This is a genomic window from Bacillus sp. J14TS2 (assembly GCF_018333015.1).
Classification (GTDB): domain Bacteria; phylum Bacillota; class Bacilli; order Bacillales; family Bacillaceae_C; genus Lederbergia.
Map to the genome: position 1 here is coordinate 287,915 of NZ_BORE01000006.1, position 41,196 is coordinate 329,110.

Genomic DNA, 41,196 nt, shown 5'->3' on the forward strand with positions numbered 1-41,196 from the left:
AGCTCAATCGCTTGTAAAAGTTAGCGATCAACAGCCAACCGTGTTAATCCTTTCACAAGTAGGATCCAACACTGGACCATATATACTCGGTCCCTCGAGCATTGCCTACGATTTAATCCAATTAGCTGGAGGTACTCCTGGTTCCGATGTATTAGGTTTGGAAAAATCGGCCCCTGCCTCGATTGAACATTTAATTGATATGGATCCTGATTATATCATTCTTGTTGAATGGGGCACGACCAGTGATGAATTTCAAGATTTAGTCGATTCAGAAGGATTTCAAACCTTAACAGCTGTCCAAGAAGACAAAATCAAACGAATGAAAGCGAAGGATATTTCACAAGCCAATCGCTATATTGTCGATCAATTAGTGCCGTTAGTAGAATGGCTCCACCCAAATGAGACTGGAAAGGAGTGATCATGTGATTGGCCTGATTACTTTTGCTTACGGAGCACCTACATCTTTGGATGATTTGTCTTCCTACTATGCTCATATTCACGGCGGGAAGCCATTATCTGCAGAGAAGCTAGAAGAAATGAAGAACCAGTTTAGACGTTGGGGGGTCGCTGATACATTAGGGAGCATTACAAAAAGGCAAATCAAGGCTTTGGCTTCTGTAATACAGCCTCATTTTTCGGAGCCTGTGCAAGGATATACCGCTTATAAACATACCTCTCCTTTTGTGGAGGAGACAGTAACGCAAATGATTGCTGATGGAGTGACAAAAATCATTACCATTCCGTTTAAACCTGTACATACGAAATCTGGAAATATCTATTACCAGACACTGGTACGGAATGCTTTACGCAAATTAAAAGTCGATATACCTGTGAACCATATTGAACAGTGGCATCACCATCCTTCATTCATAAAAATATTCCGGGACCGTGTGAAGACTGCTTGGGATTGGCTGCCACATTCAATTCAAAACAATTCGCTTGTGATCTTTACCGCTCATAGTTTAGCCGGGAAGGCCGAAACACGACAAGCTTTTGAAAAGCAATTACTGGAATTAGCCAACAGCATTGTGGACCCATTATCATTACCAAAATGGCGGATTGCTTATCGTAGTGCCGGCTCACACGAGGGATTGTGGTCTGAACCTGATATTCAAGAGGTGATAAAAGAAGAAGCAAACAGAGGCTGCCAAGGCATCATTGTCTGTGAATTGCTAACCGTGACGGAGAATATTGAAGCATTATTTGATATTGGCTACAATGTCCAGGACCTTTGTCGGGAACTTGATATAGAAGTTTTTAGAACGCCAATGCACAATGATTCATTTGATTTTATCAAAACTTTGGAGGAGATTGTCATAGAACAAATAGACGTTTGAACACGAAAAGCGCAAGGTGGTTGTCTAGGGGCGACAAGCAAATGTTCCTGGACCAAAGAAGGACGTTTTTCTCCTTCTTCGGTTCAGGGTTATTTGACCTCGAGCCCCTACCGCCTGGAGCTGGACAACGAAAAGCGTAAGGCGGTTATCTAGGGGCGACAAGCAAATGTTCCTGGACCAAAGAAGGACGTTTTTCTCCTTCTTCGGTTCAGGGTTATTTGACTTCGAGCCCCTACCGCCTGGAGCTGGACAACGAAAAGCGCAAGGCGATTGCCTAGGGGAAGCAAAGATGTAAGCTTCTTTTTTTCTTTAAAAAAAGCTCGTCTATTATCTCAGATCCAGCATAGAATGGATTCGAGGTGAAATATATGCATAAGACAACAATCGATCAATTCCATATTTTTATGACGATGTTTATCATTAGCCTAATCATGAGCGTACAAGGACCTATCTTCACTCCATATGCAGCCATGTTAGGAGCATCCAGTATCATGATTGGCATTATGTTAAGCACCTCCCAATTAGCCAGCCTAACAGGAAATTTAATGGTTGGTCCTTTAGTGGATCGATACGGAAAAAAATTATTTATTACACTACCCTTACTGATTTCAGGGTTCTTATATATCGCCCATGGGTTCACTATAAACGCTACTAGTTTGCTTATTTTACGGTCTTTAAACAGTTTTGCTCTAGCCTTCTTAATGCCTGCTGCTTTAACGTTTATTTCTGGATATGCAGCAAATAGCCGACAACAAGGAAAGAATATGGCGATTATCGGCATACTTGGAATGATCGCCAATATTATCGCCCCCCTAATTGGTGGAAAATTAGGGGTATGGATTGGCTATGCCCATACCTATTTCGTCATCGGAGTCGGATTACTTTTAATTGCGGTATATACAATGTTGTTTTTACAAGATCGACAAACGCTTGTTGTAAAAAGCAAATCCTCCAGCTCTTCCCGTTTTCTTCATGTTTTGAGCAATCCGGCACTTCAGCTTGTTTATTTAACAGGATTTGCGGTTATGTACATTCATGGTGTGATTATTTATGAAATTCCTTATTTAACGGTAGAACAAGGCGTTTCTACGATGAATACAGGTCAATTATTCAGTTTTATGGCAATTGGAACACTTTTATCCTTATCATTATTTTTTATTCATCGTTTTGATCCAATCAAACGAATGATGGTTGGATTGTTTCTAATGTGTATGAGTTTGGCTCTATTTTTTACTGGTCTACTTGACTTGTCGTTATTTTTATTTTCCATGGGAATTTGTTTTGGTCTTACAATGCCTGCGGCCGCAACTGCTGTTACAGGTGCAGTCCCAAAAGAAGAGCATGGACGAGCCTTTGGAGTCATGTCAGCGGTATATTCTCTCGGCATGATTATCAGCTCTTTTATGACAGCGATAATTCGCCAAATGGTTTCTCCTTACTTTATCGCTTTTCTAGTCGGAATGATTTTCCTGACGATTATCGGTTATTTAAATTTCCGCACACGAAAGGTGGTTGCAGTGGAAAGTTAGTAGAACACGGATTCCGTTGAGTGATAAAACATTGACATTCAAGCAATCGTTTTGATCATAGGCCGGATAGTTTATTGTATGTTGTATAAAATAAAAGCAACTACAGGAAAAGGGAGAATCACATATGGAAAACGTCGTTAAAGAGCTAAACCAGTTTCTTGAAGGAAATTTCATGGCTATTCATACATATGATCAATACATTCACCATATAGATGATCAGAAGCTAAAAAATGTCTTACAAGATATCCAACAGAATCATAAAGAGCATGCAGCCATGATTGCGAAGAGGATTCAAGATCTTGGGGGTATTCCTGCACATGATGTCACAGCCAAAGGTAAAATGATTGAATTCATGTCTAAAGTAAAAGGAACGACGGCAGATACTAGCTCTATCTTGAGAGATGCATCTGTCGGTGAAAATAGAGGTATTCAAACATCAAAAGAACTGCTTGATGGGGATTTGGATGCTGAAAGCTTAGAGTTAGTCCAAAGTATATTAGAGCATGATCAACAGCATGTTGAGTTATTAAATCAACATATCGACTTTCATTAGGGAATATCAGATATCGAAACCATTATTTCGGTATCTGATATTCACTCTTCAAAAAATATCTGCGGATTGTCGGTTGGGGATCAACAGACGTTGGCCCCCTATAAGCCTTGCTCAATTACTTAAATTGGACATTAGTAATCCTTACTTTACTCTCTGGAAGTGGTGGAATATCGTTCATTTCATAGTCAAGATTTTGTTCTGGGAACTTAAAAGTCAGATGGTTCGTGAAAAAATCTAATGTCACTTTTAACACCTCGATGGTTAACCATTCTCCCGCACAGCGGTGACCGATATCAAATTCACCACCTCCTTGCGGAATAAAATCGAACGGAGATCCCTTCCATTCTTTAAATCGTTCTCGTTGAAATGTGTTCGGGTTGTCCCAGGTGGCAGGATCATGATTGGTGCCATATAGATCTAGCAAGGTTAATGTCCCCTCTTTAAAGGTATAACCTTTCCACTCAAAATCTGTCTTTACACGAGCAAGTGCAACGGGGAAGAAAGGATAAAATCTTCTCACTTCTTGAATGAATTGTTCTCTATCTGTTGCTGTTTCCAATTTGTTTGCTTCTTCTGGATAATCATGAATTGCTAGTAAAACAAAATCAATATACACTGAAATAGCCACAATCGGACGTAAAAGATTTAACAGCTCTACCGCCACAATTTTTGCGTCAAGCAAATTGTCATCTAAATCACGGTGCCATGCAAAATGATAAACGGCACTATCTTCCCCTACATCTATTTCTTTTTTTCGCACGTCTTCTACTAATTTCACGATCCGATCCTCTGCTTTAGATCTTGATCTCCTAGCTTGGAAATGCCTCAATCCCACCACTCCAGCGTCTTCAAACATATCGCTTAATTGATCGGTCCATTCTTCTATTTGATCATCCTGATAAGGAACGCCTGTCCATCTTAAAGCTGCTCTCGTCAATACATATTTAGCTGCCTGATAAACATTTATCTCCTCTCTTGATTGTCTCTCTATCTCTCGTTTCCATTCATCTTGAACCAATGAGTTCATCCATTCCAAGCTCTGTTTTGTCATGAATGACATAAATAGTGCTTTTCGATGATGGTGGGCTGCCCCATCCAAACCTTGTACCCCGCCTTCTCCAAATAATGTCTTTTGGATTCTAGCTGGCGAGGCATCCTCTCGAGAAAATTTCGCATTATCGTAGAAAAGTTCTGCTTCGTCCTTCCCAACCATACAGATAGCCTTCTCCCCTAATAAGCGGGTTGCAAAAATACGAGAATGAAACTTATCTGAACGTTTCATGACGAAAAGGTATCCTTCATGTAATAGTTTTAACGTATGGTCCAATCCTTTATCCTGCGGCATATTTGTTTCTTCCATGCTTTAACCTCCTAACAGGCTGCTAGCGTGATAATTAGAGCTTATTAATAGTTGCAAAACAAACCTCTGCCATTTAACCTGGTCCGGTGCAAACCTCCGTAACCCACTGATGGCATTAGATATTGATTTAATAAAGTGAGAACTTTTCAACGCACAAGATGTGCTAATGCAGACGTGGCGATGTTGTCGCGAACTTAGTCTACTTCCTTATCGCCCGCCACTAATTGATAGTTAAGCAATCGGGCCTTTACGAGTAGTTTATCCCCTATCTATTCTCTAAATCCTACAGGTAGAGGAATTACTCCCCGTTAAGGCGGGATAACTAAAACTTTGTAGTCGCTATGTTTCCCTTTTTATCGCCAAATAAAACAAAAAGACCGAATCCGTTAAAGTGATCTACTCACTTATCAGATTCAGTCTCACTCTATTTAACCAAATTGAGCTTGATGCAGTCGGCTATACGTTCCTGCTTGTTCAATTAATTCCCGATGTTCTCCTTGCTCCGCAATTCCATCCTTTGTTAGGACAATAATACGATCAGCATTTTTAATTGTCGCTAATCGGTGAGCTATTACAAGGGTTGTCCGTCCTTTTGAAAGTTCAGCTAATGACTGCTGAATCGCTAGCTCTGTCTCCGTATCGAGGGCAGAGGTCGCTTCATCTAAAATTAAAATTGGCGGATTTTTTAAAAACATGCGAGCAATGGATAAACGTTGCTTCTGGCCACCCGATAGCTTAACCCCTCGTTCTCCAATCACTGTTTCTAAACCATCTGGTTGCTCATGAATAAAGGTTGCCAATTGAGCTTTTTCAGCTGCTTCCATAATTTCTTCATCTGTTGCTTTGAGCTTGCCATAAGCAATATTCTCTCGAATCGTGCCTGAAAACAAGAAAACATCTTGCTGAACAATTCCGATTTGATTGCGTAATGAATGAAGGGTGAAATCTTTAATATCATGGCCATCAATCGAGATCGCCCCTGCTTTTATCTCATAAAAACGCGGCAGCAGACTGCATAATGTGGTTTTCCCAGCCCCCGAAGGACCGACAAAAGCAACAGTCTCCCCTGGTTCTATTTGCAAACTGAGATTATTTACAATATTCTCAGTGGGACTGTAGCCAAAAGATACATTTTCATACTTGATCTTTCCATAAACTGTAATATCTTTTGCATTAGGTCGATCCACGATATCTGGATGCATATCCAATACCTCTGTATAGCGTTTGAACCCTGCAATCCCCTTTGGATAGCTTTCAATAATTGCATTGATTTTTTGGATTGGCCCTAATAAAATATTGGACAATAATAGGAAAGCAACAAATTCTCCGTATGTCAGTGAACCATTAATGACAAACCAGGTACCAAATAATAAGGTAAACAAAGTAACCACGCGCATCAAAAAGTAATTGGACATCACATTTTTCGCCATAATCTTGTAAGATTCCAGCTTAGTTTGGCGATATCTCTCATTATTCTCAGCAAATTTCTTTTGCTCATACTTCTCGTTCGCAAACGCTTGTACTACGCGAATTCCACCAATACTATCCTCCACTCGAGAGTTAATATCGGCAATATCACTGAACATAATACGAAAGGTTCGAGTCATTAATTTATTAAAATGAATCGCAAGAATCATTAATAATGGAATGACAATAAAGGAGATAACCGCTAATTTCCAATTGATCCCAATCATAATAAAGAATGCACCAACTAGTGTCATGATGGCCACAAAGGCATCTTCAGGGCCATGATGTGCCATTTCTCCGATTTCTTCTAAGTCTTTCGTTAGTCTTGAAATAGAATGGCCGGTTTTATTATTATCATAATGACCAAAGGATAATTTCTGCATATGGGTAAACAGCTTTTGGCGCATATTTGTCTCTATATTAATGCCGAGTCTATGCCCCCAATAGGTCACTACGTATTGAAGCAAGGTATTCATCCCATAAATTACCAACAGGGCTATACATGCCCAAATAATCAGATTCCATTTTCCTTGTGGTAAAAGATGGTCGATCACTTGGTTCACAGCAAGTGGAAAAGCCAATTCTAATATTCCTACGAAAATGGCACAGCAAAAGTCTAGAATAAACAGTAATTTATAAGGTTTATAATAAGAAAAGAAACGTTTTAGGTATTTCATATAGACCTCCGAGCGTTTTAATGTTCTGCTGCTAGCTGCCCACAGTGGTTATTCGAATAAATCTGGATACATCTCCTTTGCTAGAATTTCCATACCATCGAGGGCGTTATAGCTATAGCCAAACATATAGTTATAGTCAACGATATAGATTTGTTCATTCTGAATTGCCTTCATACTAGATAGTTTCGGATTATCATATATGCCTTCTTTTACCCGTTCTGCATTCTCTGGTTCACTGTCTATCCATGTTGGAATAATTAATACGTCTGGATCTTTTTCAATCAGCATTTCAATGCTCACTTCTCCGCTTTCATCTTTAAAGGCATTATCCAGTTTTACCTTACTGAATACATCATTAAAAAAGCTCTCACCACCTGCGGCAAATACAGAGACTTCATCAGGATCTGTCATGTGTAAGTAGGCGAATGTTTTGTTTTCCTTAATACTAGACAGATTGTCAATAATCCTTTCTTCTTGTTCTTTTAATTGGTCACTAAATTCCTTAGCTTTTGCTTGCACATTAAAGATAGCACCTATATTTTCAATATCTTTATAGATGGAATCATAACTTGCCCCTTCAATAGAGGATTCAAGTATATAGGTGTTCACATCCATTTCATTTAAAGAGTCTACTGTGCCAACTCCCCACTCTTCATTCTCAAACAAGCCACCTCGTCCAAAAACCAAGTCTGGATCAGTTCCTAAGGCAACTTCTTTACCGATATAGGAGTCACTGAGAATATTTAGTTCATTGTATTCCTCTTCCACTATTGGGTCTGGTGCTCCAAAGCTAGCACCAACACCTGCAATATGATCCTTTAAACCTAAACGCAATAACAGCTCAGCTGCGGGCCGTGTATTCGCCAATACTCGTTTTGGAGCTTGATCAAACACTTGGTCTTTCTCTTTCCATGAGGAACCGCCCTCTGCCTTTGTATAGTTAGCAATCGTAACTGGATATGTTTCGGCTGTTTCTTTCTTTTCTTCTGTTGCATTGTTTCCTTGCGCTTGATTACCACAAGCCATAAGCATAGTAGTAAAAGTGAACGCTGCTAGTAAAAGTAGATATTTTTTCACTTTCGTTCCTCCAATTATATTTGATAGACAAAACCAAGTTGATTTGTCACTGGATTTGTATAGGTTCGACATTTTATTTGGTATAACTTACTAATGGTAGCTGGTGTTAGTACTTCATCTGGCGTACCCTCTGCATATATCGTTCCATCATGGATAGCATAGATATAATCACAGTATTCTGCAGCCATCTCCAAATCATGCAATGCTGCAAGCACCCCGATATTTAGCTCTTTTACACATTGAAGAATCTCTAGCTGATAACGAATATCCAAATGATTCGTTGGTTCATCTAAAATCATAAATTGTGGCTGTTGGGCAATTGTCCGCGCCAGAATCGTCCGTTGCTTTTCTCCGCCAGATAATGATAAATAGCTGCGATCTTTATACTCTAATAGATTGGTTCGTCTCAAGGCTTCTTCCACAATGTCCATATCTGCCTGATTGTCTACTTCCAGCAGTTTTTTATGCGGGGTTCTTCCAAGCAACACCATTTGATGAACCGTCAAATCAAAATTCATCTCATTGAATTGTCCCACTACACCTAGTTGCTGAGAGATCTTTTTTTGCGGGGCATGCAGCAGGTCCATATCGTCTAGATGCACCGACCCTTTATGCGGTAAAATACTTTTGTAAATACTTTTTAGTAATGTTGATTTCCCACAGCCATTGGGACCGATTAACCCTACAAACTTTTGATTCTTGACTAACAATGAAATATTTTTGACGATGTCCTTCTTTCCAATCTTTGTCTCTAGCTGCTCCACTACTAATTGCATATGCTACCCTCCAAAGTTATAGCCTCTTTTTATGATCATATAGATAAATAATGGTGATCCAATCACAGAGGTAAGAATACCAATTGGTAATTCCACATTTTCAATGAGAATCCGTGATAACACATCTGCCCACATGAGAAAAAGCCCTCCTAATAACAAGGCACCTGGCAATAGTCGTTTATGATCCGAGCCAAACAACCCTCGGCATATATGCGGGATAATCAACCCTACAAAACCAATCATTCCTGAATAAGCCACCATCGTTCCCGTAATCAGCGCAGCAATAATCATGTATAGTTTACGGAACAGACTTAAATTGATCCCTAAGGTAATCGCTGATTCATCTCCTAAGAGCATGGTATTTAGCACACGATGCTGGAAAAGGAACAGGAAGCAGCCAGCTAATACAATAATGGCCATGATCGGTACCTTTCCCCAGCTTGAGGAGGCTAAGCTGCCCATAGTCCAAAAGGTAACACTTTTGATTCCCTCTGCATCATTCGCAAAGAAAATAATTAAACTAGATAAGGAGCCGCACAAGGCACCAATCACCACACCTGATAACACTAATTTAATCGAGGTTACTTTACCACCAATGCTGGACAAGATAAGGACCAAAGCAGAAGTAACCATCGCCCCAACAAATGCACCAAAAGCAACACCGAATTGTGCTAAGATCGTTCCGCTACCAAAGCCAACAAGGATAGCAAATGTTGCTCCTAATGAAGCACCTGAGGAAATCCCTAGGATGTATGGATCAGCCAATGGATTCTGGACAATGGCTTGCATGACCACCCCACAAAGGGACAGCCCCATCCCGATTAGTAAGGCGAAAATCACGCGAGGCATACGCACCTGCATAATAATATTGGTATATGAGTCACTCTCCACTTGTTCTAATGAGCCAAAATGTCCGCTTGTAATAGTATGTAATACAATCTGCATGGATTGCTGGAAGGGAATTTGGACTTGACCAATGGAGACAGAGTAGACTGCTGTCACCGCGATACTACAGATAAGGAAAATTAAAACAAAGATATGATACGTATTCTTCAACCCTACTTTGCTACTTTGTGCGTTATTCAATTGTTCACCTTCTTTTTGTCTTTAAATGAGAATGAGAATCATTTTCATTATAGAGGCTGATTATTTTTTTTGCAATCTATTTTTTAAATATTTCTTCTACAAAATATGACAACAGACAAAAAAGAGCTGCCCTAACAGATCATTTTTCACTGATCTGTTAGGGCAACTCCAATATTATTGACAATAATTTATTATATTCTGGGCATTACAAATAATGTATAATCTAGTCCATTTATTGAGCAAAGTAGTGACGAATTCCTTCAACAATACCATTTGCCACATTGTTTTGATATTCTTGAGTTTGAATAAAGGCTAACTCATTAGGGTTCGTGATAAAGCCAAGTTCTACTAGAATACTAGGGGCATTGTTTTCACGAATAACCTGAAAGGCACTCTGTTGAATCCCGCGTCCTCTCAGTGGTGTACTGCTGTCTAATTCTGCTTGGACTTCCTTCGCTAGTTCATAGCTATTTCCGCCCGTATAGTAATGTGTTTCAATCCCGCCGACATTATGAGCAGAATGAGCATTATAGTGCAAGCTAATAAAAACATCGGTATTATAGTCCCTGCTTACCTGAGTCCTATTTTCTAATGATACATAATAATCATTATCCCTTGTCATAATGACTGTGGCACCAGCATCACGTAGTTTTTGTGCTACTACATTGGCCGTGGTCATCGTCATATCTTTTTCCAAAATATTATTTAATCCTATGGCACCTGGGTCTACGCCACCATGTCCAGGATCGATCACAATATTAGCTCCACTTAAAGAAGAAGTATTTTTAGACTGTTCCACTATCGGAGTAGATATCGATGCAGATTCACCATTCATATCTGTTAACCACATCGCAATCCAACCAGTAGAACCATCATCTAATTTTACTTCTACCCAATCATTTGATTGATTGACTATTGGATATGTTGAATTCTTAGAAACTTGTTTTATAATGCCGTGATCCGTACTTGGTCCAGTACGTACTCTTACATCATTATCAATGATAGTAACCTGATCTTCCTGGCCTGTTGTAGTTGTCGCAGCTGTGGTACTTGATTGTTTAGACAAATATTGCGAGGCAACCCAAGCTTCTTCGCCTCCGAAGTATGTCTTCACCCAACCAAATGCATTTTCTTCAAAAACCCGGATCTGATCACCCTTTTGGAGTTCCCCTATTATAGGTGCGCTATGAGACGGGGAGGATCTTACATTTAGGTTAGAGGATCCAACTTCATAAGTTTCTATGTCCTCTGCCAGAGCGGATGAAATCATTAAGCCTAGTGAAAAAAGCGTAATCACTATGCTACTAAATAAAATTCGCAATACTCCTCCTCCTTTTCTTAAGTTTTTAGGGATAATCTATTAAATAGTACCGAAAAAGATACAACTCTATTATTATTTTATTTTTTATATAATTGCAATGTTTTACATGGTAAATTTTGGAAAATAATTCTAAATGACTAGATTGCTTTGAATAACTTTAGTAAAAGCTGCCTGAATTGAAAAACGGGAGAATCAAATGAAGCGCCCACCTCTAATTGAGCGCAAACATTCAACCCTCCCTAATCTAAAAAGTCAAAATTCCACACGCTGCATCCTGCAAATGACCTTACCCTTCATTTGGATCTTTTTCAAAATATACTTGATCAGAGTTCATTTTATTTTTATCAAAGGCCTCTTTGATCGCTTTACGTAGTTGTCTTTCTACACCCCATTGTTCCATGTTCTCTGTTTTAGCAATAATGCGCAATGTTATGTCAGCTTGACCAATCATTTGAACACCAAGAACATCTGGTCCTTCTAAAATCTTATCATTTTCTTGTTTTACTTTATCACAAACATCTTGTAACACAGTTATGGCTTGATCAATATTATCCTCGTACGGAATGCCGATATCTACGAGAGCCTGCATGCTTCCACGTGAATGATTGCTTAATGAGCCAATCTCTCTATTTGGAATATATTGAAGTGTTCCATCAAAACTACGAATTTGCGTTGTTCGGAGCCCCACCTCTTCAACGATTCCCTCATATCCAGCAGTTGTCACATAATCCCCCACATCTATCTGCTTTTCGAGAAGGATAAAAAAACCAGTCACAATATCACTAACAAAGCCTTGTGCTCCAAAACCGATGGCTAAGCCGACAACCCCTGCCCCTGCAATTAGGCCAGTCGCATCAAAATCAAATATCCCTAAAATGATGACGAGGGTAATAAAGAATAAAACATAAGAAAAGACACTTATCGCTAAAGCTTGTAATGTTTTCGTTCTAGCTACAGACATCTTTCTTTTATTTTGCACTTTCAAAAAAGAAGATCGGATGACTTTCTTTCCGATAGAACGAATAATTAGAAAAGCAATAATGGTTACGATTAGCTGAATAAGTGTAATCCCTATATTTAACAAAATCTGTTCCCAATTAATATTCTCAATCCATTTCATTTCCAGTTACTCCTTTAATATTTACTATAGATAATCATTATAACAAACGACCTTCTACTAAACAAAGTGAAATTGCGGAACAAAAGTAGGATACATTATCAAGAGAGAAAAAACGGCTGGTCTATTTAACTTGGCATTTTAACAAGGTTTTATCATTTTGCTCTTAGGGAACAGAATAATAATAGAATCATTCAAGTCAGGAGGATAAAACGGCATGAGTGAAAAAAACAAGGTAAACAAAAATAGTAAAAATCAGCAATTGGATCAATTTCGTAGTGATGATCGTGATGAGAAAATGACGACCAACCAAGGCTTGAAAGTGTCTGAAGATGAATTTTCATTAAAAGCAGGAGGCCGTGGGCCTACTCTGATGGAGGATTTTCATTTTCGAGAAAAAATGACGCACTTCGACCATGAAAGGATCCCGGAGAGAGTTGTCCATGCACGAGGGTATGGAGCACATGGTGAATTTGAACTATATGAATCAATGAAGCCATATACAAAAGCCAAATTCCTACAAGAACCGGGGGCAAAAGTTCCTGTGTTCACGCGAATTTCCACAGTAGCAGGCTCAAAAGGTTCTTTCGATATTCCTCGAGATGTTCGCGGATTTGCCACGAAGTTCTATACGGAAGAAGGAAATTTCGATCTAGTGGGCAATAATATGCCAGTATTTTTCATCCAGGATGCGATTAAATTCCCTGATGTTATACATGCTGTCAAGCCTGAACCAGATACTGGTTATCCACAAGCTGCTTCCGCCCACGATACATTCTGGGATTTTATTGCCAATAACCAAGAATCCGCTCATATGGTAATGTGGCTGATGTCCGATCGCGCTATTCCAAGAAGTTTGCGAATGATGGAAGGGTTTGGGGTACACACCTTTCGTTTTGTCAATGATGAAGGAAAATCTCATTTTGTCAAATTCCATTGGAAGCCAAAACTCGGTATTCATTCAGCTGTTTGGGATGAAGCGCAAAAAATTAATGGTAAAAATCCCGATTTCAATCGCCAGGATATTCATGAGTCGATTGAGAATGGCGACTATCCAGAGTGGGAATTGGGGGTACAAATGGTACCAAAGGAAGATGAATTCACATTTGATTTTGATGTCCTTGATCCTACAAAATTATGGCCAGAAGAAGATGTACCCGTGAAAATTATTGGGAAAATGACATTGAATCGCAACGTGAACAATGTGTTTGCTGAAACAGAACAAGTAGCCTTTCATCCGGGAAGTGTAGTGCCCGGAATTGACTTTTCCAATGATCCCTTACTGCAGGGAAGACTTTTTTCATATACAGATACTCAACTGATCAGGCTTGGCGGACCAAACTTCCATGAATTGCCGATTAATCGTCCTGTTTGTCCATTTCACAACAATCAACGTGATGGCTATGGACGGCAAACGATTAATGTTGGAAAAACTAGCTATCATAATAATGCTATCGCTGGGAACACTCCTTCCACAGCATCAGTCGAAGAAGGTGGATATGAGCATTATCAGGAAAAAGTGGACGGCCGGAAAATACAAGCCCGCAGTGAAAGCTTCAAAGATCATTTTTCTCAAGCGACAATGTTCTGGAACAGTATGTCCGAGGTAGAAAAAAGCCATATTAAAGAGGCATTCTGTTTTGAGCTTAGTATGGTCAATGATAAGACCATCCGTCAACAGGTTGTCGAGATGATTGCGCATATTAATTTACAACTGGCCAAGGAAGTTGCGGTAAATGTCGGTGTAGAGGAACCATCCACTGGTGGATCAGATGTGACGAAATCTTCACCGGCCCTTAGCCAGATGAACACAATCCATAAACCTGATACCCTGAAAATCGCTGTCGTTCTTGATGAAGGCTACGATGACAAAGAGGTAGAAACAATCATTCAAGGGCTGAAGGAAAATCATACCTATCCAACAGTAATCAGCTCGAAACTTGGAAAAATCAAAGGAAAAAGTGGAACTGAAATAGAAGCTTCCGCCACATTCGATACAGGTGATCCAGTACTATTTGATGGTTTATATGTCACTGGTGGCAAAAACTCAAACAAAGACTTCACCAAAAAAGCCAGTTATATGGTGCAAGAAACATTTAAGCATTTTAAGCCAATTGGCGCAACAGGAAAAGGCATTGACATTCTGGATACAAATGGTGTGACAACAGAGCCCGGGGTTGTAACAGGCGATCAGACAGACAATTTCATTACGGCATATATAGATGCTATAGCTGCACATCGTCATTGGAACCGTAATGTTTAAAGGCAGCAAGCGAAAAGAACGAGTGGGACCAAATAACAGAGGCCTCACTCGTTTTTATGTGTCATCATATATAGATTCCCGCTATTCAACCATTGACAGCAATACCTTTTCCATTTCTTCCTTAGATAATATATCTGCGCTCATGGTAATTTCATAGCCTTTTTCCGGAATTGTGACTCTCATTCCCTGCACATTACCGAGACCATCGTTATATCCGTAAGCATGCTCAAAAGCATATCCTTTTAGCTGATACGAATCAATATGGTCGTATCCTACTAACTCTGGTTCATCCTCTTTACTTTCATCTATTTTCTTCGTAATTGTATAAAAACCAAATTCACCCTGTTTTTGTCTATATTGAATAAAAGCCTCTGGGTCCTCCCCAACATGTGATTCCTCTGTGCGCGCTCTTTCTTCAACCAGCTCATAGCCATCTGGTATAAAAGCCGGTCGATTGATTGGATAGCTGGACAATGCCTGTGCCTCTTCTACCGTATGGGTTGTCAATGCGTATATTCCGTACTTTTCTATTTCCTTCCAAAGTTTATTCAATTTTTCATCATAATCTGCATGAGGATTTTTCGCCCGCTCCGCGTCTAGCTCCATCGATTCCTTTATCAATTTACTATATTCCGCAAATTCTTCAGGAGAGAGATGTGCTTTTGCTAGTTCTAGATGCTGCTCCATTTGCGGCAAATAAGCTTTTGCCTCTTCCTCTGGAAAACCTTCAAAGGCTTTTTGGATTTTTTCCTCTGAACCAAAAGCTTTCCCTAGCAAGGTATCGGCTGCATCAGCAATATATGATCCGCCAATTGAATAAGTTCCACCGATGATGATAACAGAAGCTGCTGCTCCAATGATCCATTTAGGCGTCCGATTCTTTTTCTTCGCTTCTTGCTTTACTTGCTTAATCCCTAATTCTACCCTTGAGTCCAATTCCTTAGGAATCTCAATCTTTTCCATTTCATGCTTAATTTCATTGTCCATAGATATCCTCCCTTTTCACCTGTTTGCGTAATTTATCTAAAGAACGATATAAAATAGTTTTTACTGTACCAAGCGGCATGTCTAATACATCGGCAATTTCGCTTATCGTATGCTCTACGTAAAACTTTAAGAGCACAACACTTTTTTCATTTTCATTTAGACTTTCAATTAAATCTTTCAGTGTCATTTGCAGGGAAACATCTTTTTCATCTGCAGCAAACATATCAGCATATTCCGGGTTCAAATGAACAATCTTTTTTCCCTTTCTGAGATGACTGATCGCAGTGTTCATCGCAATTCTGATCACCCATGTTTTAAAATACTCTGGATTCTTCAATGTCTTGATCTTACTGAATGATTTATAAGCTGTTTCTTGAACGATATCCAATGCGTCTTCCTGATTTTTCACATATACATAGGCGATCCGATAAATGTCTACTTGATAATGTTGAAAAAGGGTGAGATATGCTTTTTCGTCTCCTTTTTGTGCTTTTTTAACTAATTGGTTAATAACGACCACCTCTATATCTGTCACTATGTTTGCTAGGGTTGGAGGGACGCTATTCTGCCCTATGTATCTGCTATCCGCTTTTTCATAAACCTTTCACCTCCATTTTTTTAATACTACTTATTAGACAATCGATCAGATCATTTGGCTTTCAATAAATGGAAATATTTTATACAAAGTGATGGGGATGGATTTTATTCTGGGGGGATGGAGCTATGAAACTATTTGTATGATTATTTTAAAAAGATCACCCAGCGGAGTGATCTTTTTTCCTTTTCTATAAGTGACCTAAACAAACTTAGAAGGACGTTCAACATCTCTCAAGCCGTTTCAATCTTTCGCCGGCTCAAATCCTTCCTCCTGTAAATAACTTTCAGCATCGTTATAGGACGTGAAGCTTTCAACTAAGTTCAAACCCGCATAGATATTCCAAAGCATTTCTTCGCATGTCAAAATTAGGCTATGTCCTTCTTGGTCACGCCACTCAGATTCAGATGTCACTACGGAATCCTGCTCACCTTCCTCTCCCTCAGATAAATACTGAATCGAATCCGTAATGGCTTTCCGCAGCTCTTCTTCAGAAGTATCACGGATATTAATTAACCCCTTTTTATCTGCCTGATACTCCTGCAAATCTCCAACAAAGACAAACCCATTCCCATTCGGATGGAGATGATAAACAACCGTCGTTTTATCATACAGACTATCTAGATAATGGTAATTCACTCGTTTCATTGACACTTCTTTACGAGTGAGCTGGGGATATGATTCGATAATGGCCTGCTTTTCTTCGAACGTAAGCATACATATTTTCCTCTTTTCTATTTCGTGCGGATTTGTCTATCGTTCCTATTTTTTAAAATCCGTATTAGAAATTTATTTACACTCAATACAACTTATCATAAAAACAATAGAACAAATAGGATTTTTTACTCTGTTAAACCAAAGAAAGCGGATCTGTCTCACGAACAGGCCCGCTTTCTATTTTTGATAATCTATTCGCTATGGCTTTTTCACCATTAACTATGTCCGCTCAGCACACTTACTTCCCTTTCAAACGATAAACTTCTTGCAATGGAGGAATATTTTCAAACATGCCAGCCTCTAGCTTGTCCCAAATGATGCCTAATGTTGGTTTAGGATGGTTGTTTTCTGTTTTGATGCAACGTGTTGGTGTTACGATATAATCAACAACAGTATCATATTCCTCTGGCCCAATTTCCGCATCAACAATTTGACAGTCATGACCAAGACCAAAAACAATAGACTCCGGACTAACGATGCCCATTTCCCACATCATCCCCCACTCCAGATCAAAATAGCCATGACCTTTTCCAAAGCGAAGGCCATTTGGTTTCATCGCAGAAGCTCCAGTGAATAGCAGGGGGATTTGATTAAACTCTTCTTTAATTTCCGCTAGTGTAATCGGAGTTATAAACAGCTCAATCCCATCTAATGTAGAAGCGAGTTCTTCCTTGCCTTCAGGTACATCCCCAGGACGAACGATTTGGAAGCCACGATTAATGCCATATGTCGTCATAATTAATGTCTTTTTATCTTTTAATGTATACTCTCTTAATTTTCTCATGTTGTTATCCGGGGTAATAAATACAACCGCTGCTTGCTGATAAGCTTCCTGTTCGCGAACAATCTCCGCTCCTTGATCACTGCCTACATAATCCGCAATAAACTCTGCAAAGTCCCAGTGAAAACGTGTATCAGGTTTTCCCACTTTTCTTAGTTCAGCCCAAATTTGTTCTCTTGCCTGTTCTGCGTTCATGTTCATTCCCCTTTACTTTGCTGTTTATTTTTCGAATCCGCTACACTAAACCAAATCTGAAATCCAAAGTCCGCCAATAACCCAATAAGTGAAATCCAGATCAGTATATTGAAAAATGTTAAAGAATACATGGGCTTCACCCTTTCTTAGTCTAGGCTTTTTATCGTTTCCTTTAATTGATCAAAATTGTATCCTACCTTCGAGAAAGTTGCTCCTATAAATACAATGAGAGATGAAATCACAATCGCAACCACAAAGCTATATAAATTTTCCCCTATTACATATAGTGGAATCCCTAAAACCAATCCAGCAATCGTACCTGTTGCAGCCAGCTTCCCAGTGATGTTCCTATTATATAAACCGGCGATAACTGGAACGACTGCAGCTGCAGCTGCTAAATCAGCAAAAAGTAAAATTTGTAAGATTGATGGTGCCTTAAATGCAACAAGCATTGCTACCACTGCAAAAACAATCGTTGAGATTCGTGCAACCTTTACCGCCGCTTTTGGATCCATATTTGGCAGTAAACTTTTCATAATATCTAGTGACGCTGTCGAGGAAAAAGCGGCTAATGCATCTGAACCCGTTGAAGTTGTTGCAAGGACAATAACTAATACAAACAGCATTGATCCCCATTCGGGTAACACTGTATGAGCAACTAATGCCGTCCCAATCGATGTATGTGGCAGATCCATCCCCATAGAAATTGCAATCAGTCCGAAAACCCCGGCAATAATGGCCATTGGGAAGGTCATAATCGAGGCATTCACTAGTCCTTTTTTTACAACTTTAAAATCTTTTGCTGAATAAACACGTTGCCATAACGCCTGATTTAACAATTCAGCTGAACAAACTGCAATAATAATCATCAACGCAAATTCCATACCGGATGCATGAAAAATATTCATCAGTTCTGGTGCATTTTTCACCACACCTTCATACACTGCACTTGTTCCACCTAGATTACGAAAGGCAAAGAAGGCAACGACAAATAGTAATGGAGTTAACAAGATTGCTTGAATACTATTAGTAAAAATCGCTGCACCAAGTCCACCATAAGTAGTATAAATCATGACTGGAATTCCGATAATTAATACACCTGCGTAAATAGGCATTCCACCGAGGTATTGAAAGGCAATGCCTGCACCAATCAAGTTGGCGACAAGTAAACAGAAAAGATAAACAACGATCACAAATAAAACAACGATAAACATAAAATTTCCATAACGCGCCTTTACAAATTCCCCGATGGTGTTTCCCGCTGGAAGAAGTTCCTTAATCCTACGAGAAATCGGAATAAAAATAAGATAGGCAATCGAAAGTGCTAGTGCGTATCCGATCATCGCGGTCATACCATCTAAATACGCTGATTCAGCTGGTGAAAAGATCAATCCTGTACCAACCGCATATGCAATAAATGTTGCCGTCATAAAGGCAACCGTTATATTACGACCAGCCGTGAAATAGGAATCATTGTTTTTCATCTGTCTTTTACTAAATAAATACCCTAGAACAGAGATAGCGAGCATTAGAATGATGCTAAATACAATCATATAAAAACCAAAAGTGTTCAAAAATATAAACCTCCCCTGAGCGTCTTTTAAAAAAAGGAATATTATACTTATCTCGAATAACAATCGTTCACATTTTAAAGATAAAAACGAATATTTACTAGAACAAAAATTATAATAACAGTTAATAACCGAACAATCAACCAAGAAATAACAATTAACTTCTAATTTTTATTAAATCCTTGTCAAAAATACCGATATATTCCTTGGGTGAAAGCAAAAAGGGACATAAAGAGAAATTCATCATGTGAAATTGGGGGTAGGGAATATGGTACAACTTTTGGTCCTTATTTGCTTTGGACTCATTACAGCATATTTTGCCAGCAAAAAAGGGAAACATCCGTTGCTTTGGTTTATTATTGGGGGACTCTTGCCTATTATTGGATTGATCATTTTATTATTATTAAAAACGGAAAATAGCTCATACAATCAATTTGTTGCATTTTTTAGAGGATTAGTGATTGTCATCTCGATAACTGTAGTTTTTGTCTTAGTGGGCACTGTTCTCCCAATTGCCTATATGGATGTTCAATTAAAGGTATTTGGTACAGACAAAACTCAATCTATTTTAATACAGGAAGTATTAACTACAATTTCGGAAGGAAAAAAGGCAACCATTGAAGATGTAGCTTCCGCTTCAAGTATGTATCATTCAAAAGGCAGAGGGATAGAAGAATTCCTTGAAGATATACTGAAAGGGAAATTAACTAGAATACAGTTTGCCTTTGGCTTTATCGGATTTTTACTTTCATTGCTACTCGTTGTGGGGCGGAATAAAAAGCAAATGATTAAAGAAAGTTATACTAATCTTTCCGAGACTAAAGTATTTCAGTTTCTAACTAAATGGAGAAAAAAGATTATTATATCCCTTATCATCCTGATTGGTTTTGGCTATAGTTTTGCCGCCGTGGGATATTATTATAAGCAATTTAACATTGAACGGAATCCTGAGAATTACTATTTCAATCAATTCGAAAAAAGAAGTGAGGAACCTCTTTCCTCAACCCAACGGGAACTTATATATCATTTTTTAAATGGAGAAGAATATATCATTAAGGGAGTAACCATAAAAGAGGCAGAGGACACAAAAGGCAAATTTAAAATTTTTGGCTATATCCTTGGCTTATCCCTTATCTTCTATCTAAATAAGCCCTTATGGAGCACACGCCTAAAAAAGCCTTCAAATAGCGGAGGTTTGTAACACAACAAACATCATTTATAAAATAGTTGGTAATCAGATTGTAATCCCTCTCTAATCTTCATTTGATAAGCTTATTTATGAAATGAAGATTGAGGGAGTTACGAAATGAACATAAAAGCTTTAATATGTAAATTCTTAAAAAGACATAAATACAACTACTATACAGATGAATGTATTAGATGTGGAAAAACGAAAAAATAACTTTACAGAAATAAAATAACGTGCCTGTCCCAAAAGTCGAAAATCGCCAAAATGGCTCCCTTGCCTCAGGGATAGCTTCAGTCTTCTCGCTTCGCTATGGGGGTCTTCAGCTGATGCTATTCTCGTAGCGTATCGCCTAGGAATCTTTTCTCCTTTTTTCGTTGTCGAAGACTTTTGGACAGCCCCTTCTAGTTTCGATAATCAAAAAAGGCTTTCTTTTATTCTGGCATGGCTTTCTGGGTGTTCTACTTTTTCCGTGTGTGTGATTTAAATCGGTTTTATCGCATCAACAATGAGGGAAACAAAACCAAGTTCTCCATTTTTGTTTCTGTGGTCAAATCGTTTTGAACGATAAATGAACCCTTGATCTTCATCCCAATCATTATAATGAAATTTCCCCCTTTCATCACAATACTCTAAAAGAAAAACATTAAAACCAGCCTCTTCAAACATAGAAGTAATCGTTTTATAATTATGAACTATTTTATGACTTGCAGCTGGATGGTCTTTAGGTCCTGGTCCCCCTACTTGTACGCTAAGCTGATAATCTTCATTAGGAAAAAAGCCATCAGGTACAGCACAGCGAACATATCCTCCAGGCTTTAGAAATTCAAAACATGTCCTTGCAGCTTTTACCCCTTCTTCATACGTTAAATGTTCCCAGACATGTTCGGCTAGGACAGCTTCTAACGAATTCCGAGTAAACTTCCCTTCCCAATCAGCCTTTTTTAATAAATTCAATTCCGTTTCTTGGGTTTGAAGCCAAGTCGAATTGTTATCATATTCTCCTGCACCAATCACAACTTTTAAATTTTCTTGTGTATTCATTCTACTATTCTCTCCATTCATCAATTAATAGGGCGAGTGAATTAACTACAGCTACTTTTATATTGTTCCAACTGGAAATTTATAACATAAGTGAGTTATATATTTCTCCTATAATCCCTTCCATTTGATGAACGCCTAATTCTGCATTTGTCATGATAACAGCACCTTTTTCTGAGTGTGGAATTGCTACCAGCATACATTGAAAGCCTACTCCCCAGCCGAGTGATGTAATTGTTAATTCATTTTCAGAGCCTTCAAGAAACACCCCTAAACCAGTCCAATTCATACCTTTTTGCGGGGTGATCATTTCTTTTGCTAAGCTTGCTGAAATGCCAATTTTACTTTCTCCTTTTAGAGCATTTAATAACTCGAGAACTAATTTGGCTAAATCTAAAGATGTTGCCCATAACCCAGATGCAGCTGGATAAGGATAGATAGGATACTTTCCGTCTACCAATTCACCGTTTTTATTATGACCACAGGTGAGTTCCTTTTTACCCACCTCTAACATTTTTGTATTCAAATAGCTATTTTCCATCCCTAATGGCCTAAATATTGCCTCATTTACCGCCTGTTCAAATGACTTCATGGTAACATCCTCGATGAGCTGCTGAATAACACAAAAACCTGCATCTGAATAGTGGAACTCGCTCCCTGGTTCGCACTGTACTTTAATAGGAACTTGGCAATAAGGGGTTTTCCCCCGTAATAATTCAGCCATAACTAGGATTCCTATTTTTGAATTCAGTTCAGAAAAGCTACCCTCAGGATCTTTAATTCCAGATTGATGACTAAGCAACCTCCTTAATGTAACGCTTTCATTTCTCGTAAACTCATTTTCCGGTACCTTCCACGCTACAAGTCTTTGATTTACATCCTCATCTAAATCAAGAAGCCCTTCACCTACTAGTTTCATAGCAATCATTCCTACTAAGAACTTGCTAATAGAACACGCACTCAAAACAGAACTTTCATTTACTTTCCTTCCGCTTTCTACCTCTAGTAAACCATAATTTTCGGTTCCACTAATTTGCCTATTCTCAATTAATGCAATGCTTAAACCAGGCACATTATAATGCTTCATTCGCTCTTTAATGTTAATATTTTTTAGTCTCATATTTATTCCCCTTACAAAAAGTGCTATTAAGTAAAATTATAACAGGAATATACGTTCTTTTATAGCGGATTGGAACAATCTTATTTTTAATTATACGAGGGGGGATCATTATGAGAGTTATTCGCCATTTGGAGGAAAACGAATAGCTCCCGGGTTACCAGTCCGGGAGCCAAATGGCATAAGAATTACCGCAATTACTTCTTACTAAAAAACATTTTCAATCCCAGCGTTCCATCATTAGTGACGAATTCCGGTCGTCTGTTTGATCATTTAAATCATAAGCTCGCTCCCAGAAGCAGCGAAGATCTCCGCCCTTTAATTCTTGCCCAGCAAGTACTAATTAGCCGCTTCACTACCAAAACGGGAAATGGCAGCTTCAGGTAGCTTATTTTTAAAATCATCAAAAGTTTCTAAGACATAATCACTAACTTTGTCTAGATCTTCTATTGGTTCATCACCTCCTTATAAGGTTCATGACTTCCCAAAAAAGACTATAGCAATAAGAGTCTGCCATCATTGCTTCCTCAGTCAATATAGGTAAATGCGAGCGAGCATATACGATTGCAGCCATTATAATTCTAAGTTATCTTCGGCAAAACCAATAAAGACAATCTCATATTTTCTATTAATTGATATCCACTCGAAAGTTTACCGAAGGAAACAAAGTTTATTTAATACAAAATTTACCACATAGATATTCAAAAGTCAATCGTCTTGCAAAAAATTTTAAATAATAAAAGGGCTAGAAAACAATTTATTATTGTTTTCTAGCCCTTTACCTATAGCCCTAATAATCACTATCCAATTTCTCTGTCAATGTGACAAGTATCCTGCCAAAATCCCTAATTCTCTCCTGCACTCGCTTATCAATGATGATATTATCCTCAGGGTCAAATTGGTCAAAGTTAACAAATACATTCTGTGGAAGAATCATTCCCCCAAGAAAACGAATGATTGGCTCCAAATTGAACTGCGCCACCATAAAATGCTTATCCGAACCAGCATTGGAAATATAACCAACCACTTTTCCTTTAAAAGCTCGCTCTGGCATTAGATCCAACAGATTTTTTAGGCTCCCAGAAATCGATGCCTGATAAATCGGCGTACCAATCACGATACCATCCGCCTGTAAAATCTTGTTTACAACTGTTTGGGTATCGTCATTATAAACAGATAATGGAAGTCCTTGCATAAACTCTATATCGAAATCCTTTAGGTCAATTAACTCAATTTCTACATCCGAATTGGCTTTCTTAGCAGCATGTAAACAATCATAAACCATCTGAGATATTTTTTGACCTGAGAGCGCTCCAGAAATACCGACAATCTTCAAAAAAACTCCTCCAATCAAATGCAATATAATAAAGGGATTCTTTAAAATCAATCCTCAATAATTGTAATGCCTCGAGTAAATACACCGCATTCGGAAAAATGCTCATAAACTTGGGACCATTCTGATACTAAGAGACCTTCCCTATAAAGAAATAAAGATCTAAATTTACTCTTAGTGTATCACCGATTTGCTTGATAATAGCTCTGAGAAATAATTAATATACAATCTATTTCAAAAACATCACAACCGCTAGCTCCATAAGTTAAGTACCCGACACTTCGTTACTATTTGTTTTTCCCGCACAAATGCTAATACACGCTTAACCTCTTTATGATTCTTCATTTTGCTTATTGGAAACCACCTTAATTCTTTTAGTTCCTGTGAATCAGTTGATAATTCAGGTTCAGTCCCCAATTCAGCTTTGCCTCCAATAACCCTTCCAAGATAACAGTAATAAAGACCATCGATTGTTTCATTAAAAAACGCACACACCAGATCTATGATTTCTATTTCCAAACCCGTCTCTTCTTTTGTTTCCCTTATCGCACAATCCGAAGGTTTCTCACTAGGTTCTATCCTCCCACCAGGTAACGTCCAAAAAGTGTTCCCTTTATATGTTTGGCGAACCATCAATATTAAATCATCTTTAATAATCGCCGCACAACTTCTAGTTCCCATTCTGTCCCCTTCCTAAGCACAATCCTCACAATGCTGAAACATCAAACTAGCCACGACCACAAGAATTTACTTTCAGTTAATTTGAAGCATTAGAAAAAGGTTTTCAATCTACTTATTTTTACAAAAATCAACAACTTCACTATAAGATAGGTCCCCACCAAATAAATCTAATGAACTTCCTATCGTTAAATCTAATTTTCCGTTAGATAGCTCGAAAAAAGCCTCTACATCCTTTAACGATCTTATCCCACCTGCATACGTGGTTGGAATCGAAATCCATTGAATTAATTGTTTAACCAAGTCTTCTTGAATCCCAGTACGTTTTCCTTCCACGTCAACTGCGTGTATCAATAATTCATCACAATACTTTTCTATTTCTTTAATATTCGTTTCATTAACCTCAAAATTACTAAATTGAGTCCATTTGTTTGTTACTACAAACCATTTACCGTTTTTTTGCTTGCAGCTTAGATCAATTACTAACTTATCCTTCCCAACTTCGCTAACCAATCTATTTAATCTATCTATATTAAGTTCGCCATTCTCAAATATATATGAGGTAACAATTATATGGGAGGCCTTATTTTCTAGGTAAAAAGAGGCATTTTCGGCTGTAATACCACCTCCAAGCTGTAAGCCAAAAGGGTATTCTTTTAACGCCTTTATTGCAGACTCTTTATTCCCCTCCCCTAACATTATTACATGTCCTCCCTTTAAATTGTCTCTTCTAAATAATGATGCATAATATGCGGAATCGTAATTTGAAACGAAATTTTCAACTGTCCCCTGATTGAAACTAAACGTATCTCCTATTATTTGCTTAACTTTCCCTTGATGAATATCTATACACGGTCTGAATTTCACTTTTATCACTATCCTTTTTTAGTTCGATAATACGGACTCTTGTTTTCCTTCTGAATTTTAGTAATCACGCTTGTTACTAAGCAATATATAGCCTATGATCACACGTTATTAAACCATTCAGGTGGTTGATTATGAATGAAATCGTGGGTTTCAATTATATATCGAGTTCTTTCTTGTACGTACTCTAAATTCCCCATTCTATAACCACCGATTTGACTCGCATGTAAATTTAATGCAACAAACAAATTATACTTTCTCCAGAATAAATCAGAAATTTTATCATCAAAGTATCCCATTACCTGCCCCTTAGCAAAACAAGCGCTTACCTGAACAGTATACTTGGGTATTTTGAAAAAATCCTCTAATGGGTCCCCCCAATCAAATGAATCAAAATCAATAATACCATTTAATTTCTTATCCTTTATAATTATATTTTGAGGATGAAAATCGTCATGTTGAAAACAAATCGGACTATCCTTGAGAATCGATATGTTCTCATCGATATAACTTTCCACAAATCTCTGTTTATAGAAAGTAAGTCCTAATTTTTTGCATGTCTCTACTTTATTTCGATATTTTTCTAAGCGTTTATTATACCAATTAATGGAGTGATCGTAAGTGATTAAATGAATCTTTTTTAGTTCCTTCCCAGACTGCACCCCAATCTTATATTGTAGATCCGTTCCTAATGTTGGCAAAGCTACATCTCCGCTCATACCATCTATGTATGATAATAATAAATAACACACCTGCTCCTCTTCGTTTAATTCAAATATAAGTGGTTGTTGGCACAAAACATTGTTTTCATAGTGTCTCTTTAATAAATCAAATTGCAGCTTAATCCTATCCCTTTTCTCAATGTTGTAGATTTTCAATAGATATAATGGGTTGTCGTCACCTGAAGAAAGCTTAAATTTTTTGGCGCTTGAATATCCAGATGCTAATTCTTGATATCTGTCCACTGGTAAATGGTGGTAAGAAATAATATCTTTTATATTAATCATTTATTCTCCTTTCTGTTTTCATAATATCTATCCTTATTCTAAAATGTGAAATCTTTTCAATCAAATTCAAACTTAACGCGCCATACACAGCGAGAACTGATTACTGCCATGATTTTTTACCAGCCACTGTCATATGATTTATCACTCATAGCCAATGTATGTACCAATGTTGTAATGTCAAAAAATGAATCTAAAAAGTAGGATTTTGAGAAATAAAAAAATCTAATTCCTTCACATTTTCACAGAGAAATTAGACTGGTAATCAAAAAAAATCGCTCCCTATTGCAGAGGAAAGTGTAACATTAAATAGTTTTACCATAACTTATTTAAAAACAAATCATATGATGGAACACTTTTATATTGCCCTTTTGATGTAAAACCGTGGTGGTCAATATCCTTTGTTTTAATAAAATCATTAAACCCCCAATTATTGTACATTTTTTTCAGGTGTACTTCATTTGTTTCGACTCCAACAGTGGCTTCTGTAAAATTTTTTTCTCTAATTCTATCTAATACTTTATTCATAAGTTTACTTCCAACACTTTTTCCTTGAAAATTTGGTTTTACACGGTAAGAAAATATATAAGCTCTTTTAAGACCATCCGCTTCATCTTTATCAACTGAATTCCAAACAATATGTAATTCTCCAATTAAACATTCCCTATACTCAACAACCCATAATTCTTGCATTCCTTTATTTATTCTAAAAATAAATTTCTCCTTTGTTTTTTGGTGATTCTCCGTCCAAAACCAATTTAGATTATCAAAATCATTAATGCTTCCCTTTCTAAATTTCATTTGTTGAATGTCCAAATTTTCACCCCTCATCATACTTTTATTTCAAACCTGACACGATTTACACCAAACGAACATTTTACCCAACTCTTTAAATCCGACCTTCGTATATACACGTAAAGCATCATCCGGTTCTGGATCAAGTGTCCATAAGCCGCCATGATTGATGTAAAGTTTAGATAAGCCTAGTTCTTTTAATCGCTCCATACTTTCATATAGCAAATTGGTGGCTAGACCTTTTCTCCGATGGCTTTCCTTCGTTCCAAATGGTTCAATGATAGCAATATGATTGTGCACATCATGCCATATGTTCGCAAAAGCAACCACTTGATCATTCTGATCAACAACAACTAAATCCAACTCTTTCCTATATGTTGGCCTATCCATCAAACGTCTGTATTTCTCCATTTTGGGAATTCCTAGCCCTGCAGAAACACCCATTATTTCCGCTTTCTGTTCAATGTCTTGGGGTAAAATAGGGCGAGCCATATATCCTTTAGGAAAGTTAGGAGATGTAATCTGGTTTTGTAAATCTTTTACTCCTGAATACATATACCATGTATGTTTTGAGTAACCCCTCGCTTTTAAAATGCCTGTCCTTAATGTATCTTCCTCATATCCCCAAATGTATACTTCTTCCCCTGTACGATCTTCTAATGATGGTCCACAATATCTTTGTTCTGCCCAATCTAATATTTCATCTTCTAAATGAGCATATTCCAAACCTGTTACACAATATAAGATTCGGTAAAAACCTGGCCAAATTGCGCCAATTACCTTACCATTTTCTATTTCGCAAATGGTTACATTCTCTTGGAAAGTATTATCCTCTTCCTCCATAGCCCGAATATAATCCAAATCTCCAAGACTCGGATAAAACCTGAGTTCAGGGTTCTCAAATTTCCGCATTATTAATGTGCGTATTGCTTCATAATCACTCTCATTTTTATATGATCGAAATCGAATCCCCATTTGTATGTCACCTCTTTAATCTAATCAATTTGCGACTTTCATTTTTTTGTTCCTATTATTGTAAGATATTCAACTTCCCCGTTATATATAGGATTTATTTGGTAACTGTTTATTGCACAAAAACGTTCGGTAAAAAGAAGTTCCTAATATTATTGTTATCCCATATACATAAGAGTAAAAGGCTACGGGAGTAGAAATCATTGGATAAACAAAATAGCAGGTTTAGATGGGTTGTATTTGCTGGTGTGACATTTACTTATTTATTCATGTCGAGTCAGCGAACGGCACCAGGTTTGATTACAGACCAATTGATGAGCGATTTTGCTATAACGGCATCAACAATTGGATTACTGGCAAGCATACAGTTTTTTGTATATACCGGTTTGCAAATTCCAATGGGTATTTTGGCTGATCGTTTTGGCCCCAATTTTTTTCTGATTATTGGAGCCATCCTGACAGGCGCTGGTACGATTATTTATAGCCTTGGTACGCATGAATTTATCTTACTTTTCGCAAGAATATTGACAGGGATAGGGGATGCAACGATCTGGGTTAATTTGGTGTTAATTTTAAGCCAATGGTTCAGTGCAAAGGAATTTGTAAAATTAATTGGCTTAGCTGGAATGACAGGAAGCCTCGGGTTCGTTTTGGCAACAGTGCCTTTTTCTTTATGGATTGACCTACTTGGCTGGAGGGCAGCATTTTTTACAGCAGGACTACTATTGTGCTTATGTGGGTTGTTTCTTTATATTGTACTTGTAAAAAAGCCGCAGCAACCAGTATTTGTAAAGAATGAAACACACCAAGAAAAAACGCTCGTTTTACTCAAAAGAATCTGCTCAAGTTGGCAGGCATGGGCTTTATTCTTTTGTCACTTTGGGATGGTCGGTGCGTATGTTGGATTTATCGGTTCATGGGCAGTGCCCTATGGGATGAGTGTGTTTGGGATGACACGGTCAGATGCAAGTCAGCTTATTTTGGTTGGCCTAATCGGAGCACTTATTGGGGCACCGCTATCCAGTTGGATTTCAAGTCGATTAGAAATGGTGAAACGCCCATATATTGTGGTTCATACAACAATGTTATTGAGCTGGTCAGTCTTTGTGATCTTTACTGGAAAGCCGCCGATTCTCTTGGTTACGATACTTTTCTTTGTTATCGGCCTTTGTTATGGAGCATGTATGCTCACCTTCGCCTTCATCCGTCAATCTTATCCTATATCAGAGTCCGGCCTTGTCTCCGGCTTTGCTAATACTGGAGGATTCTTGAGCGCCGTATTGCTCCCAAGCATTTTTGGCGGTATCTTAGACCATTTTCAGGCTTCAGGCAATATAAACGCCGGCTACCACTACGGCTTCATCATTCCGGTCATCTTTTCCCTCATCGGTTTAATCGGAGTGCTTTGTATTAAGGAATATAAGCGTGAACGGCAGGCACTTACCGATTACGCTCGTCACCAATAAAACGAAAGAGGATGCCACCGGAAAAGCGAAACTCACTTTTCCGGCGGAATTCTCTATAAAATCGACTTTCTCTATAAACCCTAGTAAATCAACGTTCATAGGTGGTTACTTACATTATTTCACCCATAAATCATTTTCTACCTGTGTTCCTCCGCATTTTTGTTATTAAATCGAAAAATAAGTTTATATCCATCAAAAGTTTCCCCATGTTCTTCAACATAAACCCCGTGAGTGTAATTAGAAATTGTCTTCCTCCAGAACCTTTGTCCTATAATGTTTTTTTCTAAAGGATTTGTGAATAACTCCCAATTCCCCTTAAATTCTTCAAACACTTTATTCGCTACATATTCCGCAATACCTTGTCCTCTATATGATTGGAGTAAAAAGAAATCATTTATAAAAAAGTCAATTCCTTTATTGCAATGCGGCGGGGTCGCTATTAGGATAAAACCAGCAGGATTTCCATTTATTGAAATTAAATAAGGAAATAATATATGTGGCTTTTCCCACCAAATACTCTGAACTTCATATTGATCTGTTAATGTTTGAAAATCATCAGTATTCTCGTAAATTCCATGTTTATTTGGGGAATTGCCATAATGTCCTGAGAGATCATATAAATACAATGGATATAAATTTTTTATAATATGTGATTCATTTTTATTTGTTAAATGCATATCAATTTCCATCAGATTCTCCTTAATGAATAATATTAGATATAAGCCTAATACAAAAGCAACCACCAACTAATTCTTATTCAATTTTGACTGGTTGAATCATTTCGAATAAAAATGGCGTATTATTTAGGTAGTTTCTTATATAGGCTTGGGCGTACTTTTGCTCATCAATTAAACCTATTGTTTCCCTTGGATCTGATGCATGATGGCAGTAATTTTCAATCATAAACATAATAAAAAAACATTCTAGATATCGGACATAATTTATTTCTAGTTTTCTAACACTCTCATAGCCTTGGATAAACATTTGCCGATTCTTCGGCATAAGTTCTAATAATGTGCCAGCGATATCATAAAGATAATACCCGTAACCACACCTTCCGAAATCAATCGGATATGGATAGCCATCTTTAAAAACAAGATTACCTGTGTGTAAATCCGCGTGAATGAGTCCGTAGTTATCGTCGTTCTTAGGAATTACAGCGAGTTCAGATAAGACCTTTTTAGCTGCCGATTGATACATCCCCCACGATTTCTCCGATAAAAAACGTGTATAATGACGTTCCAGCTTAGCCATTTCAAGTCTAAAGCTATCAGCTCCCCAAATGGGTCGGACAAAACCGGGTGGTGGAGAAAAACTAGCTGCTACTTCATGAAGCCGGCCCATCAATACCCCCATTTTATAAATACAGCTATCCGTAAACTCCTCTTTTGCATGCTCTCCCTCCACCCACCTCATTATCGTGACACACGGTCGAAGATATCCAGCATCAGTATCTACTTCTAAAATATAAAAACCATCACGGCTCATTAGACCTTCTGGGACAGTGAGATCATCCGATTTGTTCAAAACGTTAAGTAAGGTAAGTTCTGACTGGATTTCTTCTTTATCCAATTTATCTGAATGGATACGAAGCAAAAAGTTTTCTTTTGAGCTTGTCCCTATTTTATATGTGATTGTGTCAGATAATTGAATAAATTGGATGTTTTCCCATTCTAAGTCATACTGTAGTAACGACAATATAGCGATTTTTCTTGCTCTTTTTAATAAAGACTTTCTATTTTCGTCAGTATCAAATTGAAAAAAATTAAGCATAAATTGTTAGCCTCCTGAACTGTTAAGGGATACTGATATGTATTTATTGTAATAATAGTGCACATATGAATATAGATAATAAACGATTATAAATTATATTTTATAGAACAAAAGCGCAAGCGCCCGTTTAGCGACGTACAAACTTTTTAAGCTTCTGACGAGATAAAGGATACACGGCGAAGTATGAGCCGATGTTGACTTATCGTAGGAAGAAGCTGAAAGTTTGCTAGTCGCTGGGCGCTGGAGCTAGACGACAAAAAATCACATCAGAAATTAATCCAATGTGACAGGTAATATCTACTATTTTGGGTAAACAATTTTTTTAATGCTATCGCGAGAAAGGAAGAATTGTTCCGAAAGCTGATCTATAGTTTTACCGACAGAGAATAGTTGTCGGATCTCACGGTTCCTGTAGTTCAGATAACCTTTACTTCCGGAAATTTCACCCCATTCCTTTCGTAATCCTTTAGAAACAGGGACATATACCATTTCTCCATTTACATACTTTTGTATTTCCTTCAGTAATTCTTTCGGAAAGATACTTTCCGCATTTACATATTTCATATTAGCCTCGCTCCTTAAAATAAATTAAATTTTTAAGGTAGCAAAGTTATTACTATAAACAATGATCACTGTTCAGGCGGAAAACAATTGCTCGCCCCATACAAACAACCGCCTTGTTTATAGTGTAAACTTTGCATGGAGCTAATCTTTAAACTTCTGATAGCTTTCGCCATAGTGAACCTCCTCCCTATCCGTAATACAGCCACAGTTATATTTCCATTGAATAACTTCGATTAGGACTGCTCAATATCCTTTAATCCAGCGACTAGTTTTGCATTTTCGTTGTAGTTCAAAGTAAGTTTGGTCCTTTTCATGAGACTTTTTAACACTTGTCCTCTTTAACTCCATAAGTCATTCCTTAAAATCTAAAGACTTAGATGGTGCTTCTTTTCTTTTATATGGTAAATTAAATTCTTGTATATTTTTTCTGTACGATCTCGAACGGTGGTTTACCATTTTTTAATTTGCGTTAGCAAGTTTCTGCCTCTTTTAAAGTTTCACATCTAAAACTTAAAGATGTTATAATAATTTCGCATAATAAATGTGTTTCGTCCTTTGCCACTAAGTTGGTCAAGATATCCAAGTAACATTCTTAATTGATTATTTGTATAGTTCATTCGTAGTCTTATATCTTTAGTAGTATCAGCAGGATTTCTGCGGTTCGATATGTTTGTCATTTCATTAACATCAAACTGTGTTTTAAATGCCATAAATTGTGATAAATACTCCGCAATATTGACTTCATGAATAAAATCCTTTTGTCCGTCCCATTTAAAAATATTAATTTGTTTCTGAAATAATTCGATATTATTTCCTTCAATTAAAAAACGATAAATAAGATCACTTTTAATTATTGGTTTATCATCTTCAACATTCAAGTATGACTTTTCCATTAGGAATACAACAATCCCCATAAATAAATCAACTATTTGGAGCGGGATTGATTTATAAGAATCCTTATACCATGCCTTATTGACATAATATTGCATCCCACGATATATAGCATGTGCATTCATTTGCTGTTTTAGCTTAGAATATACCTTCATCTTTCCATATTCGGGACTATGGTCCACTACAATTTCAACTGTTTTATAATCATTTGAAAGTCCTCTTGTCAAACCATAAAAAAGCCGTTCGGGAATCTTAACATAAAATAAATTACGTAATTCTGTTACTGAAATATTGGCATTTCCAGCAAAATTCAGTGCAATATCATTATCTACAACAAAAATATTAATTTGAAAGTGTGTTTTTATGAAATGATGTAAACAATAAATATAGGGTGCTAGATCCTTATCATTATTATATTCAGTAAAGTGATATTCACTTTTCTTACCCGTCATTCGTAAAATTTTATTAATATCCGATACTATACTATCAGACTTGATTTGTTCAACACCATATGCACCGTAATAAGAATATTTTTTTGTCGCATCTAACTTATTGGATTCATCAAAAAAGATATTATATCTCAAAGACATTCACCAACATTCACCTTCTTGACTATAAAGGTATATTTGTTTATAATTTACGTATAATACAATATGCATTACTTCCAATCACCGTTTTGATAGGGAGTTTTTCTTGAAAGACCACCCAGTCACCGTTTGGACAGGCGTGGTCTTTTACTTATTCTTTTATATATTTGAAATACCTTAATTTGCTTAGAATCTCCTAGCAACTATGTAATAAATTTTCTACTACAAGTTATTTTCAGCCCAATACACTTTTTTCAAAAACCCTTTCGCTCACAATTTGGCATATTTCATACTATAAGCCAAAAGCACCAACTACACTTATTGATTACAGGCTAATAACTACTATTTAAGCCTTACACCTTTACTATAAGGAAGAATAACGTTTATTTATCCCCACTAACGGGCAGTAATCCCCCACCTCAAGCTATTAGAGAATACGGAGAAGCATAGGTGGGGGATACACTGCCCTAATCTAGCTTCAGCGCCTAGCGACTAGCAAATTTACGATTTCTGTTTGCGTAAGTCAACATCAATTCGCCCTTTGGGCTCATCGTGTTTCCTTTATCTCGTCAGAACCCCTTAAATTTGTACGTCGCTGGACAGGCGCTTTCGCCTTTTTGAGTAAAAGCCCGATTGGTTCAGGCCAACAAGATGTTGGTCACAAAGGCGTAGCGACGTATAGGGTGTACTAGTGCAGACGAGGTGACAGGACGTCGCGTTTGAGTCTGCCGACAGGATGTCGCGATTTTAACCTTTGATCCTCTGAAATCAGTGGGGGATGAAAGAACCCCCCCACTGATTGAAGGTTCACTTTATGGTTGATCACTAACTGTTTCTAACATACTCTTGATTGTATCTATAACCACTTGCGGGCAATCAATGTGAATATTGTGTCCAGCATTTTCTACAATTATCTGTTCGCCCTTTTTCGATAATTTCACGAGTTCCTCTTGGAGAGACATCCATGCAGATAAAGATTCTTTAGTATGGTGAGGTTGTGAACCGGCTGATAATACCACAAGCGGGGTACTACCAAGTGACTGTGCATTCCGTACTTGTTTTAAGCTTTCTTCAAACTCACATAAAGTACCCTCTTCAGTAAATTGATTATAGTAGTCCCTTTGCACATTTTCTTTAAAAAGAGGCACTACTTTTTCATTCTGATCTTGGTGACAGGAATCTAGTAGGATAATTCCAACTACCTCTTCTGGGTATGCATGTGCATACAGTCTTACATTTACCCCTCCAAATGAGTGACCAACAAGTATATAGGGTGGAGGTATACTTGCCTTTTGGAGCAGCTTATGGAGGTTTTCAACAATTTGTTCGCTGTGGCGCGGTCTCCCGCTCTTATCACTTTTACCCAGACCGTCTCGATCATAAATAAATATTTTTGCTAATTGCGATACTTCATCTTGAATAAGCTGCCAATTCGCTAAAGTATAGCCATATCCAGAATCACACACAATAGTTGGAGTATTATGGCCCTTCCCAAAATATTCGTAGTATAATTTTATACCTTCAATATCTAGAACTTCTTTTCTTTGCACACTGATTGTTTTGTTCACAATAAACCTCCTTGCAACCCTTAAATACAGCGCTTTCATTTATAACAAACCAATTTTTATTACTTTCCACAATACAAGTCTTATTTATGCCCCCATCTAAATCAATTTACTTAAGGCGTATTCCAATTGGAGTATGCTTTTCTTATGATCATTATAACGAACTATCGTTCCCGTTTCAATCGATTTATAAAAATATAAGCAGGAATTATGAATATAGAAATAGAAATAAAAACCAATAAACAAAAACGTAAAAGACAGGGAGTGAGTAAAATGGAACCTGAAATTATTGGCCAAACAAAAACAGTTGGATTTCAGGTAGGTGTCAGAAGGACATTCCCGATCTCACAGGAGAAAGCTTGGGATCTTATTACTTCTGAAGAAGGATTGAATTTATGGTTGGGGGAAAATACAGGTGTTATTCTTCAACCTGGGCAGAAATACATTACTAAAACAGGTGTAGGTGAAATTCGCATTGTTAAACCTCTGCAACAGCTCCGCCTTACATGGCAAAAAGAAGGTTGGAAAAATCCGTCTACAGTACAGGTTCGAATTATTTCAAAGGAAACCAATAAAGTGAAACTTCAATCAGTGGGGGGGGTTTCCTTCATCCCCCACTGATTGTTAGTTGAACAAATCGGGCTTTTACTGGCTGTTGATCCCCCACTTACAATTCTAGGTTTTTCCACGAATTCTTGAAGTGGGGGTATTACAGCCAGTTAAGGCGGGATAAAACAACGATAAGTTTTCATCAAGAGAATCTTCCAAACAAGGATATTAGAGAAGAAATGAAGGAATATTGGCAGATAACCTTTGAGGGAATAAAGGCAAGGATATAATATTCCTCTTCAACTAGGATGGTGGAAAGAAAATTTTAAAAAAACGACAATAAAGAATCATGCCACTCCCCACATTTTCCGCCATACTCATATAAGCACAGTTAACAGAAGCTGGGTAGATATCGCAACCATTATGGGACAGAGTTGGTCATGATGACATAAAGACGACCATGAAAATCTATACACATGTATGCAACATGAAAAAGGATGCCTCCAGGAAAGTGTAAATTACTTTCGGAGGCGTCCTTTATAAAATCGACTTTAAACAGTCTCTATGAGATTTGGTGACTTTTTTCTATAAACTCATAAAATTACGTACGCTAAACCTTGATATTGGGTATTTTATTACATAACTCCGCCCTTTAAGTCAGAATATAATCTGAATCCTCGGTAACTTGGACTATGCTTTAATAATTCAATTAGAATTCAATGATCCCTGATTTTCTGATAGTTGTATGCAGACGTTAATGGAGGAAATTACGAAAAGAACAGCAAGAGCATGGCAGTAGTCTTAGTGGAAAAAGAATTAAAAGCATTAGCTTCAAAAGATGTGGCTAATGCTTTTGTTATGTCATTATAGCTGTTCTTCAATTCGGATCAGTTGATTGTACTTACTTAAGCGCTCACTTCTTGCTACAGAGCCTGCTTTAATCTGCCCGGAATTGGTGGCTACAGCAAGATCTGAAATAAAGCTATCCTCTGTATCTGCTGAACGGTGTGACATTACGATACCGTAACCAGCTTTTTGAGCTTCTTGAATGGTATCTAGTGTCTCAGTTAATGTACCAATTTGATTCGGTTTTATTAAAATAGCATTGGCTACATGTTCTAGAATACCCTTCTTTAAAAAGAGAGAGTTTGTAACGAAGATATCGTCACCCACCAATTGAAGTTGTTCACCTAGCTGCTGAGTAAGTAGCCTCCAGCCTTCCCAATCCTGCTCATCGAGTCCATCTTCGATCGAAACAATCGGATAAACAGAGGCTAGATTTTTATAGTATTCAACCATCTCCTTACTTTGTAGCTTCTTCCCTTCAAAATGATAGTAGCCTCCATCGAAAAATTCACTTGCTGCTGGATCAAGAGCGATAGATATATCTATCCCCGGTCTATATCCTGCTGCTTCAATAGCTTGGATAATGAATTGGATGGCTTCCTCACTTGTATCTAATCTTGGAGCAAATCCTCCCTCATCACCAACCGCTGTAACAAATCCCTCTTCAGCAAGCAATCTCTTTAATTGATAATAAACCTCGGCACCAAACCGTACCGCTTCTCTGAATGAATGGGCTCCATGCGGAACAATCATAAACTCTTGGATATCTATTCCTGAATCAGCATGTGCACCACCATTAATAATGTTGAATAATGGTGTCGGCAAAGAACGTGAGCCTTGAACTCCTCCAAGGTATTGATATAGAGGAACGTTTAATGTTGCTGCAGCAGCTCTTGAGCAAGCCAAAGATACACCAAGTATAGCATTTGCTCCAAGCCTACTTTTATTTTCTGTACCGTCTAGGCTTAACATAGTATCATCAAACTGCTTTTGATTAAAAACACTCAGTCCTTGCAGCTGTGTTAAGATTTCTCCCTCTGCGTTTTGAATAGCTTTTGTAACTCCTTTTCCTAAGTATCTATTTGGCTCTGTATCTCTTAGCTCAAGTACTTCATTTTCTCCAGTTGAGGCACCAGAGGGTACGGCAGCACGACCTAAAACTCCTTCAGTTGTAATGACATCCACTTCAATCGTCGGGTTACCACGTGAATCAAGTATTTCTCTTCCTTTAATTTGTTTAATTAATCCTTGCATAACCAGTCCTCCTTTAATTCTTATAAATGGTTGTTGTTCTATTTCTATCTTTATAGTAAGATAAAGTTAAAAATAAATAAAATATATGTTTTTACATATTACATATAAATACTATATATAAGGAGATGAGGTTATGAATCTTCACGCCTTAAGATTATTTTATACAGTAGCTACGTTCGGCAGTGTAACTAAGGCAGCTGATGAGCTGAGAATTAGTCAGCCCGCCGTGACGAAGCAAATTAAACAATTTGAAAAGGACATTAATACAACATTATTTGTACCAAAGAATCGTGGAATTCAGTTAACAGATGCAGGCAAAACCTTGGCAGAGCAAGCGGAAAAGCTCTTTTCATTAGAACGACAAATGGAAGCTTATTTAAAAGATTATGCACTTGGAAAGACGGGCGTTATCCGCTTGGCAGCAACCTACCTACCGGCATATTTTCTTATTCCAGCCTGGGCCGCTCAGTTCAAGAAAGAGCATGAGGATGTAGAAATAATTATTACAACGATGAACTCTCGAGAAGCCTTTAATCAATTGATCCATTTTGAAGCAGATGTAGCCATTTTTGGCGGAGGAAAGGACGAGCAGGAAACGGAGTTGATCCACTGGGACGAGCTTTTTCAGGATGAGCTATGGTTTGTGGTTCCAAAAGGACATCCTTTTGCAAATCAGGAAATATCTTTAGACGAAATGGTAACCGTTCCATTTATCATGCGAGAGGAAGGCAGCTCTACAAGGGAAAGGTTATTTGCCTTGTGTAAGACTTACCATGTAAAGGCACCTAAAATATCTCTACAGTTCAGTGGATTAAATGAATCTATAAGAGCTGTTTTAGCAGGGTATGGTGCGATTTTTATATCCTCACTCGTTGTACGTGATCTAGTAGAGAAAGGAGAGTTATCACAAGTTTATGTTAAAGGGGTACAGCTGAAAAACAGTATCGCTATTTGGACTAGAAAAGGAGAGGTCTTAACACCTGCTGTACAAAGTTTTATTGATTTAGTTAAGAGGGATGCCAGTATATAATTCAGTGCCGTTCTGTTAAAGAGATGAAGTGTAAAACAAATGAAGCATAATACATATCTACAGAGAAAATAGAAAAATGCTTATTCCTAGAAGGGAGGAAGTCCACTTATAAGGTTGGTGATTAAAATCAATTGTGAAAGATTACACTTAAATTCATGGGTGCTTTTGTTCAATAAGGTATGGCAATGTTCTTCAACAATCTGGCGCTTTAGCCACCTCGAGTCATTATTCGACAAAAGGAAATATTCACCTGCAACTATTTTCATATTTTTCTTGCTGTCTCTGTAACCAGGTATTCATCACCCATGACCAGCTGTCTCCTACCTTATTAACATGCGTTTTTGTATGAACTCTATGTTTCTGCCAGCTCTAAGATATATAACAAAAAGATGTGATCACTAAAAAAGAGCACCCAAATAGGATGCTTTAAACGTCTTGCCTATATGAAACCCCTTCTGCCTTCCTTGATTCTCTAGCCGCGGAACGAATTTTCTCTCTTACTTCATGTGGATCCTTTATTTTTTTCAGTATGTACTTTGGATCTGATTCGTCAGAACTCAAAAGCTCGATATAGCTTAACGTTTTTGTCATAACGCCCTGTTTTCGTATTTTAAGTCGTTCATTTGGGGTGCGGCACCCAAGCGTGAGGGCTATCTTTTATAAAAAGAAAAAGCGACCCACCCGCATAAGTGAGTCACTTTCCTAGCCGAAGACAACAAATTTGCTTAGGGTCCTCGTAATTAAATTACTTTGTCTCTTGTAAAGAATCTACAAGCTTTTTAGCATCTAACATCGACATACCCTTTTCCAGTCTTAAATACTTTATGGCTTTAACCTCTCCAAGTGTTCCTAGCTTTTCTTCCACTAAAGCTAATAATTCATCGTTCGATTCATAATACAACATTTTCTGGTTCTGTTGCCTTAAGACTTGTGTCTTCTTAGATTGTGCAAAGACAATTAAAAGCAAACCAATGTTTAAAATTAAAGATGCGATTAAACCCAAACTAATATCCATTATTTACCTACCCCCGCTTGGATTAAATATAACATATTTATCCACGCATTTTCTCAAGCTACTATGTTAGTTTTAATATACTTAGTGAATATGTGACGCACTAGTGGTCCCATAACAATAATCTGTAGAGGTAACGCCATAATCAAATTCTTACCAAAAATGGCAAAATAATCTACAAGCACTGATTTAGAATTAAAACCACTATAAATATATGTTGATGCTAATCCGTAAATAGACATAAAAAACGCCATTCCTAAAACCATGCAACTTGATATGGCTAGAACTGTATAGATTTTTTTGCTTGTATTTGCAGTCAATTTAAATGCCAATTTTTTAGCATTAGGACCTACTATAAACATATCAAGTATAAAAGCAACGACAAATCCAATTAAAAAATCAAGTAGCCCTTCTATAAAAGTTATTTTCCCAATTGATCCATTAAGGTATAAATTATATATAGTCATAACTAATACCATCCCAAAACACATTGTTGTTTTTGTCAATATTAAATTGAGCCAGAGCGATCACTTCAAAAGTGAGCCACTTTTTGTAGAATATCCTCTGTAAGTAGGAGGGATTAGGTGTTTGGGGTTCTTGCCCCTCCGGGGCAAGAACCCCAAACACCTCGCGCGCCGATTACCCCCCAGCTGATTCTCGTTGTTTCATACTTTGTCGGAATCGAAAAGATTCACCATTAAGCAAATGGATGTGTGAGCGATGGGTAAGACGATCAAGTAATGCTGCCGTCATTTTTTCGTTTCCAAAAAGGTTTGTCCACTCTGTAAATTCAAGATTCGTTGTGATCATAACGCTAGCGCGTTCGTACCGGCTTGAAAAAAATTGGAATAATAATTCTGCTCCCGTTTTGGAAAAAGGTACGTATCCAAGTTCATCTATAATGATCACATCGAATTTGAGCCATTTCTTCTCAAATGCGCCAAGTTTATGCTCCTCATTAGCCATTAAAAGTTCCTCTACTAATTGAGAGGCGGTTATAAATTTTACTTTGTATCCAATTTGAATCATCTCTATTCCGAGTGCTATGGCAAGATGCGTCTTACCAGTTCCACTATTGCCTAAAAAAATTAGATTCTCCTTTTTCTCTACAAACTCTCCCTTGGCCAAAGTGATAAAGCGATTTCGATTTAAACTTGGCATTAAACTAAAATCATAGGTATCTAGTGTTTTTTGAACAGGGAACGATGCTTGCTTTAGTCGGCGCTGCCTTTGATTTTCTTCTCTGGTTTGTAGTTCCGT

The 41,196-nt window shown here is 37.6% G+C and carries 38 protein-coding genes and 1 pseudogene (1 of these 39 running past the window's edge); 10 read left to right on the forward strand and 29 right to left on the reverse strand.

Annotated elements, in window-relative coordinates; all coding sequences use genetic code 11:
• From KI375_RS11485 to KI375_RS11500, 4 genes are all read left to right on the forward strand, one after another.
• Positions 1-418, forward strand: the 3' end of a protein-coding gene (locus KI375_RS11485) for an ABC transporter substrate-binding protein (RefSeq protein WP_212973626.1). 608 nt of this gene lie to the left of the window's left edge; 418 of the gene's 1,026 nt are visible here — the last part of the coding sequence; its start codon lies off the left edge, out of view; the stop codon is at positions 416-418.
• 4 nt (positions 419-422) lie between these two features.
• Entirely contained in the window at positions 423-1,337 is a 915-nt protein-coding gene (locus KI375_RS11490) for a ferrochelatase (RefSeq protein WP_212973627.1), read from the forward strand.
• A gap of 368 nt (positions 1,338-1,705) precedes the next feature.
• Entirely contained in the window at positions 1,706-2,866 is a 1,161-nt protein-coding gene (locus KI375_RS11495) for an MFS transporter (RefSeq protein WP_212973628.1), read from the forward strand.
• Between the two features lie 124 nt (positions 2,867-2,990).
• Positions 2,991-3,419: a DUF2383 domain-containing protein gene (locus KI375_RS11500; RefSeq protein WP_212973629.1), complete on the forward strand. Its 429-nt coding sequence runs from the start codon at positions 2,991-2,993 to the stop codon at positions 3,417-3,419.
• 115 nt (positions 3,420-3,534) lie between these two features.
• Here KI375_RS11500 and cypC read toward each other — a convergent pair whose 3' ends face one another.
• From cypC to KI375_RS11535, 7 genes are all read right to left on the reverse strand, one after another.
• A complete protein-coding gene (cypC, locus tag KI375_RS11505) occupies positions 3,535-4,779 on the reverse strand; it encodes a CYP152 family fatty-acid peroxygenase CypC (RefSeq protein WP_212973630.1) in 1,245 nt (414 codons plus the stop codon).
• A gap of 428 nt (positions 4,780-5,207) precedes the next feature.
• Positions 5,208-6,923: an ABC transporter ATP-binding protein gene (locus KI375_RS11510; protein ID WP_212973631.1), complete on the reverse strand. Its 1,716-nt coding sequence runs from the start codon at positions 6,921-6,923 to the stop codon at positions 5,208-5,210.
• 48 nt (positions 6,924-6,971) lie between these two features.
• The gene (locus KI375_RS11515) at positions 6,972-8,000 is read right to left on the reverse strand and encodes an ABC transporter substrate-binding protein (protein ID WP_374706838.1); all 1,029 of its coding nucleotides are present in this window, start codon (positions 7,998-8,000) and stop codon (positions 6,972-6,974) included.
• A 14-nt stretch (positions 8,001-8,014) separates the two neighbouring features.
• Complete coding sequence (locus KI375_RS11520; protein ID WP_212973632.1) at positions 8,015-8,776, reverse strand: ABC transporter ATP-binding protein; 762 nt, start codon at positions 8,774-8,776, stop codon at positions 8,015-8,017.
• 3 nt (positions 8,777-8,779) lie between these two features.
• A complete protein-coding gene (locus tag KI375_RS11525) occupies positions 8,780-9,832 on the reverse strand; it encodes a FecCD family ABC transporter permease (protein ID WP_374706840.1) in 1,053 nt (350 codons plus the stop codon).
• 262 nt (positions 9,833-10,094) lie between these two features.
• Positions 10,095-11,183 carry an N-acetylmuramoyl-L-alanine amidase family protein gene (locus KI375_RS11530; RefSeq protein WP_212973634.1) on the reverse strand — a complete coding sequence of 363 codons (1,089 nt, stop codon included), beginning with the start codon at positions 11,181-11,183 and terminating at the stop codon, positions 10,095-10,097.
• Between the two features lie 286 nt (positions 11,184-11,469).
• Positions 11,470-12,303 carry a mechanosensitive ion channel family protein gene (locus tag KI375_RS11535; RefSeq protein ID WP_212973635.1) on the reverse strand — a complete coding sequence of 278 codons (834 nt, stop codon included), beginning with the start codon at positions 12,301-12,303 and terminating at the stop codon, positions 11,470-11,472.
• Between the two features lie 214 nt (positions 12,304-12,517).
• Here KI375_RS11535 and KI375_RS11540 point away from each other — a divergent pair, with 214 nt between their 5' ends.
• On the forward strand, positions 12,518-14,563 hold the full coding sequence (locus KI375_RS11540) for a catalase (RefSeq protein WP_212973636.1): 2,046 nt from the start codon (positions 12,518-12,520) through the stop codon (positions 14,561-14,563).
• Between the two features lie 81 nt (positions 14,564-14,644).
• On the opposite strand, the gene KI375_RS11545 is transcribed toward KI375_RS11540, so the two are convergent.
• The 5 genes from KI375_RS11545 to KI375_RS11565 form a co-directional block, all read right to left on the reverse strand.
• Positions 14,645-15,550 (reverse strand): hypothetical protein, encoded by a 906-nt coding sequence (locus KI375_RS11545; RefSeq protein WP_212973637.1) that lies wholly within the window; start codon positions 15,548-15,550, stop codon positions 14,645-14,647.
• On the reverse strand, positions 15,540-16,085 hold the full coding sequence (locus KI375_RS11550; RefSeq protein WP_244852554.1) for a sigma-70 family RNA polymerase sigma factor: 546 nt from the start codon (positions 16,083-16,085) through the stop codon (positions 15,540-15,542). The genes KI375_RS11545 and KI375_RS11550 overlap by 11 nt, the downstream gene beginning before the upstream one ends.
• Positions 16,086-16,388: 303 nt before the next feature.
• On the reverse strand, positions 16,389-16,862 hold the full coding sequence (locus KI375_RS11555) for a hypothetical protein (protein WP_212973638.1): 474 nt from the start codon (positions 16,860-16,862) through the stop codon (positions 16,389-16,391).
• Positions 16,863-17,100: 238 nt separating this feature from the next.
• On the reverse strand, positions 17,101-17,838 hold the full coding sequence (locus KI375_RS11560) for a 5-formyltetrahydrofolate cyclo-ligase (RefSeq protein WP_212973639.1): 738 nt from the start codon (positions 17,836-17,838) through the stop codon (positions 17,101-17,103).
• A 146-nt stretch (positions 17,839-17,984) separates the two neighbouring features.
• The gene (locus KI375_RS11565) at positions 17,985-19,412 is read right to left on the reverse strand and encodes a sodium:solute symporter family transporter (RefSeq protein WP_212973640.1); all 1,428 of its coding nucleotides are present in this window, start codon (positions 19,410-19,412) and stop codon (positions 17,985-17,987) included.
• 265 nt (positions 19,413-19,677) lie between these two features.
• Here KI375_RS11565 and KI375_RS11570 point away from each other — a divergent pair, with 265 nt between their 5' ends.
• Positions 19,678-20,610, forward strand: a complete 933-nt coding sequence (locus tag KI375_RS11570) for a hypothetical protein (RefSeq protein ID WP_212973641.1) — start codon at positions 19,678-19,680, stop codon at positions 20,608-20,610.
• A gap of 468 nt (positions 20,611-21,078) precedes the next feature.
• Here KI375_RS11570 and KI375_RS11575 read toward each other — a convergent pair whose 3' ends face one another.
• From KI375_RS11575 to KI375_RS11610, 8 genes are all read right to left on the reverse strand, one after another.
• Positions 21,079-21,639: a class I SAM-dependent methyltransferase gene (locus tag KI375_RS11575; RefSeq protein ID WP_212973642.1), complete on the reverse strand. Its 561-nt coding sequence runs from the start codon at positions 21,637-21,639 to the stop codon at positions 21,079-21,081.
• Between the two features lie 79 nt (positions 21,640-21,718).
• Positions 21,719-22,756 carry a serine hydrolase domain-containing protein gene (locus KI375_RS11580; protein WP_212973643.1) on the reverse strand — a complete coding sequence of 346 codons (1,038 nt, stop codon included), beginning with the start codon at positions 22,754-22,756 and terminating at the stop codon, positions 21,719-21,721.
• 787 nt (positions 22,757-23,543) lie between these two features.
• A complete protein-coding gene (locus KI375_RS11585; RefSeq protein ID WP_212973644.1) occupies positions 23,544-24,089 on the reverse strand; it encodes an NADPH-dependent FMN reductase in 546 nt (181 codons plus the stop codon).
• 249 nt (positions 24,090-24,338) lie between these two features.
• Positions 24,339-24,767: an NUDIX hydrolase gene (locus KI375_RS11590; protein WP_212973645.1), complete on the reverse strand. Its 429-nt coding sequence runs from the start codon at positions 24,765-24,767 to the stop codon at positions 24,339-24,341.
• Between the two features lie 108 nt (positions 24,768-24,875).
• Entirely contained in the window at positions 24,876-25,631 is a 756-nt protein-coding gene (hisA, locus tag KI375_RS11595; RefSeq protein WP_212973646.1) for a phosphoribosylformimino-5-aminoimidazole carboxamide ribotide isomerase, read from the reverse strand.
• A 98-nt stretch (positions 25,632-25,729) separates the two neighbouring features.
• Positions 25,730-26,635, reverse strand: coding sequence for an aminoglycoside phosphotransferase family protein (locus KI375_RS11600; RefSeq protein WP_212973647.1), 906 nt, complete (start codon positions 26,633-26,635; stop codon positions 25,730-25,732).
• 312 nt (positions 26,636-26,947) lie between these two features.
• Positions 26,948-27,448 carry a GNAT family N-acetyltransferase gene (locus tag KI375_RS11605; RefSeq protein WP_212973648.1) on the reverse strand — a complete coding sequence of 167 codons (501 nt, stop codon included), beginning with the start codon at positions 27,446-27,448 and terminating at the stop codon, positions 26,948-26,950.
• 27 nt (positions 27,449-27,475) lie between these two features.
• Entirely contained in the window at positions 27,476-28,402 is a 927-nt protein-coding gene (locus tag KI375_RS11610) for a GNAT family N-acetyltransferase (protein WP_212973649.1), read from the reverse strand.
• Positions 28,403-28,602: 200 nt separating this feature from the next.
• Between KI375_RS11610 and KI375_RS11615 the strand changes: the two genes are divergently transcribed.
• A complete protein-coding gene (locus KI375_RS11615) occupies positions 28,603-29,865 on the forward strand; it encodes an MFS transporter (protein WP_212973650.1) in 1,263 nt (420 codons plus the stop codon).
• 137 nt (positions 29,866-30,002) lie between these two features.
• Here the strand turns inward: KI375_RS11615 and KI375_RS11620 are convergent, their stop codons facing one another.
• From KI375_RS11620 to KI375_RS11640, 5 genes are all read right to left on the reverse strand, one after another.
• Positions 30,003-30,554, reverse strand: coding sequence for a GNAT family N-acetyltransferase (locus KI375_RS11620; RefSeq protein WP_212973651.1), 552 nt, complete (start codon positions 30,552-30,554; stop codon positions 30,003-30,005).
• A 64-nt stretch (positions 30,555-30,618) separates the two neighbouring features.
• On the reverse strand, positions 30,619-31,638 hold the full coding sequence (locus KI375_RS11625; protein WP_212973652.1) for a phosphotransferase enzyme family protein: 1,020 nt from the start codon (positions 31,636-31,638) through the stop codon (positions 30,619-30,621).
• Between the two features lie 300 nt (positions 31,639-31,938).
• A complete protein-coding gene (locus tag KI375_RS11630; protein ID WP_212973653.1) occupies positions 31,939-32,202 on the reverse strand; it encodes a CD3324 family protein in 264 nt (87 codons plus the stop codon).
• A gap of 503 nt (positions 32,203-32,705) precedes the next feature.
• Entirely contained in the window at positions 32,706-33,683 is a 978-nt protein-coding gene (locus tag KI375_RS11635; protein ID WP_244852557.1) for a DUF3800 domain-containing protein, read from the reverse strand.
• An 809-nt stretch (positions 33,684-34,492) separates the two neighbouring features.
• Positions 34,493-35,248, reverse strand: a complete 756-nt coding sequence (locus KI375_RS11640; protein WP_244852559.1) for an alpha/beta fold hydrolase — start codon at positions 35,246-35,248, stop codon at positions 34,493-34,495.
• A 270-nt stretch (positions 35,249-35,518) separates the two neighbouring features.
• Between KI375_RS11640 and KI375_RS11645 the strand changes: the two genes are divergently transcribed.
• Both KI375_RS11645 and KI375_RS28130 read left to right on the forward strand, forming a co-directional pair.
• Positions 35,519-35,866, forward strand: coding sequence for an SRPBCC domain-containing protein (locus tag KI375_RS11645; RefSeq protein ID WP_212973655.1), 348 nt, complete (start codon positions 35,519-35,521; stop codon positions 35,864-35,866).
• Positions 35,867-36,121: 255 nt separating this feature from the next.
• Positions 36,122-36,311, forward strand: a pseudogene (locus KI375_RS28130) (tyrosine-type recombinase/integrase); the annotation flags it as partial.
• 347 nt (positions 36,312-36,658) lie between these two features.
• Here the strand turns inward: KI375_RS28130 and eno are convergent.
• Positions 36,659-37,894 carry a phosphopyruvate hydratase gene (gene eno, locus KI375_RS11650; RefSeq protein ID WP_212973656.1) on the reverse strand — a complete coding sequence of 412 codons (1,236 nt, stop codon included), beginning with the start codon at positions 37,892-37,894 and terminating at the stop codon, positions 36,659-36,661.
• A gap of 133 nt (positions 37,895-38,027) precedes the next feature.
• Between eno and KI375_RS11655 the strand changes: the two genes are divergently transcribed.
• On the forward strand, positions 38,028-38,924 hold the full coding sequence (locus KI375_RS11655; RefSeq protein WP_212973657.1) for a LysR family transcriptional regulator: 897 nt from the start codon (positions 38,028-38,030) through the stop codon (positions 38,922-38,924).
• A 745-nt stretch (positions 38,925-39,669) separates the two neighbouring features.
• Here KI375_RS11655 and KI375_RS11660 read toward each other — a convergent pair.
• From KI375_RS11660 to istB, 3 genes are all read right to left on the reverse strand, one after another.
• Entirely contained in the window at positions 39,670-39,939 is a 270-nt protein-coding gene (locus tag KI375_RS11660) for a hypothetical protein (RefSeq protein ID WP_212973658.1), read from the reverse strand.
• 53 nt (positions 39,940-39,992) lie between these two features.
• Entirely contained in the window at positions 39,993-40,442 is a 450-nt protein-coding gene (locus KI375_RS11665) for a DUF2798 domain-containing protein (protein WP_483861599.1), read from the reverse strand.
• 133 nt (positions 40,443-40,575) lie between these two features.
• A partial coding sequence (gene istB / locus KI375_RS11670) for an IS21-like element helper ATPase IstB (RefSeq protein ID WP_212973659.1) occupies positions 40,576-41,196 on the reverse strand: 621 nt, incomplete at its 5' end.

Excerpts from the sequence above, each read along its gene's own strand:
- KI375_RS11570 (WP_212973641.1), top strand. The coding sequence starts at position 19,678 with ATGGTACAACTTTTGGTCCTTATTTGCTTTGGACTCATTACAGCATAT.
- KI375_RS11635 (WP_244852557.1), bottom strand. The coding sequence starts at position 33,683 with ATGTCTTTGAGATATAATATCTTTTTTGATGAATCCAATAAGTTAGAT.
- KI375_RS11535 (WP_212973635.1), bottom strand. The coding sequence starts at position 12,303 with ATGAAATGGATTGAGAATATTAATTGGGAACAGATTTTGTTAAATATA.
- KI375_RS11620 (WP_212973651.1), bottom strand. The coding sequence starts at position 30,554 with ATGGAAATTGATATGCATTTAACAAATAAAAATGAATCACATATTATA.
- KI375_RS11580 (WP_212973643.1), bottom strand. The coding sequence starts at position 22,756 with ATGAGACTAAAAAATATTAACATTAAAGAGCGAATGAAGCATTATAAT.
- KI375_RS11610 (WP_212973649.1), bottom strand. The coding sequence starts at position 28,402 with ATGGGGATTCGATTTCGATCATATAAAAATGAGAGTGATTATGAAGCA.
- KI375_RS11555 (WP_212973638.1), bottom strand. The coding sequence starts at position 16,862 with ATGCTTACGTTCGAAGAAAAGCAGGCCATTATCGAATCATATCCCCAG.
- KI375_RS11625 (WP_212973652.1), bottom strand. The coding sequence starts at position 31,638 with ATGCTTAATTTTTTTCAATTTGATACTGACGAAAATAGAAAGTCTTTA.
- KI375_RS11630 (WP_212973653.1), bottom strand. The coding sequence starts at position 32,202 with ATGAAATATGTAAATGCGGAAAGTATCTTTCCGAAAGAATTACTGAAG.
- KI375_RS11655 (WP_212973657.1), top strand. The coding sequence starts at position 38,028 with ATGAATCTTCACGCCTTAAGATTATTTTATACAGTAGCTACGTTCGGC.
- KI375_RS11545 (WP_212973637.1), bottom strand. The coding sequence starts at position 15,550 with ATGGACAATGAAATTAAGCATGAAATGGAAAAGATTGAGATTCCTAAG.
- KI375_RS11645 (WP_212973655.1), top strand. The coding sequence starts at position 35,519 with ATGGAACCTGAAATTATTGGCCAAACAAAAACAGTTGGATTTCAGGTA.
- KI375_RS11500 (WP_212973629.1), top strand. The coding sequence starts at position 2,991 with ATGGAAAACGTCGTTAAAGAGCTAAACCAGTTTCTTGAAGGAAATTTC.
- KI375_RS11495 (WP_212973628.1), top strand. The coding sequence starts at position 1,706 with ATGCATAAGACAACAATCGATCAATTCCATATTTTTATGACGATGTTT.
- KI375_RS11600 (WP_212973647.1), bottom strand. The coding sequence starts at position 26,635 with ATGATTAATATAAAAGATATTATTTCTTACCACCATTTACCAGTGGAC.
- KI375_RS11560 (WP_212973639.1), bottom strand. The coding sequence starts at position 17,838 with ATGAACGCAGAACAGGCAAGAGAACAAATTTGGGCTGAACTAAGAAAA.
- KI375_RS11520 (WP_212973632.1), bottom strand. The coding sequence starts at position 8,776 with ATGCAATTAGTAGTGGAGCAGCTAGAGACAAAGATTGGAAAGAAGGAC.
- KI375_RS11510 (WP_212973631.1), bottom strand. The coding sequence starts at position 6,923 with ATGAAATACCTAAAACGTTTCTTTTCTTATTATAAACCTTATAAATTA.
- cypC (WP_212973630.1), bottom strand. The coding sequence starts at position 4,779 with ATGGAAGAAACAAATATGCCGCAGGATAAAGGATTGGACCATACGTTA.
- KI375_RS11660 (WP_212973658.1), bottom strand. The coding sequence starts at position 39,939 with ATGGATATTAGTTTGGGTTTAATCGCATCTTTAATTTTAAACATTGGT.
- KI375_RS11590 (WP_212973645.1), bottom strand. The coding sequence starts at position 24,767 with ATGGGAACTAGAAGTTGTGCGGCGATTATTAAAGATGATTTAATATTG.
- eno (WP_212973656.1), bottom strand. The coding sequence starts at position 37,894 with ATGCAAGGATTAATTAAACAAATTAAAGGAAGAGAAATACTTGATTCA.
- KI375_RS11540 (WP_212973636.1), top strand. The coding sequence starts at position 12,518 with ATGAGTGAAAAAAACAAGGTAAACAAAAATAGTAAAAATCAGCAATTG.
- KI375_RS11575 (WP_212973642.1), bottom strand. The coding sequence starts at position 21,639 with ATGAATACACAAGAAAATTTAAAAGTTGTGATTGGTGCAGGAGAATAT.